This window comes from uncultured Paracoccus sp. (assembly GCF_947487305.1).
Taxonomy (GTDB): Bacteria; Pseudomonadota; Alphaproteobacteria; order Rhodobacterales; family Rhodobacteraceae; genus Paracoccus.
In genome coordinates this window covers 1-42055 of sequence record NZ_CANKWH010000023.1, presented here as the reverse complement: position 1 = coordinate 42055, position 42055 = coordinate 1, and the positions used below count along the sequence as shown (strand labels likewise).

At 64.2% G+C, this 42055-nt stretch carries 38 protein-coding genes; 29 read left to right on the top strand and 9 right to left on the bottom strand.

Annotated features, from left to right (window positions below):
* Positions 1 to 322 precede the first annotated feature (322 nt).
* Both Q1A36_RS18795 and Q1A36_RS18790 read left to right on the top strand, forming a co-directional pair.
* A complete protein-coding gene (locus Q1A36_RS18795) occupies positions 323 to 901 on the top strand; it encodes a hypothetical protein (RefSeq protein ID WP_157935976.1) in 579 nt (192 codons plus the stop codon).
* Between the two features lie 6 nt (positions 902 to 907).
* The gene (locus tag Q1A36_RS18790) at positions 908 to 1999 is read left to right on the top strand and encodes a cache domain-containing protein (RefSeq protein WP_299847283.1); all 1092 of its coding nucleotides are present in this window, start codon (positions 908 to 910) and stop codon (positions 1997 to 1999) included.
* Here the strand turns inward: Q1A36_RS18790 and Q1A36_RS18785 are convergent.
* The 3 genes from Q1A36_RS18785 to Q1A36_RS18775 all read right to left on the bottom strand — a co-directional run bounded on the left by Q1A36_RS18785 (position 1983) and on the right by Q1A36_RS18775 (position 6254).
* On the bottom strand, positions 1983 to 3962 hold the full coding sequence (locus Q1A36_RS18785) for a glycosyltransferase (RefSeq protein WP_299847281.1): 1980 nt from the start codon (positions 3960 to 3962) through the stop codon (positions 1983 to 1985). The two genes, Q1A36_RS18790 and Q1A36_RS18785, sit on opposite strands and share 17 nt — an antisense overlap.
* 1 nt (position 3963) lies before the next feature.
* The gene (locus Q1A36_RS18780) at positions 3964 to 5127 is read right to left on the bottom strand and encodes an HlyD family secretion protein (protein ID WP_299847279.1); all 1164 of its coding nucleotides are present in this window, start codon (positions 5125 to 5127) and stop codon (positions 3964 to 3966) included.
* Between the two features lie 107 nt (positions 5128 to 5234).
* Entirely contained in the window at positions 5235 to 6254 is a 1020-nt protein-coding gene (locus Q1A36_RS18775; protein ID WP_299847277.1) for a glycosyl hydrolase family 8, read from the bottom strand.
* A 547-nt stretch (positions 6255 to 6801) separates the two neighbouring features.
* Between Q1A36_RS18775 and Q1A36_RS18770 the strand changes: the two genes are divergently transcribed.
* From Q1A36_RS18770 to map, 3 genes are all read left to right on the top strand, one after another.
* On the top strand, positions 6802 to 7485 hold the full coding sequence (locus Q1A36_RS18770) for a hypothetical protein (RefSeq protein ID WP_299847275.1): 684 nt from the start codon (positions 6802 to 6804) through the stop codon (positions 7483 to 7485).
* Between the two features lie 289 nt (positions 7486 to 7774).
* Positions 7775 to 8482 carry an AbiV family abortive infection protein gene (locus Q1A36_RS18765; protein ID WP_299847273.1) on the top strand — a complete coding sequence of 236 codons (708 nt, stop codon included), beginning with the start codon at positions 7775 to 7777 and terminating at the stop codon, positions 8480 to 8482.
* 278 nt (positions 8483 to 8760) lie between these two features.
* Positions 8761 to 9513: a type I methionyl aminopeptidase gene (gene map / locus Q1A36_RS18760; protein ID WP_271114228.1), complete on the top strand. Its 753-nt coding sequence runs from the start codon at positions 8761 to 8763 to the stop codon at positions 9511 to 9513.
* 629 nt (positions 9514 to 10142) lie between these two features.
* Here map and Q1A36_RS18755 read toward each other — a convergent pair.
* Complete coding sequence (locus tag Q1A36_RS18755; protein ID WP_299847271.1) at positions 10143 to 11573, bottom strand: hypothetical protein; 1431 nt, start codon at positions 11571 to 11573, stop codon at positions 10143 to 10145.
* Between the two features lie 221 nt (positions 11574 to 11794).
* On the opposite strand from Q1A36_RS18755, the gene Q1A36_RS18750 reads away from it, so the two are divergent.
* The 13 genes from Q1A36_RS18750 (at position 11795) to Q1A36_RS18690 (ending at position 26825) form a co-directional block, all read left to right on the top strand.
* Positions 11795 to 12850: a C4-dicarboxylate TRAP transporter substrate-binding protein gene (locus Q1A36_RS18750; protein WP_299847269.1), complete on the top strand. Its 1056-nt coding sequence runs from the start codon at positions 11795 to 11797 to the stop codon at positions 12848 to 12850.
* A 107-nt stretch (positions 12851 to 12957) separates the two neighbouring features.
* Positions 12958 to 13470, top strand: coding sequence for a TRAP transporter small permease (locus Q1A36_RS18745; RefSeq protein ID WP_101754697.1), 513 nt, complete (start codon positions 12958 to 12960; stop codon positions 13468 to 13470).
* Between the two features lies 1 nt (position 13471).
* Positions 13472 to 14809, top strand: coding sequence for a TRAP transporter large permease (locus tag Q1A36_RS18740; protein WP_101754696.1), 1338 nt, complete (start codon positions 13472 to 13474; stop codon positions 14807 to 14809).
* A 1-nt stretch (position 14810) separates the two neighbouring features.
* Positions 14811 to 15614, top strand: a complete 804-nt coding sequence (locus Q1A36_RS18735) for an IclR family transcriptional regulator (RefSeq protein WP_299847266.1) — start codon at positions 14811 to 14813, stop codon at positions 15612 to 15614.
* Complete coding sequence (locus tag Q1A36_RS18730; protein ID WP_366141611.1) at positions 15611 to 17731, top strand: 3-hydroxyacyl-CoA dehydrogenase NAD-binding domain-containing protein; 2121 nt, start codon at positions 15611 to 15613, stop codon at positions 17729 to 17731. The genes Q1A36_RS18735 and Q1A36_RS18730 overlap by 4 nt, the downstream gene beginning before the upstream one ends.
* A complete protein-coding gene (locus Q1A36_RS18725; protein ID WP_299847264.1) occupies positions 17728 to 18903 on the top strand; it encodes an acetyl-CoA C-acyltransferase in 1176 nt (391 codons plus the stop codon). The genes Q1A36_RS18730 and Q1A36_RS18725 overlap by 4 nt, the downstream gene beginning before the upstream one ends.
* A gap of 11 nt (positions 18904 to 18914) precedes the next feature.
* On the top strand, positions 18915 to 20111 hold the full coding sequence (locus Q1A36_RS18720) for an acyl-CoA dehydrogenase family protein (RefSeq protein WP_101754693.1): 1197 nt from the start codon (positions 18915 to 18917) through the stop codon (positions 20109 to 20111).
* A 15-nt stretch (positions 20112 to 20126) separates the two neighbouring features.
* A complete protein-coding gene (locus tag Q1A36_RS18715; protein ID WP_299847262.1) occupies positions 20127 to 21125 on the top strand; it encodes an acyl-CoA dehydrogenase in 999 nt (332 codons plus the stop codon).
* Complete coding sequence (locus tag Q1A36_RS18710) at positions 21122 to 21556, top strand: PaaI family thioesterase (RefSeq protein WP_299847260.1); 435 nt, start codon at positions 21122 to 21124, stop codon at positions 21554 to 21556. The genes Q1A36_RS18715 and Q1A36_RS18710 overlap by 4 nt, the downstream gene beginning before the upstream one ends.
* The gene (locus tag Q1A36_RS18705; protein WP_101754690.1) at positions 21553 to 22380 is read left to right on the top strand and encodes an oxepin-CoA hydrolase, alternative type; all 828 of its coding nucleotides are present in this window, start codon (positions 21553 to 21555) and stop codon (positions 22378 to 22380) included. Before Q1A36_RS18710 ends, Q1A36_RS18705 begins: the two co-directional genes overlap by 4 nt.
* Positions 22377 to 23888 (top strand): class I adenylate-forming enzyme family protein, encoded by a 1512-nt coding sequence (locus Q1A36_RS18700; protein ID WP_299847257.1) that lies wholly within the window; start codon positions 22377 to 22379, stop codon positions 23886 to 23888. Before Q1A36_RS18705 ends, Q1A36_RS18700 begins: the two co-directional genes overlap by 4 nt.
* Positions 23885 to 25540: an electron transfer flavoprotein-ubiquinone oxidoreductase gene (locus tag Q1A36_RS18695; RefSeq protein ID WP_299847255.1), complete on the top strand. Its 1656-nt coding sequence runs from the start codon at positions 23885 to 23887 to the stop codon at positions 25538 to 25540. Before Q1A36_RS18700 ends, Q1A36_RS18695 begins: the two co-directional genes overlap by 4 nt.
* Positions 25541 to 25676: 136 nt before the next feature.
* Positions 25677 to 26825 carry an acyl-CoA dehydrogenase gene (locus tag Q1A36_RS18690; RefSeq protein WP_299847285.1) on the top strand — a complete coding sequence of 383 codons (1149 nt, stop codon included), beginning with the start codon at positions 25677 to 25679 and terminating at the stop codon, positions 26823 to 26825.
* A 648-nt stretch (positions 26826 to 27473) separates the two neighbouring features.
* Here the strand turns inward: Q1A36_RS18690 and Q1A36_RS18685 are convergent.
* Complete coding sequence (locus tag Q1A36_RS18685; RefSeq protein ID WP_299847253.1) at positions 27474 to 28094, bottom strand: SOS response-associated peptidase; 621 nt, start codon at positions 28092 to 28094, stop codon at positions 27474 to 27476.
* 4 nt (positions 28095 to 28098) lie between these two features.
* Entirely contained in the window at positions 28099 to 28416 is a 318-nt protein-coding gene (locus Q1A36_RS18680) for a hypothetical protein (protein ID WP_299847251.1), read from the bottom strand.
* Positions 28417 to 28562: 146 nt separating this feature from the next.
* On the opposite strand from Q1A36_RS18680, the gene Q1A36_RS18675 reads away from it, so the two are divergent.
* The 4 genes from Q1A36_RS18675 to Q1A36_RS18660 all read left to right on the top strand — a co-directional run bounded on the left by Q1A36_RS18675 (position 28563) and on the right by Q1A36_RS18660 (position 31870).
* Entirely contained in the window at positions 28563 to 28787 is a 225-nt protein-coding gene (locus Q1A36_RS18675; RefSeq protein WP_299847249.1) for a hypothetical protein, read from the top strand.
* Positions 28784 to 29092, top strand: coding sequence for a type II toxin-antitoxin system RelE/ParE family toxin (locus Q1A36_RS18670; RefSeq protein WP_299847247.1), 309 nt, complete (start codon positions 28784 to 28786; stop codon positions 29090 to 29092). Before Q1A36_RS18675 ends, Q1A36_RS18670 begins: the two co-directional genes overlap by 4 nt.
* A gap of 221 nt (positions 29093 to 29313) precedes the next feature.
* The gene (locus Q1A36_RS18665; RefSeq protein WP_299847245.1) at positions 29314 to 30654 is read left to right on the top strand and encodes a hypothetical protein; all 1341 of its coding nucleotides are present in this window, start codon (positions 29314 to 29316) and stop codon (positions 30652 to 30654) included.
* A gap of 319 nt (positions 30655 to 30973) precedes the next feature.
* Positions 30974 to 31870: an isoaspartyl peptidase/L-asparaginase family protein gene (locus Q1A36_RS18660; protein WP_299847243.1), complete on the top strand. Its 897-nt coding sequence runs from the start codon at positions 30974 to 30976 to the stop codon at positions 31868 to 31870.
* A gap of 487 nt (positions 31871 to 32357) precedes the next feature.
* Here the strand turns inward: Q1A36_RS18660 and Q1A36_RS18655 are convergent, their stop codons facing one another.
* The 3 genes from Q1A36_RS18655 to Q1A36_RS18645 form a co-directional block, all read right to left on the bottom strand.
* Positions 32358 to 33002, bottom strand: a complete 645-nt coding sequence (locus Q1A36_RS18655; protein ID WP_299847241.1) for a hypothetical protein — start codon at positions 33000 to 33002, stop codon at positions 32358 to 32360.
* 259 nt (positions 33003 to 33261) lie between these two features.
* Complete coding sequence (locus tag Q1A36_RS18650) at positions 33262 to 35334, bottom strand: VWA domain-containing protein (RefSeq protein ID WP_299847239.1); 2073 nt, start codon at positions 35332 to 35334, stop codon at positions 33262 to 33264.
* Positions 35331 to 35870: an RNA polymerase sigma factor gene (locus Q1A36_RS18645; RefSeq protein ID WP_299847237.1), complete on the bottom strand. Its 540-nt coding sequence runs from the start codon at positions 35868 to 35870 to the stop codon at positions 35331 to 35333. The genes Q1A36_RS18650 and Q1A36_RS18645 overlap by 4 nt, the downstream gene beginning before the upstream one ends.
* A gap of 285 nt (positions 35871 to 36155) precedes the next feature.
* On the opposite strand from Q1A36_RS18645, the gene Q1A36_RS18640 reads away from it, so the two are divergent.
* From Q1A36_RS18640 to Q1A36_RS18610, 7 genes are all read left to right on the top strand, one after another.
* Positions 36156 to 36782: a lysophospholipid acyltransferase family protein gene (locus Q1A36_RS18640; RefSeq protein ID WP_299847235.1), complete on the top strand. Its 627-nt coding sequence runs from the start codon at positions 36156 to 36158 to the stop codon at positions 36780 to 36782.
* Between the two features lie 2 nt (positions 36783 to 36784).
* Positions 36785 to 37735 carry a phosphatidate cytidylyltransferase gene (locus tag Q1A36_RS18635; RefSeq protein WP_299847233.1) on the top strand — a complete coding sequence of 317 codons (951 nt, stop codon included), beginning with the start codon at positions 36785 to 36787 and terminating at the stop codon, positions 37733 to 37735.
* Positions 37735 to 38112 carry a hypothetical protein gene (locus Q1A36_RS18630; protein WP_299847231.1) on the top strand — a complete coding sequence of 126 codons (378 nt, stop codon included), beginning with the start codon at positions 37735 to 37737 and terminating at the stop codon, positions 38110 to 38112. Before Q1A36_RS18635 ends, Q1A36_RS18630 begins: the two co-directional genes overlap by 1 nt.
* Positions 38113 to 38215: 103 nt before the next feature.
* On the top strand, positions 38216 to 38746 hold the full coding sequence (locus tag Q1A36_RS18625) for a CDP-alcohol phosphatidyltransferase family protein (RefSeq protein ID WP_299847229.1): 531 nt from the start codon (positions 38216 to 38218) through the stop codon (positions 38744 to 38746).
* A gap of 209 nt (positions 38747 to 38955) precedes the next feature.
* On the top strand, positions 38956 to 39753 hold the full coding sequence (locus Q1A36_RS18620; RefSeq protein ID WP_299847227.1) for a hypothetical protein: 798 nt from the start codon (positions 38956 to 38958) through the stop codon (positions 39751 to 39753).
* Positions 39754 to 39990: 237 nt separating this feature from the next.
* Entirely contained in the window at positions 39991 to 40878 is an 888-nt protein-coding gene (locus Q1A36_RS18615; RefSeq protein ID WP_101753536.1) for a site-specific integrase, read from the top strand.
* 12 nt (positions 40879 to 40890) lie between these two features.
* A partial coding sequence (locus tag Q1A36_RS18610) for an IS91 family transposase (protein ID WP_299847224.1) occupies positions 40891 to 42055 on the top strand: 1165 nt, incomplete at its 3' end.

Below are 42055 nucleotides of genomic sequence, written 5' to 3'. Positions count from 1 at the left end.
GCTGAGAATTGACGGCGTCTGAACACCGCCATGATATGCCGCCCCTCAGGGCATCACCAACTTTCGCGCGTTACTCGAGGCGGGCGGCAGCAATGCGGACCAAGCGGTCATACGCTGCAGATGCAAAGAAGTCTGTGCCATGGCAGTTGCCTAAACCTGACGGGCAGCGAGCTACCTGACATAGATACAGTATGGCTGGTGCAAATCTGGGAGAAGCAGACATCTGCTTCGGAGCGCCCAATGCCGGGTCACTTTCAACTCTAGGCTGTAGCGCTGATTCATGATTAAGCTATCCTTAAGCAGATATGATAAGGGAGTTTCGATGGCGCAGGTTCGAACAATAGCCTCGGCAGCGGGCTTGGCATGCCTTCTGGGTCAGACTGCCGCCGCCGACGGCTATTTCCTCCAAGGAGATGCGGGTGGGCGCACCCAATCCGTGGTTGCTTCGGTGAGCCGCAGCTCCCTGAACTACGGACTGAACTTTTCCAACTACGAGGATGGGCATTCTGGCGCGATCAGCCTCACCTATGCGCTGCCGCTGGCGGATATTGCCGTCATGAAGGTCGGTCCTACCATCGGCTTTCAGCACGAGCAGGATGAGGGCGATGATGTTCAGGCCGGCCTCAAGCTGTCGCTCGAGCGTTACACCCCCACCTCCTTCGGATCCACCTATTTGCTGGCTGATGTCAGCTCGGTTCACCAGTCCTGGTTTCTGCTCGGACAGTTGACATTTGCACCAGGCAATTTTGGCGTCGAGCTGTCACGCGGCGGAAGCGACACTTACCACGAGACCACCCTGGCCTTTCAAAAACGCATCGCTGACGGGCCGCTCAGCGTCCGGCTCGGCTACAAACTGAGCTCTGACGAAGTCTTTGCCGGCTTCTCCATCAACACGTTCTGAGGTGCCATGACCCAGCTGCCAACCCTGACCCTGCGCAAGGCTCTTGTCGGCTTTGCGCTTTCCTGCATCCTGGTGATGTGCCTGGTTCCCATGGCATTTGCATACCTTCGCGGCGACCGCTTTACTGACAGCACCCTGGATTATGCGGCCCGCTTCCGCACCACCGCCGCCGCCGAGGATCTGGCCCGGACCCTCGAGCGCGACTGGCGTGACCTGGCGTTCCTGACGGAAAGGGTTGACGAGTTGAACCCGGAGCAGCTGACCTACCTGATGACAGGGGCGAGCGGCGACGGCAGCCGCATCTCCTGGGCGGGCTTTGCCGATCTGAGCGGCCAAGTCATCGCGGCGACGAATGGCTTGCTGATCGGGCAGGATGTCAGCGAGCGGCCCTGGTATCGCAACGGCCTCAGCGGTGGGTTTGCGGGCGATGTTCATGACGCAGTGCTTCTCGCCCAGCTTCTCGGAGGTGAAGGGGACGAGCCGCTGCGCTTCATCGATCTGGCCAGACCGGTCACGGACGCCAATGGTGATCTGATCGGCGTCGTCGGCATCCACATCAACGCGACCTGGTTGGCCGAACATCTGCGCGAGACCTCGGAAACCTTTGGCATTGACCTCTACCTGATCAATCCCTCTGGCGACATATCTGCCTCTTCAACGGATGAGGCACCAGACACAGCGGAGTTGCAGATCCTGGGCGCGGCGCAGACCGGCGTACAGTCTGGAGGACGCGAGACCTGGCCTGATGGGCGGGAGTATTTCTCGGCGTTGGTGCCGGAGGTGTCTTACGGAGACCTGCCGAACTTCGGGTGGCGGATGGTGGGACGGCTGGATGCCGAGCGCCTTGATATCGGCGTCGACCTGATCCGGAACGGGGCGCTTTACGCGCTTGGGGTCGCCGTTTCCCTGATCGGGCTACTGACCGCTCTTGTCACGCGTGCTGTCAGGACGCCCTTCGCCCAGCTTGCCGCCTCTGCGCAGCGCATCGCGGACGGCTCTCAGGAATATCCTCCGAGCTTCCACGTCACCCGCGAAGCCGCGCTGCTGTCGGCGGCGCTGACCCAGCTTCAGCAGGATCGCGTCAGCGACGATCGCTGAACGACAAGCGCTGCCCCAGCCCGGCCAGCAGTCCCGCCAACTGCGCCCGGCCTGTGCCGGGTGCAGCCCCTTCAGCGTAAAAGCGGATCATCAGCGCCTCGCGCTGCACCGGCGTGGGCCTCAGCCGGACCCGATTGCCGTCTACCGTCTGCGCGATGACCTCGACTGGCACATCGCCAACATCACGCAGCCGCAGCAGGCCTGTTGCGCCAACCGGATAGATTTTTCCGCGCAGCCGCGCCTCCTCCATGGTCAGCGAGCTGATCCACTGGCGGCGAATGTCGCCATCCGTGACCAGGATGCCCCGGTCCGGCAGATCAGCGATGTGGCGCTCACGGCGGGGCAGCTCGACACAGGCCAAGATCGTCATGAGCAACACAAAGACATTGTAGATCGTCCAGAAGATGACCACCCACTTGCCGTCGCCTGCATCGTTGAAGGCGAAGCGGTCCACGAAGATGCCCAGCGTCAAGCCGAGAAGCGTCAGGACCAGCAAAATTAGGAACGGGGACATCATCTCCCACTGCACGATGACCTTGGTCCGGTCGCCGCCCTTGGCCGTGACCGAGAAAGGATGGCCCTTGGGCCTGAAGAGCCCCGTGAAGGCCGCCCGGCTGATGGGAAGGGCGCCGATCAGCTGGCTGGTGTCGTGAAGAACGGGCACGAACATGCCAGGCATCAACGTCCGCTGTGCCAGAAACGACCAGACGAAATAGACGCCGAAGTAGCTGATCACGTCTGTCAGCGTCGCGTTCACCACGATCACGTTGAAGAACCAGTAAAGCAGCGGATATACGACAACGGCTATCCGGAAGGGAAAGCTGGTCAACCAGAAGAACACCGAGTCGATCACGCTCCAGCGGTCGCGAAGGCGCAAATTGTTCTTGGCCAGAGGCCCATATTTAGAGCGGGCGATCTGCATCAGCCCCAGGCACCAGCGGGCGCGCTGCGTGACGTATTCCTTTAGCCCCTCGGGCGCCAGACCTTCGGTCAGCGGCTCGGCCAGATAAACAGTCTTCCAGCCGCGCTCCTGCAGGGCCAGCGTCAGCAGGAAGTCCTCTGTAACGCTTTCCGTGGGAAAGCCACCCATTTCTCGAAGGGCACTCCAGCGGCAGATCGACGAAGTGCCACAGCAGATCGCAATCCCCCAGGCGTCGCGCGAGGGTTGCATGTAGTCAAAGAAGAACCTCTGCTCGTCCGGGTAGGAGCGGCTGATGCCGAGATTGTGCTGGATCGGGTCGGCGTTGAAGAAGTGCTGCGGCGTCTGGACCAAGGCCACCCTGGGATCATGGAACAGCGCCAGGCTGCGCGAGATGAAGCCGCGGTGGGGCACGAAGTCCGCGTCCAGCACCGCCACGAAATCCGGCGGCACCCGGTCCTCCGCCAGGCGATCCAGGCAGTGGTTGATGTTACCGGCCTTGGAGCCCTTGTTGTCAGGCCGGCGCATGTAGCGCACGCCTTGTTCAGCGCAATAGTCGCGCAGCCAGTCGCGCCGGCTGTCGTCGAGGACCAGCACCTCCTTGTTCTTGTGGCGCAGCGACCGGGCACCCACGATCGTCCGCTCCAGGATTTCCAGCTCTTCGTTATAGGTGGCGATCAGGACGGCGACGCGGGGCTCCTGCTCGCCCCACCATCCTTCATGCGCATCGGCCTCCTCGCTGCGCAGGCGGATGCGCGACATGATGGTGAAGGCGCTGATCGAGCCAATGAGAGCCAGCATCTCCAGTGCAAACAGCGACCAGCTGGCCAGCATGTCGATGGTCCACCCCGCCGGCGCCAAGGTCTCGGTCCCTCGCCACCAGACATAGCGGAGCGCCAGCAGGAAAGAGATGCCCATCAGGGCGGCCCGGTGGCGATTGTTGGTCGGATCGACCACCGAAGGCAGGATGAGGCCCGCGCCGAGCGCCAGCAGCACATGCGTCCAACTGGAGCCGAGTTCAGTCAGGTGAGGGAACGGAAACATGTCAGCGGAACAAGTTGCGCAGCCCGTCCAGCGGACGGGTGTCAAAGAAGGCTCGGCCGGTGCGCCCGATCATGCAGCCTTCCGGCCCTGCCTGCCGCAGTGCGGGAACGATCAGGGCCACGTCATACCGCTCGAGGTGACGCTGGCTGGGAGCCACGGCCAGGTTGCGATAAACTGCGGCAGCCCCGCTGCCGGCAAGGCGGCTGATCGTGGCGTCAAGCACCTCGGACGTGCCGCCAAGCCTGAACGTCGCCGCCTGACCGACCGTCAGGCCGTTGTAGACGCGTTCGGTCACAGAAACTGTCACCAATGTCGCCTGACAATCCACCAGCCGCAGGAGGGGATCACCGCGCTGGACTGTAACGCTATCGGCCTCCAGCACCTCCCAGAAGAGGCCATCCACAGGAGCCTGAAGATCACCACCGGTCAGGCCATTGACGCGGATCCGCTCGCGATCCGCCCGCTCCCGGACGGCAGCGCTGCGCTCCTGGGCCTCTGCGAGGTGCGAGGCTAGAATGGCAATGTCTTTGTCCAACTCCCGCAGGCGCTGCCCGGCATCGTTGCCATCGCGGAGAAACACATTCTCTTCGGCGGCCCGAAGCGCAATCCGCAGGACGTCCACCCGTTCGCGTGCATGGTCGAGGACCAGAGCGTCCAGTCTCGGCTCACCTGGCAGACGATCGGCATCCTGCGCAACGGCATCGAGCAGCTGCTGATCTTCATTCTCCAGCGTCACTCCGCCAGTTTCCAAGATGGTCAGGCGTGCTTCGGCATGGGACAGATGCTCGCGCAGTTCCTCCAGTCGACGGGCACGGTCGCTCCGGGTTTGTTCGGCCAGATCCTCCCGGATAGTTTGCGTCTCCGACAGCAAAGCCGCGATCTGCGCTTCGGCAGCCGCTTCCAACCGGGCCTCCATCAACAGATCGTCTAGGCGTATCCGATCCACAATGGGATCCTGAAGGCTGGCCAGAACCTCGCCCCGGCTGACCCGCGACCCCAACTGGCGCGGCGCCATCTGCAACTGGCCCGCGACCGGAGCGCGGACGGTCACCACAGGGGCGTTGACCACTGCATCGGCGCTGGCGCCTGACATCTGCTCGCCCAGGATGATCCAAAGGGCTGTGATGACGGCCACAATGCCGATGATCAGTCTTCCATACTTCATGAGCGTCGCCTTGGTTCGATCCGGTTGTGTGACTCAACCTAAACGGTATGCCGCTAGAAATTAACCAGGTTCGATTAGTGCTTCGGATTTTTCTTGTTGCCTGTGGTTCAAACCTTGCATTGACCTTCGCGCTGCGCCACCTGGGCCAGCATCAGCAGGCTGTCCGAGTAATAGTCGCTGCCGTCCGGCCTCCGATCCGGCACGTCTCGGCAGTGCGCAAGCGCGTGCAACGCCAGAAAACCGGGTTTGTTGCTCTGCGCCAAGATCTGCCCGTCCGGGGAAGCCTCCACGGCGAGATGATCCGGGATGCTGCCCCGTTCCATCAGCTCGCGCGCCAGACCAACGGCCGGATGATCGGCGCGGCCAGACCACGTCAGGTAAAGCGGGATACGAAGGGCATCATACCCCCATAGCAAGTCGTGCTCGAGCGGCTTGACGAATCCTGATGGCGTGACATCCACCCAGTTGGGCAGAAACCCTGTCATCGCCAACTCAGCCAGCACCGTCTCGCCATGCTCCGCGGCCTTGATCAGGCGCGGCTCCCCGGCAGCGGCCCCCAGCTCTCGAAGCGCGCGGGGCAGGATATAGGAGGGATTGAAGAGGACCCGCTTCGGGCTGCGACGGGCCTCGGCGCCCGGCACCAGGAGCCACTCGGCTGGTGCCCTGGGGTCGGCGGCCAGGCACAGTTCAGCGATATCATGAGCGATGGCAAGTGCGGTTTCCCGATATCCGGACCATCCGGAGTCCCGTTCCGCGCGCAGCAGTGCCCAGGCTCGAAACAGATCGCCATCCGTCGCATTATGCCAGTCTGCAATATTGGTGTGAGGATCCGGCACCCATTTCCACGCCATCAACCGGTCCTGCCGCACTGCCAGGTGGCGTTCAGTCCATTCCTCAAGCTCCGTGAAAACCTTGCGATCACCAAACGCCTGCGCGAGCAAAAGCCCGTAGCCCTGGCCTTCGGAATGCGTGATCCCATCCTGGCGCCGATCAATGACGCGGCCGCCGTTCACGTAAGATCGAACCCATTTTGACCATCCCCTGTCGAGCGCCGCAGCTTGGACACGGGCCGAGGTAACCAAACCCGCCACCATGGCAGCCCCGAGAAACAGGCGTCGTGTCGGCATGTCTGGCTCCTTGCATCTTCCAGTCTCGTACTCGCCTCTGGATGCAGTAACTCGTCTAGGTTCGATCTGACCACTTTGCTGTGCCAAGCACGAACGGCGGCTATGAGGAAATTTGCATCCTTATGCAAGCGGAGGTCGAAAGTATGGGCAAAGAACCGAATGCCCATGCTGCAGATGCATTCACTGCGCCGTGAACGAATGCCTCCGATGGGCTCTTCGCGTCGACCTGCCTGCCCACCCCCTGGTGCTGGGCTCAGTTCGCCGCAGCTCCGGACACGCGCAGCCGGCCCTCTGCTGCCATTCGAGAGGAAGCCGCGCTGCGTTGCGGCATTCACCAGAACGGCCGTTCGCCGCATCTGCCAAGGATTGGGCCACTCGAATTCACGCGATGCGGAACAACACGGGCGTTCATCGGTCGTGGTTCAACGGCGGCTTCCCGAAAGACGAAATACCGCGGCGATCTAAAATACCGCACGGTCGCTTTGATTCTCGCGCTTGTATTACAGACAGGACGGGTGTGCTAAAGTGGCTGTAAAGGAAATAAACCATGGAATTTGAAGCCATCAGCGCTGCCCGGATGATTGCCCTGATGTTGGCAGGCGGTCTGTTTGCTTTGGCGGGTCTCTATATGATGCTGCGTCCAAAATCTCAGGGTTCGGCTAAAATCGAACTATTTGGGCTAAAATTTGAAAGCTCTTCCGCGGGGCTACTGGTGTTTATCGTCGGGGCAGCGTTCTTGGCAGTGACAATATTTGTTCCAGAACGTCATACGGCTTCGAACCCGATTCCTGATGAGCCTGAAATGGAGATATCGGAACAGCCAGTCTTACCCATTGCTCCGACGGTCCGCGCTGAGATATCCGAGGCCTCGGCTCTAAAGGAAGCTGAACCTAACGATGAGCTTCGTGATGCTCAGTCATTATTGGTTGGTCAAGTCGTGGCGGGAAAGTTCAAAGATCAGAGCGGCGACAAAGACTGGTTCAGTGTATTTTTTGACAGCAACAACATTGCAGAACATGAAGTTAAGCTGCGGCACGTGAACGGTAACATGGTCCGCGCCACGTTATATGATAGCCGTGAGCATGAGATTGGTGAAATTTCGACAAGGTCAGGTGCCGCATACTTTTCTCTAGAAGATCAAACAAGCAACAAAGTTTTCATAAAGGTATCGGGGTCAGTTAGTGGTTGGGATACCGATGCATACGAAATCTCGGTAGCACTTAGACAGTAGGCGAATCGTCAGGTAGATCGACGCTTGCGAAGTCTGTAACAACCGACAACGCGGGCTCCAATGCCGACTTGCGGCGCCCCAGCGCTGTTATACAGCGCCCGACATTTTGGTCTGGCATGGTCGGCCCTGAGCCGTCCTTCGAGAGGAATCAGCACTGCCTTGCAGCATTCACTGGATCTGCCGTTCGTGCGCTGCGCAGAAATTCAGACTCATAAATGTCGCTGTGCGGACATGGCTGCCGTTCGCGCTTAAGATACAGTCCTGATTCCTCGACATTTCAGGAGTACCCATGGGTTCACCGCATTTACCCACACTGACGGCAACGCTTCTCCGCTCTTACAGTGAAGCCGCTCTCCGCAATGCCGATGAACTGCTCGCTGAAGCATCGCTTTTACTTGAACATGACCACATGGCCCGGGCTTACTTTTTGGCTGTGGCGTGTGTTGAGGAAGCGGGTAAAGCGCTGCTCGCTTTCGATTCACAGAACCGGAACCTGTCCGACCCAGCGGTCTGCACTAAGCTGAAAAAGTCAATGGAAAGCCACGGAGAGAAGATCAATTATGCATTGAGCATGTGGGCCATGAGTAGCCCGGATCAGCGTGAATCGATACGGGTAGCGTCAAATATAATCGTTCACGTTAAGCACGGGCGCGAACCGTCGATGTACAGCGACCTACGCACAGATCCGGATCGGGTGCAGACGCCGCGCGAAGTTGTCCGCGATAGTGCCGCACGGGATTGTGTCAGGCTCGCAAAGAACTGCCTCGCGTATGCGCACCGCCACTTAGTCGAGAAAACACCGGCGACGTTCGCCACCGCTCAGGATAGGCTCTTCACGATAAAGTCAGCTAAGTTTCAGGACTTGCTCAAAATCGAGGACTTCTGGTGGTACTATATTTCGCGAATGGAAGCCGGGCAGCAAGACATTGCAGAAGCGGTGCTCGGATACGAACGAGATCACATCAAGACTGGCATGCCGTTTTGTCCTGCGCCGTAACGAGCGCCGCACTTGTGCGCCCGTCCTGAGCGGCCGCAGTGGGCTCTCTGCCGACATGCGGCGTCGCAGCATCCTCTTACGGTGCCAGAAACTTGCCGCAAGCAAGGACGGCCCAATCATGCCCTTCGCGATTTCGGGATGCCGCAATGTTGCTTTCACCGAACTGGCCGTTCGACCGCTGGTGCAGCATTTTCGTGAGGCGGGCGGCAGCAATGCGGGACAAACCTGCCTCCCGGTGTTAATGCCCTGAGGCTCCGACACCGCTGATGAGACACAAGATGACGATCACGCACCAAGATGAACTGGAAGGCTTAAAGAAGATTGGCCGGATTGTCGCCAACACCATGCATTCCATGGCAGCGGCCATGGAGCCCGGCATGACAACGCGCGAGCTCGACAGCATCGGCCACGAGTTGCTGGAACGGGAGGGAGCCGTCTCGGCACCTCAGGCCACGTATGATTTTCCGGGCACGACTTGCATCAGCGTCAACGAGGAGATCGCCCATGGCATCCCCGGCGAGCGTAGGCTTGCAACCGGGGATCTGGTCAACATCGACGTGTCCGCGTCTTTCAATGGCTACTTTGCTGACACCGGGGCGACCTTTGGCCTCGGCCCGCTTCAAACGTCCCTTGACCAGCTCTGTCGCGACGGAAAGCGCGCCATGCAGATCGGCATCGCGCAGGTCGGGCATGACAAGCCGCTGGCCGGGATCGGCAAAGCCATCGGCACCTTCGCCACCAAGCGCGGCTATACACTGATCCGGAACCTGGCCAGCCACGGAATTGGCAAAGCTCTGCATGAGGCTCCCGAAGAGGTTCCGACCTGGCCTACCAAGGGAGACAAGCGCCGGATGCACAACGGCCTCGTGCTGACCGTTGAGCCGTTCCTTTCGCGCGGCGGAAGGTGGGCAACGTCAGGCGCCGATGACGATTGGACCCTCTACAGCGAGCCAGCCGCGCCAGTTGTACAATATGAGCATACCGTTGTGGCGACCCGTCGCGGCGCAATCATCGTCACGTTGCCGGGCTGACGTGTGACCGGCAGCTAAGGGCTCTTCCCGTCGATCCTGCCACTTTACCTGATCGTCGGCTTTTCAGTTACGGCTTTAAGCCGGGTCGCTGACAAATAGCGCCAGCAGAACCCTGCCATTTAGCGCAGAACTCTACACAAAATCTGTGTCATGGCCTAATCTGTAACAGTAGCCGCCCCTTCATTGCAAAAAATATCGGACCATTCATCTGAGATTTTGTTCCGCCAGCATTTGCTAGCCTTCAAGGGACCTGTTCAGAGCCAAGCTGGCCGTCCTCTCAACGATCCCCTTGCGGACGGGAAGACCATCATGACGGAGGGACCGGAGGATGGGGCCGGACAGGGCGGACGCCGCCCGCCGCATGGCCCTGCGGCGCCCGCACCTCCACCATCAAGGGTGGCAGCCGGGGCGGGCCTCCCGATGCGGACCGCGCGCCGCTGGCCGGCCCGCGACCGGGCGGATGGGCCGGCAGGCCCTGCACGTCCGATCCGGCCGGAAGCCGGGACGCGCATCTTCCCGAAGGAGATGGTCGAACTGATCGAGGGTCTGGCCCTTCTCGATCCGCAGCCCTCGGTCGCCAGCATCCATCGCGCCGTTGTCCAAGTGGCAGAAGAAAAGGGGGGCGAGCCTCACATCAGGCCCGATTGCACGAGCAGCGCCATCCCGATCGTCCACAGGGCCAGCCCTGACAGGCAGTAGAGCCCGTTCCAGCGGAAGCCCACGACCGCCGCGGGCCGTCCGACCAATGCGCCGGCATAGACCACCGTCGTCATCAGCGGCGTGAAGCCCATGACGCAGCTCCAGGTTCCCGCAAGGCACAGCGCCGCGGCCGCATCGCTCAGTCCCGGCACGTCCAGTTGCGTCACGAGGCCGCCCAGGACGGAGGCCGTGATGATCGGGTTCACCCCTGCCGTGGCCAGCGCGAACATGGACAGGTTGAGCAGGACGACCATCTGCCAGGGGGCCCCGATCAGCGCGGCGACCAGCGCCTGCACCCGGTCGATCGGCAGCAGTTCCAGCGCCAGCACCGACAGAAGCCCCGCCGAGGCGAAGACGCCGATCTCGGCGGCGGCCAGGGGAAAGCGCCGGATCGTCCCGGCGGTGGCGCGGCGCATCGCGGCACCCGCGCGGCCCGGACCGCCGCGCCCGATCCGCGCCGCCCAAGCCAGGCTGTAGCCCGGCACGGCGATCAGCAGCGCCTGCTGGAACTGCAGCCCGGTGACCGCGTGCAGCCCGAAGACCAGCCCAGCCAGCAGCGCCACATGCATCACCAGCAGCGCAACCCCGCCCCGGTCGGCGGCATCCGGTCGAGGGGCTGCCCGCGACGTAAGCGGGATGCGCGGCGCCCCCGCCCAGTCCAGAAACCAGCCCCAAGCAAGGAACAGCGCCGCTGCCAGCAACCCCGCAGGCCCGATGTCGGCGTATTCCAGTTCGGGCATCGCCAGCAGCAGGGCGTTCAACCCAAGCCCGATGGGCGACCAGAGCGGGGCCAGCGCAAAGCCGCGCAGCACGGCTGTCGTTATCCGGCGCAGCCGCCATTCCCGCAAATCCGGGGGCAGATGCGCGCTCGTTTCCTCCAGCGACCGCCGCGTCATGTCCAGCAGCAGCGCGATGCCGCCGAGATTGATCAGGACGCCGAAGACATGGCCGCCGAAGTTCATTGCCAGATAGCGCCGGCCTGGCGGGCGGGTCGTGAGATAGCGTCCGGCGCGGACGACCTCGGGTGCCTCCGAGGCAACCACCCGCAGCGCGCCCAGAAGCGCCAGCAGCGCTGCCAGGAAAGCCATCCGCTCAAGCCCCCGGGACAGCGTCTCGATGTCGATGCCGCACACCATTGCCGCGGCCAGCAGCAGGGCGCAAAGGCCGACGGTCAACCACGTGGCGATAGTAAACTGCCGCCAGCACAGGACAAGAAAGACCGCCAGCGCCGCGCCGGCGGTCAGGCCGATGGCGGCAGAGTGGATGAAGATGCCGGCAAGGGACGCCAGAATGACGACGATGATGCAGCCCTGTGCGACCAACGTGCGGGCAGAGCGTTCCGGCGGGGGAAAAGGCTGCATTCAGGCGGGCGTCCGGGCAGCGGGCGTGCGCAGCCGGCCGCAGTAGAGCCAGGCATCGTGGCCGGAAATGAAGACGACGCCCTCTCCCGCCAAGTTGAACACGACTCTTTATCCTTTCTGCGAAGCCTCCGCGCCACTCTCGCAAATTTTCTCGAGGCGACGCAAGTTTGTTCCATTGTATGGCACAATGTGCTACTAATTGGAACGGGAGGAGAATCATCATGCGCTTTCTGACGACAAGTTTCCTGACCCTCGGCCTGCTCTGCTCGGCCTCGTCCGCGGCGATGGCCATGACGCTGATCTACGGCGAGGCCGGTCCCAACCGCGGCGTGCGCGCCGAGGCCACGCAGTGGTTCGTCGACCAGGTCGCCGAACGGACAAACGGCGAAGTCACCATCGACGTGAACTGGGGCGGCGCGCTGTTTTCCGAGAAGGTCGCCGTTCAGTCGATCCGGGATGGTGTCGCCGACATGGGCTCGGTCATTGGGGTTTATTTTCCGCAGGACATGATCGCCTATGGCCTGGCCGACCTGCCGATTCCAAACCCCGATCCTTGGGTGGGAATGAAGGCCACTGACAAGCTGATGCGGGAAAACGAACAGATCCGGGAAAACCTGGCCGCCCAGAACCTGGTATATATTGGCACCTACACGACGTCGGCCGTTCAGGTGGGCTGCAAGGGCAAGACCATCGAGACGCTTGACGACGTCAAGGGCCTGAAGATCCGCGGCGTCGGCGCCTATGGCAAGGTGTTCCACGACCTGGGCGCCACGCCCGTCGACATGTCCGTCTACGAGGCCTATCAGGGCTTGGAAACCGGGCTGATCGACTGCACCCAGACCTATCCCTATCTGGTCGAGGCGCTGAAGTTCGACGAGGTCTTCGACAGCTATACCGAGATCGACTTCGGCCAGATCGGCGCCCTGGGCATCATGATGAACAAGGACAGCTTCGACCTGCTGCCGCCCGAGCAGCAGCAGGTTCTGCTGAAGGTCGGCGAGGGCCTCTCGGACGAGTTCGGGCGCATCCTGACCGACGCGAACCAGCGGTCGATCGAGATCCTCGAAGAGAAGCAGATCCCGGTGCTGAAGATCTCGGACGCGGATCGCAGCCGTCTTGGCGAAATGAGCCAGACCTATGTCGATGACTGGATCGCCCGCGCCGATGCCGCAGGGCTGGATGGCAAGGGGCTGGTCGATGACTATAAAAGCCTGATCGCCGAATTCACCAAGCAGCGCGACGAACAGGGCTATCCCTGGGCGGCAAAGGCCAACTGAGCCTCGCTGCCTGTCGGGGGCGCGTCGCGCCTCCGATCCCCTGCCTGTCATGCGCGAGTCCGGTTCGGCCCTCTGCGTCACGCGACCTATAAACGGGAGGTACGGCCATGAAGGCCATCGAACGCATCATGCTTGAATTTGCCGTGGTCTCTGCGCTTGCGCTGGCGCTGGTCATCACCGCGAATGTGATCGGCCGCCAGATCTTCGGCCTTGCCGTGCCCGATATCGTCATCATCGTGCGCGAGCTGATGATCCCGACCATCGTCTTTCCGCTGGCCGTCGCCACCGCCAACCGCGCCCATATCGCCGTCACCTTCGTGACCGACCGGATGTCGCCCCGCGCCCGCGGCGTGCTGATCATCATGGGATGGTTCGTCGCGCTTCTGGCGATGATGCCGCTGATCTATGCCAGCTGGCGCAATCTGTCGGGGTCGTGGAGCTCGGGCGAGTTCTATGACGGGCAGTTGGGCATTCCGCGCTGGCCGATGAAGCTGGTCTTTCTGCTGGGCCTCATCGTGATGACGGTCCGGCTGGTGCTGGTCGCGCTGGCCGACATGGCCGAGTTCGGCCGCACCGGCACCGTCGCCGAACGCAGCCATACCGAAGAGGAGTCAGTTTAAGATGGACGCATCCACCATCGGACTCGTGGCCTTCGGGCTGGTCATTCTGTTGCTGGCGCTGCGCGTGCCCATCGCCTTCGTGCTGGCGGGCGTCGCATCGGTCGGCACCTTCCTGATCTATGCCTTCCGCAGCGGCGAGTTCAGCCCCGAGCGCGCCATCAACCCCACCTCCTCGATGGTCGTGAACAGCTTTTTCGAGCTGATCCATTCCTACGACCTGTCGATGATTCCGCTGTTCGTGGCGCTGGGGAACATCGCCTATCACACCGGCATCACCACGCGGATCTATGACGCGGCCAATGTCTGGCTGCGCCGGGTGCCGGGCGGCGTCAGTGTCGCCTCGCTGATGGGCTGTGCCGGATTCTCGGCGATCTCGGGATCGTCCATCGCCTGCGCCTCGACCATGGGCCGCATCTGCGTGCCGGAAATGCTGCGGCTGGGTTACAACCCGAGGCTGGCCACGGCCTCGGTGGCGGCGGGCGGCACGCTCGGGTCACTGATCCCGCCGTCGGTGCTGTTCATCCTCTATGGCATCTTCACCGAAACCTCGATCAGCAAGCTGTTTCTGGCGGGCATCCTGCCGGGATTGCTGACGCTGCTGGGCTATATCCTCGTGGTCTTCTGGTGGACCTCGCGCGACCCGAGCGCGGCCCCGGTCGATCCAACGCCGGTGGCCCCGGGAGCGCGGCTGAGGGCGGCGATCGCGGCCTGGCCTGCCGTGCTGCTGTTCAGCGTCATCATCGGCGGCATCTATGGTGGCCTCTTCACCGCGACCGAGGCGGCGGCCATCAGCGTGGTCCTGACCATCCTCATCGGCTTTCTCGAACGTTCGCTGACCTTGCGCACGATGTGGATCGCCATCCGCGACAGCCTGATCCAGACCTCGGCGATCTTCCTGATCGCGGCCTGCGCCAAGATTTTCGTGTCCTTCGTGGCGCTGACCGGCGCGGCGGGCATGGTGTCGCAATGGGTGGCCGATGCCGGGTTCTCGCCGCTGGTCCTGATGCTGGCGATCTCGCTGCTGTATCTGTTCCTCGGGATGTTCCTCGACCCGGTCGGAATCATCGTCCTGACGCTGCCCTTCGTCATTCCGCTGGTCAGCAACATGGGCATGGACCTGATCTGGTTCGGCGTCATCGTGGTCAAGCTGCTGGAGATCGGGCTGATCACACCACCGGTCGGGCTGAATGTCTTCGTGATCGGCAATGTCACCGATCGCAGCATCCGGGTCGACGACATCTTCGCCGGTGTGACGCGCTTCCTTGCCATGGACATCGTGGTGCTTGCGATCCTGATCCTCGTGCCCGCAATCTCGACATTCATCCCGAACGGATTGTGAGATGGACATGACCGACCTGAACGACCCTCGTTTCGCAACCACCCTGGCCCGGGGCCTGTCGGTGCTGCGGGCCTTCCGCGTCACCGATGACGGGCTCAGCAATGCCGAGATCGCGCAGCGCACCGGCCTGCCGAAATCGACCGTTTCGCGGCTGACCTTCACGCTGGGGCAACTGGGCTATCTGGTCCAGTCGCCGCGCGACGACCGGTTCCGGCCGGGACCGACCCTGGTGGCGGTGGGACATGTCGCGGCGGCCTCGCTGTCCTTCCTGGTGCCGGCGCATGATCTGATGCAGCGGCTGGCCGAGGAGACCGGAACGCTGGTGGTCCTGGCGGTGCGCGACGGCGAGAAGATGGTGCTGATCCGCACCTGGCGCCCCACCCACGTCGCCTCGATCTGGCTCGAGGTCGGGCAGCGGATCCCGTTTCAACCGTTTTCGTCGCCGCGCGCCTTTGTCGCCGCCGCCACGCCCGAGGAGATCGACCGGATCGTGTCCGAATCCATCGCGGACCGCGACGCCATGGCCGACCTGCTGACCACACGCCCGCTGGTGCGGACCGAAATGATGCGCCAAGGCTTTGTGTCCACCCCGGCGGGCAGCGGGCCTGCCACCTACAACGCGGTCTCGGTTCCGTTCCGCAGCGGCAATCTGGCTGAACCCGTGATCTTCACCTGCGGCGCCCTGCCGTCTGAGGCGTCGGTCGAACGCATGCAATCCGACGTCGGGCCCAGACTGGCCGCGGCGGTCCGCACCCTGGAACGACTGACCGGACAGGCCCCCGGCCTGATCCGCACCGAGGCATGACCATGACCGAACATTCCCCCGTCACCTATCGCTGCGAAGGCGGGATCGCCTTCATCGAAATCGACAATCCGCCCGTCAACGCGCTGTCCGCGGCCGTCCGGCAAGGGCTGGCCGAGGCCATCGACCGCCTGGCCCAAGACCCCGAGGCGCGGATCGCAGTGCTGTTCTGCGCCGGCCGGACCTTCATTGCCGGGGCCGATATCTCGGAATTCGGCAAGCCGCCGGTGCCGCCTGGCTTGCCCGATGTCGTCGCCGCCATCGAGGCTTCGGACAAGCCCGTGGTCGCGGCGCTGCACGGCACGGTTCTGGGCGGCGGGCTAGAGGTCGCCTTGGGCGCCCATTACCGCGTCGCGGTGCCGGGCACCCGGATGGGCCTGCCCGAAGTCACGCTGGGCCTGCTGCCCGGCGCCGGTGGCACCCAGCGCCTGCCGCGCGTCGTCGGGGTCGAGGCGGCGATCGAGCTTGTCACTTCTGGCCGTCAGATCGGCGCGGACCGCGCGCTGGAACTGGGGCTGATCGACACCCTGGCCGACGCGACTGCCCCCGTTAAGGCGGGCGCGGCCGAGGCGCGGCGGCTGCTGGGTCAGGGCGCGGGGCCGCGCCGTCTGGCGCAGGCCGACGCCCCCACGGTGGACGCGGCGGCGGTCGAGGACGCGCGCCGAAAGGTGGCGAAATCCGCGCGCGGGCAGGTCGCCCCGATGCGCGCGCTGGACACCATCGTCGAAGGTCTGGCGCTGCCCTTTGCCGAAGGCATGGCGCTGGAGCGCCGCGCCTTCACCGACCTGATGCAGACGCCCGAGCGCGCGGCCCTGATCCACGCCTTTTTCGCCGAACGCCGCGCCGCGCAGCAGGACGACCTGAAGGGCGTCAGCCCGCGCCGTCTGGACCGCGTCGGCATCATCGGCGGCGGCACCATGGGCCAAGGCATCGCGGCGGCAGCGCTGACCGCAGGGCTGGACGTGACGCTGGTTGAACGGGATGCGGCCTCGGCCGACAAAGCCGCCGCTGGCATCGGCCGGATGCTGGACGGCGCCGTCATGCGCGGCAAGCTGGCGGCCGAGGCGCGCGACCAGATGCTGTCGCAGGCCTTCCGCGCCGTCGCAAGCTATGACCCGCTGGCACAGGTTGATCTGGTGATCGAGGCGGTGTTCGAGGATCTGGACGTCAAGCGCGAGGTGTTCCGCACCCTGGACGGCATCTGCCGTCCCGGCGCGGTGCTGGCGACGAATACGTCGTATCTGGACGTGAACCTGATCGCGCAGGCGACCGCGCGCCCGCAGGACGTCATCGGGCTGCATTTCTTCTCGCCCGCCAATGTGATGCGGCTGCTGGAGATCGTGGTGGCCGACGGCACCGCCCCCGACGTGGTGGCCACGGCCTTTGCGCTGGCCAAGCGGATGGGCAAGATCGGCGTGCGCTCGGGCGTGTGCGACGGCTTCATCGGCAACCGGATGATGCTGGCCTATCGCACCGCGGCCGATCACATGGTGCTGGACGGCGCCTCGCCCTATCAGGTCGATCAGGCGATTGTCGGCTTCGGCTTTCCGATGGGGCCCTATCAGGTCGGCGATCTGGCCGGGCTGGACATCGGCTATGCCACCCGCCAGCGCAAGGCGCCGACCCGCGACCCGCGCGAGCGGGTGCCGGTCTTTGCCGACCGTCTGGTCGAGGCGGGCCGTCTGGGCCGCAAGACCGGGCGCGGCTATTACATCTATGACGACCAGTCCCCGCAGGGCCGCCCCGACCCCGAGATGACGGCCACGCTGGACGACATCCGCCGCGAGCAGGGGATCACCCCGCGCAGCTTCACGCCCGAGGAGATCCAGACCCGCTACATGGCGGCGATGGTTAACGAAGGCGCCAGGATCCTGGAGGAAGGCATCGCCGCCCGCGCCTCGGACATCGACGTGGTGCTGCTGCATGGCTACGGCTTTCCGCGCTGGAAGGGCGGGCCGATGCACTGGGCCGACGCGCAGGGGCTGGACCCGATCCGCGCCGACATCGCCCGCTTTGCCGCCGAAGACCCCTATTTCTGGCAAATCTCGCCGCTGCTGGACCGGCTTGCGGATCAGGGCGGGAGATTTGCCGACGCCAACACTGGAAAGGACGCGACATGAAAGACGCCGTCATCGTCTCGACCGCCCGCACGGGCATCGGCAAGGCCGGCCGGGGCAGCCTGAACCTGACCCATGGCGCGACCATGGGCGGCCGCATCGCCTCGGTCGCGGTGGAACGCGCGGGCATCGACCCGGCGCTGATCGAGGACAGCATCTGGGGCTGCGGCTATCCGGAATACGTCACCGGCGGCAACATCGCCCGCCAGATCGTCATCCGCGCGGGCCTGCCGGTCAGCATCGCGGGTGCCGCCGTGAACCGCTTCTGCGCCTCGGGGCTGCAGGCGCTGGCGATGGGCGCCCATATGGTGCAGGTCGAGGGAGCGCAGGCGATCCTGACCGGCGGCGTGGAATCGATCAGCCTGGTGCAGCCGCCGCCCCGCCCTTCGCGCGAGGCCTGGATCGAGGCGCACAAGCCCGACCTCTATCTGCCGATGATCGACACCGCCGACATCGTCGCCGAACGCTATGGCGTCAGCCGCGAGGCGCAGGACGAATACGCGCTGCGCTCGCAACAGCGCATCGCCGCCGCCCAGCAGGCGGGGCTGTTCGCGGACGAGATCATCCCCCTCGACGTGACCCGCGCCGTGCTGGACAAGGCCACGGGCGAGAGCCGGAACGAGGACGTCACCTTCACCATGGACGAATGCAACCGTCCCTCGACCACGCTGGAGGCGCTGGCCGCGCTGAAGCCGGTCAAGGGCGAGGACCGCTTCGTCACCGCCGGCAACGCCTCGCAACTGTCCGACGGCGCCGCGGCGCTGGTGGTGATGGAGGGCGATCTGGCCGTGCGCGAGGGTGTGACCCCGCTGGGCGCCTTTCGCGGCTTTGCCGTCGCCGGCTGCGAGCCGGACGAGATGGGCATCGGCCCGGTCTTTGCCGTGCCGCGCCTGCTGGAACGCGCCGGGCTGACGGTCGAGGACATCGACCTGTGGGAGCTGAACGAGGCTTTCGCCAGCCAGGCGCTGTATTGCCGCGACCGGCTGGGCATCGACCCGGACCGCTTCAACGTGAATGGCGGCTCGATCGCCATCGGCCACCCCTTCGGCATGACCGGCGCGCGCATGGCGGGCCACATCCTGTTGGAGGGCAAGCGGCGCGGCGCGAAATGGGGCGTCGTCACCATGTGCATCGGCGGCGGCCAGGGTGCTGCCGGCCTGATCGAGATTTTCTGAGGGGAACCACCATGGACATGAGCTTTTCGCCCGACGACCAGGCCTTTCGCGCCGAGGTCCGCCAGTTCCTTCAGGACCGCTTGCCCAAGCGGCTGTCGGAAAAGGTCCGGCTGCAGCAGGAACTGACCAAGGCCGAGATCGAGGAATGGCACGCGGTCCTGAACGAAAAGGGCTGGCTGGCCGGCAACTGGCCGGTTGAGTTCGGCGGCGCCGGCTGGACCGCGATCCAGCGCCACATCTTTGACGAGGAAAGCGCGCTGGCCAGCGCCCCCCGCATCCTGCCCTTCGGCATCGCCATGCTGGGGCCGGTGCTGCAGAAATTCGGCAGCAAGGAACAGCAGGACCGCTTTCTGCCGCGCATCCTGAACGGGCAGGACTGGTGGTGTCAGGGCTATTCCGAACCCGGCGCGGGATCGGACCTCGCCTCGGTCAAGACGACGGCGGTGCGCGACGGCGACGACTATATCGTCAACGGCCAGAAGACATGGACCACGCTGGGCCAGCACGCGAACTGGATCTTCTGCCTCGTGCGGACCGATCCCACCGCCAAGGCGCAAGAGGGGATCAGCTTTCTGCTGATCGACATGACCAGCCCCGGCATCACCGTGCGCCCCATCGTGCTGCTGGACGGCACGCCCGAGGTGAACGAGGTGTTTTTCGACGACGTCCGGGTGCCGGCGGAAAACCTTGTGGGCGAGGAAAACAAGGGCTGGACCTATGCCAAATATCTGCTGACGCATGAACGCACGAACATCGCCGGCGTGGGCTTCGCCACGGCGGGCCTCGCGGCGCTGAAGCGCATCGCGCGGGCGCAGCAGGCCCATGGCAAGCCGCTGATCGAGAACCCGCTATTTGCCGCGCGTCTGGCCGAGATCGAAATCGACCTGATGGCCATGGCGACCACCAACCTGCGGATGCTGGCGCAGGCGGCGGCCGGGCAGGTGCCGGGGGCGGAAAGCTCGATGCTGAAGCTGAAGGGAACCCAGATCCGGCAGGCGATCAACGACCTGACCCGCCGCGCGGTCGGCCCCTGGGCGCTGGCCTTTCCGTCCGAGGCGGTCGAGGGCGCGAATGACCACCTGCCCCCCGGCCCGCCCGAGGCGGCAGCCGCGACCCGCGCCTATCTGAACAACCGCAAGCTGTCGATCTATGGCGGCTCGAACGAAATCCAGCGGGGGATCATCGCGAAATCCCTGCTGGGCCTTTAAGGGGAGAAACGCGTCATGGATTTCGGGTTCACCGACGAACAGACCATGCTGGGCGAAAGCCTCGCCCGCACGCTGGAGCGGGGCGGGGACGCCGCCGCCCTGTCCGAACTGGGCGCGGGCCTTGCCCTGATGACCGAAGAGGCGGGCGGCTTTGGCGGCACCGGGCCGGACATCCTGATGGTGTTCCGCACCCTTGGCCGCGCCGCCGCCGCCACACCGCTGCTCGACAGCGTGGTGCTGGGCGCGGGCATCCTGTCCGCCGCCGGTGAGGCCGATCTGGCCGAGGCCGCCGCCAGCGGCGAGGCCCGCATCGCGGTGGCGCTTGACGAACCCGGCCAGCGCTATGACGGCAACGTGTCGACCCTCGCCGAGGGCGAGCGGCTGACCGGCGAGAAATCGCTGGTGCCGGGGGCCGAGGATGCGACCCATCTGATCGTCAAGGCGACCGACGGGCTGTGGCTGGTCGAGGCCGGGGCCGAGGGGCTGGGCCTGCGCGGCTATGCCCTGATGGATGGCGGCCGCGCGACCGAGGTCACGCTGAAGGGCACCCCCGCCCGCCGCATCGGCGACGCCGCGCTGCTGGACCGGCCGCTGGCGGCGGCGATCCTTGCGGTCTGCGCCGACGCGCTGGGGGCGATGGAAAAGGCGGTCGAGTTGACCACCGACTACCTCAAGACCCGCAAGCAGTTCGGCCGGCCGATCGGCTCGTTCCAGGCGCTCCAGCACCGCATGGCCGACCTGCTGACCGAGGTCGAGCAGGCGCGTTCGGCGGTGTGGAACCTGGCCGGGAACATCGACACCGCCGACCGCGACCGTCATGTGGCGGCGACGAAATCGCTGCTGGGCCGGGTCGCGCTGTATGTGGCCGAGGAAACCATCCAGCTACATGGCGGCATCGGCATGACCGAGGAATACGAGCTGGCCCCCCTCGCCCGCCGCCTGCTGGCCGCCGATGCGCGGTTCGGCGACAGCGACCATCACCTCGAACGCTTCATCGCGGCCAGCGCGGCATGAGCGACGGCGGCATCATTCAGGGCGAGACCGGCGCGCAGCGTATGGTCGGCTATGTGCTCGACGTGGGCCAGCCGGACCGCCGCGCCCGCTGCCGGCTGGTCCTGGACGAGCGCCACACCAACCGCCACGGCGTGCTGCATGGCGGAATCGCGGGGATGCTGCTGGACAGCGCGGCGGGCGCCACCGCCAGCCTGACCGTCGATGACAGCGGCCGCCAGCCCTTCCTGACCGTCTCGCTGAACATCGACTTCGTCGGCCCGGCGCGGCATGGCGTCGTCACCGCGACCGGCCGCGTGGTCGGGGGCGGGCGCAGCCTGCTGTTCGTCTCGGCCGAGCTGGTCCATGACGACGGCACCCTGATCGCCACCGCCAGCGGGATCTTCAAGCGCGTCCCCGCCGCCGCCCAAAGCCGCCCGAAGGACAGCCCATGACCGCCCCGCAGGCCGACGCCCTGATCGAGGATTGCGGCGATTACCTGCGGGTGACGCTGTCGAACCCCGGCCGCCGCAATGCGCTGGCCCCCGCCATGTATGCCCGCCTGCGCGACGCGCTGGCGCAGGCCGCGGCGCAGGATCGTCGGGGCGCCGTGGTCCTGACCGGCGCCGACGGCTATTTCTGCGCCGGCGGTGACCTGAACGCGCTGGCCACCCGCGCGGCCATGCCCCGGCACGAACGGCGCGCGCGGATCGAGGATCTGCACGCCACCATCCGCGCCATCCGCGCCTGCCCGCGCCCCGTCATCGCCGCCGTCGAAGGCGGTGCGGCCGGGGCGGGGCTGTCGATGGCGCTGGCCTGCGACCTGCTGGTCGCGGCCCAGGATGCCAGCTTTGCCGCCGCCTATGTCCGCGTCGGGCTGGTGCCCGATGGCGGCTTGACCGCCTCGCTGGCGCGCAGGGTGCCGGCGGGCATTGCCGCCCGCATGTGCCTGACCGGCGATCCGGTCCCCGCCGCGCGCTTTGCGGCCATGGGCGTGGTGACCGACCTCGTCGCGCCGGGGCAGGCGCTGGAACGTGCCGCCGCCTTGGCCGCGCGCATGGCGCAGGGCCCGGCCGCGGCCCAGGGCGCGATCAAGCAGCTACTCGCCGCCGCCCGCGAGGGCGATTTCGACTCTCAACTGGACCGCGAGGCCGAGGCCATGGCCGATGCGCTCGCCGCCCCCGAAGCCGCCGCCGGCCTGACCGCCCGCCTGAACCGCACCACGCCCGATTTCGGCCGCGGCAGCTCTGGCGCCGACAAGAAGGAACCCCGCCCATGACCCTGACCCGCGTGCACGATCTGCTCGACATCCAGCGCCGCACCCGCCCGGACGCGCCCGCGCTGCGCGATGAGGGCGGCAGCACCTATAGCTATGCCGAACTGGCCGACGCCGTGGAGGTGCTGACCACGGAACTGCAGGCGCGCGACCTGCGCCCCGGCGACCGGCTGCTGATCCTCGCCGAAAACTGTGGGGCGCTGGTCGGCCTGCTGATGGCGACGTCGCGCCTTGATGCGGTGGCCGTGCCGGTCAACGCCCGCATGACCGAACACGAGCTGCACCGCATCGCGGAACATGCCGACCCGCGCCTGACCGTCTATCTGAACCATGTCTCGCCGCAGGCCGGCACCCATGCCGAGATCGCGGGTGCTGACGCGTGGAACACGCCGCTTGGCAAGCTGTCGATCGCCGGCCCGCACCCATCCGCCACGCCCGAGCCGGTGGCCGAAGGCGCCGCGCAGACGGCGGTGATCCTCTACACCACCGGCTCGACCGGGACGCCCAAGGGCGTGATGCTCAGCCACGCCAACCTGCTGTTTGGCGGCCAGACCTCGGCCCGGATGCGCGAGATCACCTCGGACGACCTGATCCTGGGCGTGCTGCCGATGACCCATGTCTTCGGCCTGACCTCGATGATGATTGCCAGCACCGTCGCGGGTGCCGAGCTGTGGCTGTTCCCGCGCTTCTCGGCCCCGGCCGTGGTCGAGGCCCTGCAATCCGGCGTCAGCGTCCTGCCGGCGGTCCCGCAAATGCACGCCCTGATCATGGAGGAGGCGGGCGGCACCCGCCTGCCGCCGGGACGGCTGCGCTATGTGTCGTCGGGGGCCGCGCCGCTTGATCCCGACTGGAAGCGGCGGGCCGAGGCCTTCTATGGCGTGGCACTGCAGAACGGCTATGGCCTGACCGAGACGACAGCGGGCGTCACCCTGACCACCAACCCGCCGGGTGTGCCCGATGTGAGCGTTGGCCCGGCCCTGCCCGGCGTCGACTTGCGCCTGCGCGACGTGGGCCCCGATGGCGTGGGCGAGATCCAGACCCGAGGCCCGCATGTCATGCCCGGCTATTTCCGCAACCCCGAGGCCACGGCCGCTGCCTTCGACGCGGACGGCTTCCTTTGCACCGGCGATCTGGGCCGCATCGACGAGGACGGCAACCTGCATATCGCAGGGCGCGCGCGCGAGCTGATCATCCGCGGCGGTTTCAACGTTTATCCGCCCGAGGTCGAGGCCGCGCTGAACGACCATCCCCGCGTGGTCCAGACCGCCGTGATCGGCCGCAAGGTCGAGGGCGGCAACGAGGAGGTCTTGGCCTTCTGTCAGGCCGACGATCCCGCCGTGGTCAGCGAAGCCGACCTGCGCGAGCACGTGGCCGAGCGTCTCTCGCCCTACAAGCGGCCCACGCGCATCATCGTTACGACGATGCTGCCGACCTCGCCAAACGGCAAGGTTCTCAAGCAGAAGCTGGTCGAGACGTTCCGCGATGCGCTCGACACCCAGGAGAAAGGATGAGCACGATCGAACGCGAATCGATGGAATTCGACGTGGTGATCGTCGGGGCGGGGCCTGCGGGCCTGTCGGCGGCGATCCGGTGCAAGCAGATCGACCCGGACCTGAACGTGGTGGTGCTGGAAAAGGGCTCCGAGGTCGGGGCGCATATCCTGTCGGGCGCGGTGCTGGACCCGGTGGGCCTGAACGCGCTGATCCCCGACTGGAAGGACAAGGGCGCGCCGGTGAAGACGGCCGTCACCTCGGATAGCTTCGTGGTGCTGGGCCCGGCGGGCTCGGCGCGCATCCCCAACTGGCCGATGCCGCGGCTGATGTCGAACCACGGCAACTACATCGTCAGCATGGGCAACGTCTGTCGCTGGCTGGCCGAGCAGGCCGAAGAGCTGGGCGTGGAAATCTTCCCCGGCATGGCGGCCTCCGAGCTGGTGATGGACGGCGACCGCGTGGCCGGCGTCGTCGCGGGCGAGATGGGCAAGAACCCCGACGGCACCCCCGGCCCGTCCTATGAGCCGGGCATGGAGCTGCGCGGCAAGTACGTGATGATCGCCGAGGGCGTGCGCGGATCGCTCGCCAAGCAGCTGATCGAAAAATACGACCTGTCCGCCGGGCACGAGCCGCAGAAGTTCGGCATCGGCATGAAGGAGATCTGGGAGATCGACCCCGCCAAGCACAAGGAAGGCACCGTCGTCCACACGATGGGCTGGCCCCTTGGCAAGAACGCGGGCGGCGGGTCCTTCATCTACCATGCCGAGAACAACCAGGTCTTCATCGGCTTCGTGGTCCACCTGAACTACGAGAACCCGTATCTCTACCCCTACGCCGAGTTCCAGCGCTTCAAGCACCACCCGGCCATCGCGGAGCTGCTGGAAGGCGGCAAGCGCGTGGCCTATGGCGCCCGCGCGATTTCCGAAGGCGGCTGGCAGTCGCTGCCGAAGATGACGGTGCCGGGCGCGCTGCTGCTGGGCTGCTCGGCGGGAATGGTCAACGTTCCCCGCATCAAGGGCAACCACAACGCCATGCTGTCGGGGATCGCGGCGGCGAACGCGGCCGCGGCGGCCATCTCCGCGGGACGCGAGGGCGACGAGCTGGTCGAGTACGAACAGGATGTCTGCACGGGCCTCATCGCCCATGACCTCAAGCGCGTCCGCAACGTCAAGCCTGCCTGGTCGCGCACGGGCATGATGGGCAGCCTGATGCTGGGCGGCATGGACATGTGGGTCGCCAGCCTCTTCAACCGCAACATCCTGCGCACTTGGAAGCATGGCAAGACCGACGCCGCCGCCACCCGGCCCGCGAAGAACTATCGTCCGATCGATTATCCCAAGCCCGACGGCAAGCTGTCGTTCGACCGGCTGACCAACGTGGCCTTTTCCTTCACCAACCACGAGGAAAGCCAGCCCTGCCACCTCAAGCTGAAGGACCCGACCGTCCCGATCCGGGTGAACCTGCCGGAATATGCCGAGCCGGCGCAGCGCTATTGCCCGGCCGGCGTCTACGAGGTGGTCGAGGACAAGTCGGTGCCGGAAGGGGCGCGCTTCGTCATCAACTTCCAGAACTGCGTCCACTGCAAGACCTGCGACATCAAGGACCCGTCGCAGAACATCGTCTGGACCACGCCGCAGGGCGGCGACGGACCGAACTATCCCAACATGTAAGAATTGCCGGTGCCTCGCGACCCCAAGATAGGCCTGGCATGACCACCGTAATGCTTATCGAACTCGCCTGATGCAGATAGGAGAAACCACCATGAAGATGGACCGCATCGGCAGCTTCCGCTGAGAAGATCCCTTTCTGCTGGAAGACGAGCTGATCGAGGAAGAGCGCATGATCCGCGACACCGCGCGGAGCTATGCCCAGGGCCACCTCGCCCCCCGCGTGCGCGAGGCCTTCCAGACCGAGCACACCGACCGCGCCATCTTCACCGAGATGGGCGAGCTGGGCCTGCTGGGCGTCACCATCCCCGAGGAATACGGCGGCACCGGCGCGGGCTACGTCAGCTACGGCCTTGTCGCGCGCGAGGTCGAGCGGGTGGATTCGGGCTACCGATCCATGATGTCGGTCCAGGCGAGCCTCGTGATGTACCCGATCAACGCCTACGGGTCCGAGGAGCAGCGGCGCAAATACCTGCCGAAGCTCTGTTCGGGCGAATGGGTGGGCTGCTTCGGGCTGACCGAGCCCGACGCGGGGTCCGACCCCGGCGGCATGAAGACCACCGCCCGCAGGACCGCGAACGGCTATGTGCTGAACGGCACGAAGATGTGGATTTCCAACTCGCCCATCGCCGATGTCTTCGTCGTCTGGGCCAAGTCCGAGGCGCATGACGGCAAGATCCGCGGCTTCGTGCTGGACAAGGGCACCAAGGGCCTGTCGGCGCCGAAGATCGAGGGCAAGCTCTCCTTGCGCGCCTCCGTCACCGGCGAGATCGTCATGGACGAGGTCGAGGTGGGCGAGGACGCGCTGTTGCCGAACGCCGAGGGCCTCGGCGGTCCCTTCGGCTGCCTCAACCGGGCGCGCTATGGCATCGCCTGGGGTTCGATGGGCGCGGCCGAGGCCTGCTGGCACGCGGCGCGGCAGTACGGGCTGGACCGCAGGCAGTTCGGCAGGCCCTTGGCGCAGACGCAGTTGCATCAGCTGAAGCTTGCGAACATGATGACCGAGATCACCCTCGGCCTGAACGCCGCCCTGCGCGTGGGGCGCCTCTTCGAGGCAGGGAAGATGCAGCCTGAGATGATCAGCCTCATCAAGCGCAACAACTGCGGCAAGGCGCTGGAGATTGCCCGGGTCGCCCGGGACATGCACGGCGGCAACGGCATCTCGGACGAATACCCGGTGATGCGCCATATGGTGAACTTGGAAACCGTCAATACCTACGAAGGCACCCACGACGTCCACGCCCTGATCCTCGGCCGTGCCCAGACCGGCCTGCAGGCGTTCTTCTGAGGAGATGCAGCCATGAAGCTTCTTGTGCCGGTCAAGCGCGTGATTGACTAGGGTCAGGACTCGTTCTCGTTTCATAGCCAGAACATGACGGTTGCTGCGAGGGCGACGGCGGATAGGAATACCTTCGGGCAGGAGGGGGACCCGCGCAAGGTTGTCGGTAGGGGCGAAGGGGAGGGGGATCACCCGGCCTGCACGACGACGCGAGGCGGAGGAAGGCCGGGGAAACCCCTTCGCCCCGTCAAGCCGACGGCCTTGCGTGGGGGAACCGGCGGTTCCCTGACGGACGCACGGAACGTGCGGCCCAGGAAAGCGAGGGCGTTCGGCTCTGTCCGAATCCCCCCGCAGGACATGGCCCGCCGAGGCGGGCCTCAAAGGATCTTCTTCGGTCCAGTTGAAGCCGCCTGACTGGTCAGGTTGCCCACAGGCTGCTGCGCTCGATCCCTGGCGTCTCGCTTGCAGCCTGCTTCGGCCCGTGCGGCGCTGCCGTCCCAGGCTGGACAACCTGCCTGGGATCGACCGTTGGGCCATGATCTCAGCGGTAATGCCGGTGATCGCGTCATGCGGGCGCCTCCCGCCAGGGGCGAGATGGACGGAGCAGGGCGACGAGGACCGACAAAGTCGACATTCGCCTGACTTTAGACAGTGCCCTTACTGGGCGTCATCGATGAGTTTCAACGCGCCATCGGGCAGCGGACGCTGCAATTCTTTCGCGTCAGTGCCATTGAGCCAGGCCGACCATGCATCAGGCTCCATCAAAATCACGGGCATAGCCTTTGGATGCACCGCCTTCACTTCGGCGTTCGGCCCGCAGGTCAGGAAGGCATAGAGGTCGTCGGTCGTTTCGCCATCCCTCACCTTGCGAACCGATTTCCAGCCCCGCGTCTCGATGCCCGCGAAAAACATCTGCGCGCCAGCATCTGCGGGCGCAAACCACTGATTGCCTTTTCCCTTGCCGAGCGGCTCTGCGAAGGCCGTCACCGGCACCAGACAACGGCACTCTTTGCCCAACCACCGCCGCCAATGTGGGCTGGACAGGTTGCGCACATTTGTCACGCCTGCATCTCGCTCGGTCTTTAGGGCAAATTTAGGTGAGGGCATTCCCCAGCGAGCTTTGACCAATTCCAGGCCATCCTCGTTATGCCGAACTATCGCGCCCAGCTGGTCGGGATAGACCTGGCCGGGCTGAAGATTGCCGGCCCGATCAGCCAGCCCGCTGAACAGTTTGCGCATGGCCTCCTGGGCGGTGGTGTTGGAGTATAAATTGCACAATTTCTCACGCCTTTTCGTCGCGCCAGATCCAGCGAACAACCTGCTTGACGGGACGGCGGACCGTCAAGCCGTCCTGTAACTCGGTCGCAGACGGCACAATCCAGTGAATATCCATCCATTCGTGGCGGCGGCATTTCGAGCAAATGAATGGCGGCACTAGCAGATCATGATCCGGGCCAAGAACCTTGATGAGATCATGAGCCCAATAACGGCAGGCACGCCCGCAGCCGGTGCAGGTCACGAGCGCCAGCCGCCCCGAATGCTCGATGTGCCGCAAGGTGCGGTTTCGGAACTTGTTGGCAGATGGATGACCCGCTGGCATGTCCGGAACATACAGAGAACATCCGCTCCGCAGCAAGCGTTTCCGACCCTGATCAGCGCATGACTGGAAATCTACATTGGCAAGGCGTATGATTACATACGATTACATTGGAGCACACCATGCCGCAGCGCGCCGAAACAGAACCCATGACCGTCCGCACAGCCAGGGTCTCGGAGATCGATGCCTTGGCCGCCGCGATGGATCGTTCTCGCAACTATGTGGTCAATCAGGCGATCGATCAGTTTCTCGAAGCCAACGCTTGGCAAATGGAACGGATCGCGGCCGGGGTGGCCGCAGCGCGCGAGGGTAACGTCAGTTCTGCCGACGACGTCTTTGGCGCCATTGCCACCAAGCATGGCTGGCAGGCTTGAAGACACTTCTCATTGCCGAGCCGGCCGGGCGAGACCTTGAAGCCATCGTGGATTATATCGCGCGGGAAAACCCGGCTGCGGCCGAGAATGTGTACAGGCAGATTGCCCGAACAGCCGCGAAGCTTCCGGAGTTTCCCGCACTCGGCCGTCCGGGGCGCTTTTCCGGGACGCGGGAAATGAATGTGGCAAGGTCACCCTATCTCATTGTCTACGAGGTCAACGTCGAGGCAGTCACAATTCTGGCCGTCTTTCACACCTCCCGCAATCTCGCAGCGGCCCTTCGCGATCGTATGGAAGGCAGCTAAGCAGGACGAAGCTGCGGTCTGCATTTTTGCCGTAGGGCGGGCTGAAGCCCGCCCTACAGGCGATGTCAGAAAAGGGCACTCGTTTCGCGCTGTGACGCGGCATTTTCTTATATGCCTACCCACGTCGGAACAGCGGCACAGGCGGCTGAGCAGCTTTAACCGGCATCTTGCTTACCGTGGTGAATAGCAAGATGTTGTTGTGGGAACACGGGTGAGAGGCGATGGCCGAACGCAATGACATATCGGGTCTTTTGGCCTTCATTGGCAGGGAAGGCGACTGGCGGGAACGGCTGCAGGATGTGGTCGCGGAACACCTGATACCCGCGCTGGAAGAATTCGAGCTCGACCAGGAAGGCCTGGCCGACCTCCTGGGCGAGCAGTGGACGGGCGTGCTTTGGGGGTGCGGGTTCGAGGACTTCCTTGGCCAGCGCTATGAGGACGGAAACATCGTCGATCTCTACCTGAAGCGGCGCGGCTGGAAGGAGACGGCGCTGAACCGGGCCTATTTTGCGGCGCTGCGGGATGCGCCGGTCAGCTTGTATGAAGTCAGTAATGTCCAGCCCGGCACGTCGATGACGCTACGCGATCTGTTGTCGGATGCTGCCCCGGTCACAGTGAAGGAGATATCCGCTACACGCACACTGAAGCAATGGGACCGGATTGCCGTGCGCGTGGTGCCCGAGCGAGATCACCACGTTATCTCCGGGGCGTTGTTGCCCTTTCGGGCCGAGACAGTGGATTTCCTGATTTCGGGGCTGCGCGATGCTCTGAAGCTGAAGAAGCGAGATGCACTGCGGCTCACCCGCGATCAGCTTCTGACCTGCGCACCCATCTTTACCACCGCATGGCTATTTATCGAGATCGATCGCGCCCTCACCCCGGCGCAACCGCAGTTCACGAATTCGGACGGGGATGATGTGTTGTTCCACGACCTGCGGTACCTGTTTGCCAGCGGCGTCACGCAAAGGGCGGTGGCAGAGCGGCTGGACCGGGTGAAGGGTTTCCTGCCGCAGGGACCGAAGCTCTGGAGCTGGCTGGCGGAGCGGAAGGGGCGCGGCGGCAAGGCTGGCTATGGCATCATGCTGGACACGCAGATGGAGGGGGTCACCGTTCTGGGCTCCATGGAACTGAAGGGCAAGGCGCTGCTCGTGACCGTCAACTCGACCGAGCGGGCGGACAAGGTCCGGAAGTTGATCCGCGACGCCGCCGGGGACCTGTTAAGATCGCATTTGACCACGATCCGGACGGTTGATCAGATGCGGGCCGACCAACAGCGTGACAGGCCGAGTGAGGAGGTCGAGGAAATTCCACCAGACTTCGCGCGCCAACTGATGCGGGATCACATGGACAAGCATTACCGCGAAACGCTGGACGCGCCAATCCCGGCGCTTGGAAGCAAATCACCGCGGCAGGCCGTCCACACGGCAGCGGGGCGCGAGAAGGTGATCGATTGGTTGAAGCTGCTGGAAAACCATAGCGCCAGGCATGATGAGGGTCCGATTACCGAATACGACTTCAGCTGGATGTGGGCCGAGCTCGGATTGGAAGAGCACCGGATGTAGCTTTGGGCAGGGCCTTTGCCCGACATCAGCGGCCCATAGCGGTCGGTCAACTTGCACCGGGTGCCGCAGAGCAGCTTCCCAAGACCAGCCGCTCATGCTCGCCGCAGCGAGATTGACATGGGATAAGCCGCTGATGCACGAAAAAGCAGAGCTTTGGTCAAATCAGGAGCCATTTCCACCTAGCAGGGGTTTCCCTGCATCCGACCGTCCAAGTAGCTTCATCACTGCGACCCTAAGCGAACGGCTCAGTCCGGTCGTTCTGTTCTTCTTTCTCTGTTGCGCGGAGTTTCTGTCGCTTTCTCTATCTGCGCGTGCTGACATGGCATGGATGGATGCTCGGATGGCGAATCCGAGGCTCGCATGCGCTGACAGCGAGCGTTTCGCTGTGATTGTCCACGCCGGTACCTATTGGGGCACGGACGACGACCCGAACAGGTCCCGCCTTCTCGGCGAGATCGCGCAAAGCGCGGGTGACTGGCTGCGCCGCGGTGCACCTGCCCTTTCGGTTGTCGAGGAAGCGGTTGTCCTCATGGAAGATGCGGGGATCTTCAACGCTGGCCGTGGCGCGATCGTGAATAGGGAAGGCTTCGTCGAACTCGACGCCGCCATCATGGACGGCCGCGACCTCAACGTGGGCGCGGTTGCGGGCGTCCGACGATTGAAGAACCCCATCCGTGGCGCGAAGCTCGTGATGACCTGGACGCCTCACGTTCTGTTGTCCGGGACTGGCGCCGACGACACGCTCGCCGCGCTCGGCGCGGATACGGTCGACCCCAAATACTTCCCGTCAGCCGCACCGAAAACCGATTTCGAACAGAAGGGTACCGTTGGCGCGGTTGCTTTGGACCGATGCGGCGATCTCGCGGCGGCGGGGTCTACCGGAGGTTTCGAGGGGAAGATGGCTGGCCGCATCGGCGACACACCGGTTCCCGGTGCGGGCCTCTATGCGGAGAACGGCCTTGTCGCCGTCGCTTCCACCGGCCACGGTGAAAGCTTCCTGAAGACTGCTTTGGCGCACGAGGTCGCCGCGCGGATGCGATGGGGCGGACAATCGGTCGAGGAGGCGGCGCGCGGCGCAGTCTTCGAGACGCTCGAAGGCATTGCGGGCGAAGGTGGGCTCATCGCACTCGATGCAAACGGCAACACCACCACGGTCTTCAATTCGACGGGATTGCTGAGCGAAGCATCGACCTGGCGCGGCGGTGCCGGGGAGTGAAACTCGCCTATATTGCCGCCGTCTTCTTCGCCAAGGGTCCCACGCACCTCGCGGTCCAGTGGGTTCATGGTCACGTCCATCCACGACTCGGACCTTGGCCAAGCGTCCAGCCACATCTCTAGAACCACCGAACAAGGATCATGAGCGATCGTCGTTGGGTCTGGATTGGACTCTACCCTACCTGCGGCGCTGCGGTGCCATTACGCAGTGCCGCTCATGATCGCCAGGTAAGGTCTGCCCAATCCTGACCTTCACGATCGAACACAAGTTTGCGGCGCGGCCCGCCGAACCTGCCATCCGCCGCAGGTGCGGAGCCGGGCACACGCTGAAGTCGCGCGATGTGGGATGTTGCTGCCGGTCGGGACATGCTCGTCACACGGCCGCCAAGTCCAAAAAAGTTCTCGCATGTAAAGTAGGCGGGCACAATCTAATGACACGCCGGCAAACTCCAGCCCGGCTTGCCGGGCTTGACCCGATTTGCGTGGGGTCAATGTCTCTCTGGTATCCACACTAGTATCGAGGTGAACTCGCCATCATTGTCGCAGTCGGCGCGCAACATGGTGGTTGGGGCAGTGCCACTTCGATCATCCAGTCTCCATGCAGAATCAAAGCGACAGTCGAAGGGACCGCTGAAACGCCCTTCCAAAAGCTCGGCCGTGGTAATTGGCGCCAGGCGGTCATACTCGCCGACGACCAGTGCGAGACTTGCCACCGACGCTGCGACCTGCCGCATAAGCTGGGCGATTTCCACCTGAAGCGTGCTGTTGCGGTCAACCGGCACGGCCAGCATTTCCCCGATGCGCATCGTTGGCTCGGGCCCGGATACGAGATAGTCGCCCGCCTGGACCGGGATGCCGTTCAGTTCGGCCAACAGGGTAAAAGGTTCGACCGAACCGGGCAAAGGTTCTGCGCGATGCGCCATAACGTTACCATTTGCGTCGCGATCCAGATCGGGCTGGCTGCGGACCCGATAGACCGGGTACAGGGTTTCTGAACCACCTTCTCGATCGATACTGACCAGCACGACGTCACTGTGTATCGACCCATAGAGGCCAAGATTATCGTTTGTGGTCCGCTTCACCAGCACACAACATGGCGCGACGCCAAACAGTTCATCCCGGATATCGATCATGTCGGGTGGCGTTGACGACGCCGCAGAAGCAAGGGCGCAAACCAGCGCGACAAAACTACCTAGTACGGTTTTCCGCACCGATCCCTCTCCCTATCGCGCTTCAACCTCTCATCCGAAGTCCAATATGTTGATATGGTGATAGTGCAGTCAAACAATCGGACCAAGCTCAGCTTTCTTGCGGCAGATCGCATGCCGCTGGAACCATAGTGATGGAAACTTCGCGCGCTGCCGGCTGCAGCGCGCGAAGCGGTCGGCAGGATCATTCGCCGGACAGCGCCTTGGCCAGACGCATCAGGCTGACGGCTTCCGTCCGATAGCCGAATGCGTCCTCGCCACGGCTTTCGCTGGCCAGTGCAATCGCCTCGTCCCAGCCCCAATCACCCAGATATTTACCTCCGGTCAGCAATTGCCCAAAGCCGGCGATGCTGGCGGCGAAGCGGGCATCATCATCCGTGGCCGCGCTGTCAGACGGGATCGGTGTCTCGATCAATTGCGAGGTTGTCTCGCCCGGTTCCTTGTAGCGCAGGCGCAGGAAGCCCAGCTCCGCGGCCGTTTCTGCCGGCCCGGCATCAGCGCCATAACGCAACGGGTCGTTCAGCAGCGCGGGACTGTCAGGCGCGGTGACCTCGTAAAGCGCGGTGACGGTGTGACCGGCGCCCAGCTCGCCCGCATCGACCTTGTCGTTGTTGAAGTCCTCGCGCGCCAGCGCCCGCGTTTCATAGCCGATCAGCCGGTATTCGGCGACCTCCGCCGGGTTCCATTCGACCTGGATCTTCACGTCGCCGGCGATGGAAAACAGCGCGCCCGACAGTTGATCCACCAGCACCTTTCGGGCCTCTTGCAGCGTGTCGATATAGGCGGCCTGACCATTGCCGTTCTGGGCCAGCGCCTGCATGGTCGCATCGTCCAGATTGCCACGCCCGAAACCCAGGACCGACAGATATGCCCCTTCGTCGCGTTTCCGAGCGATGAAATCGGTCAGCGCATCGGTGTCCGAGATACCGACGTTGAAATCACCATCCGTTGCCAAAAAGATTCGCGACACCTCGCCATTGCCCGCCATGGCGGCAGCGGTACGATACGCCTGTTCCAGCCCCTCGGCCCCGGCGGTCGAGCCGCCCGCGTCAAGCCGCTCCAGCGCCGACAGGATCGCGGCGCTGTCGCTGGCGGGTGTTGGTGCCAGAACCTCGCCCGCCGATCCGGCATAGGTAACGATGGCCACCTGATCCTCGGGGCGCAACTGATCCAGCATCAGGCGCAGGGATCGCTTCAACAGCGGCAGTTTGTTCGCGTCCTGCATCGAGCCCGAAGTGTCGATCAAAAAGACCAGATTCAGCGGCGGTCGCTCGGCCATCGCCGGCATCCGGCCCTGCAATCCGATGCGGACCAACCGCGTATCCGGGTTCCACGGCGTCTGCATGGTGCTGATCGAGGCCCGGAACGGCGCGCCATCCGCATCCGGCGCGGGATAGTCATAGGGGAAATAATTCACCATCTCCTCGATCCGCACAGCGTCAGCCGGCGGCAGCGCGCCTGCCATCAGCGAGGATCGCACCACCGCATAAGAGGCTGTGTCCACATCGGCCGAGAAGGTCGAAACGGGCTCTTCGGCGGCCACCTTGACCGGATTCGCAGCGGCATTGGCAAAGGCTTCCGTATTGGAAACCTGCGGCGCCACGATCAACTCCGATGGCGGCGCAAATCCAATCGTGAAATCGCCGGTCGCAGATTCCGATCGCTCGGCCAGGGACGGCGGCCGCAGGTTGCTTGTAGGCGCGCTGTTCATGGCCGGTTCCTCGGCGGCCATATCGGCGACAGCCTGCGATTCAGCAGCCTCCGGCGAGGTCGTTACATTGGCCGGCATGGTCTGTCCTGCCGGTGACGGCGCGGATCGCGGGGTCGAGATATTGGCTTCGAGCGTGTTGGCCAGGCTTTCGCGCTGGCGGGTCAGGGCCGTGTCGGTCGCAGGTTGCTCGGGCGCGACGGTGTCAGTCGTGATCGAATGATCTGACAGGGCTGGGGGCCGCGTCTGCAGTTGCGGCATCACAACGAAAAGCCCAAGGCACAAGGCCGCGGTGGAAGTGGTGGCGGCAAGCACCGGTTTGTTGGTGAAGGTCGAAAACACCCTGCGCACTCCTTTCAGGAAACCCGCGCTCATTCGCAGGTGATCCTGATTGGGACGCGCCGGGTCAGCCGATCCTTGGTGGAACTCGTCGAATTTCTCCATTGCCGCGCTCACGGCCTTACGACGGGCCTCGGGATCGGGCACAGGTTCTGCCTCGTGCAGCGCGCGGGTCAGCCGGTCCAGATGGTCTTGTGGTTCGCGGGTCATTCCGTGGCCTCCTCTTGCACAAGCGCGCGAAGCCGTTTCTTCACGTCCGAGATGCGCCAGGCGATCGTGCCCTCTGACAGGCCCAGAACCTGCGCCGCCTCGGCCTGCGTCAGGTCCTCACCCATAGTCAGAGCCAGCGTATCGCGCAGATCCTGGGGCAGCGCGGCCATGGCGCCGTTGAGCCAGTCCCGACGGGTTGCATCTTCCAAGTTCGCCGCCTTCCGGTTCACCTCCCACGCTCCCCAGCCCAAACTGGCGTGGGTGCGGCTGGCCGCGCGGCGGCGGCGATCATGGGCAGCATTCACCGCGACGCGATAGAGCCATGTGGCGAAACGGGCCTCACCGCGCCATGATTGCAGCTTCGCAGGTAGCGCAGCGCAGATGTCCTGTGTCAGGTCCTCGGCCTCGGTGCGATCCCCGGTCAGTCGCCAGCACAGCCCGAACAGCCGGTCGTAATGCCGGTCGAGCAGCATAGCGAAGGCGTCACGATCGCCGCGCGCCGCAGCGGCGGCAAGGGACTCGTCAGAGGTATCCATCAACATCACGTCGGGTTAGACGCGCCTCGTTGCCCGATTCTTGGATAGCAACGCGAGAAATTATCGCAAACCGGATCGGCGCTGCCGTGTCGGCGATGTCGCGGTGCAGTTTGCCGAACTTGCCGTTTGGCACCCGTCGCAGCATCTTCAGATGCCAAGGGCTCTGACCCGACATGCGACGCGCAGCTTGCATCGGCCCGGGCGTTGCGACAGTGTCTGCCACGTTTACAAGTGACGGTAGTGGGGCAAAGCATGAAAAGCGGGCGTGGGCCAGTACGGACCGCTATGACCGGGCTGGCTTCATGGGCAATTACCACTTTTGCGAGGCTGCTGACGGCGGTTCAGCCGGAATGGGCGGGGATCGACCCCACCGCGCGGCGCAGACGCATCTATTTTGCCAACCATGTCAGCCATGGCGATTTCGTGCTGATCTGGTCAGTGCTGCCGCCGCGCGCGCGTCGCCGCACACGGCCGGTCGCTGGGGCCGATTACTGGCGCAAGGGAGGCCTGCGGGAATTTATCGGCACTGATGTGTTCAACAGTCTGCTGATCGAACGCAATCGCGAGGGGGCAGAGGACGATCCGATCGCGCAAATGGCGGCCGCGCTGGATGCCGGGGATTCGCTGATCATCTTTCCCGAGGGCACCAGGAACCTGACCGATGCCGAACTGCTGGAGTTCCGGTCCGGCATCTACCGGCTGGCGCTGGCCCGGCCAGAGGTCGATCTGGTCCCGGTCTGGATCGAGAACCTGAACCGTGTGCTGCCAAAGGGCGCGGTCATTCCGGTACCGCTGATGTGCAAGGTGATCTTCGGCGCGCCACTGCGGACCAGCTATGGTGAGGGCAAGGACGCCTTCCTGAGCCGCGCCCGCGATGCGCTGCTGGCGCTGAACCCGAAGCAGGAAGGCTGAAAATGCAGAATGTCCATTCCGACCTGATCGCCGTCATTGCCGGGATCGGTCTTGTTCTGGCGGTCGCCTCGGTCGTCGGGTTCATCCTGCAGCGCCGGCTGTCGCCCGACGGCGGAAATGCCACGATCGAGAACCTCAACGATCGCATCCGGGCGTGGTGGGTGATGGCTATCGTCATGTCACTCGCCTTGCTGGGCGGACGGACCGGGGTGATCATCCTGTTCGCCATCTGTTCATTCGCGGCGCTGCGCGAGTTCATGACGCTGACAAATGCCTCTCGTGCCGATCACCGGACACTGGCGGCGGTGTTTTTCATCGTACTGCCGGCGCAATATTACCTGATCTGGATCTCATGGTACGGGCTTTACTCGATCTTTATTCCGGTTTGGGTCTTTCTGCTCTTGCCCATCGTTTCGGCCCTGTCGGGCGAGACCCGGAATTTTCTGGTGCGCATCGCGGAAATACAGTGGGCGCTGATGATCTGCGTGTTCTGCGTGTCGCATGTTCCGGCATTGATGAACCTGCGGATCCCCGGGTTCGAAGGCCGCATGGTGCTGATGATCGCCTGGCTGGTGATCGTCGTGCAGCTTAGCGATGTGCTGCAATATGTCTGGGGCAAGCTGGCCGGGCGGCACAAGATCGCGCCGAAGCTTTCGCCCTCGAAGACGGTAGAGGGTTTTGTCGGTGGATGCCTGTCGGCCACGCTGATTGGCATGGCGCTGTCCTTTATGACTCCGTTCAACCCGTGGCAGGCCGGGTTGATGGGGCTTGTGGTTACCATCCTTGGCTTTCTTGGCGGTCTTGTCATGTCCGCGATCAAGCGTGACAGGGGCGTCAAAGACTGGGGCCACACCATTGCCGGGCATGGCGGGTTCATCGACCGTTTGGATTCGGTTGTCTTTGCCGCGCCGATCTATTTTCACCTCACCCGTTATTTCTGGAATGTCGGCTGATGCGCGGGCACTTGCAAAGCACCGCGCTGCACATGGCGGTGGCATTTGTGCTGATGGGCGGATGGGCCGTCTTTGCCAATCGCGGCCACCCTTTGCCGCAGGTGCTGATGGCTGGCTTTGTGCAAGGTTGTCTGTCGGCGCTGATCACCTTTGGACTGAAACGCATGCTGGAGGCGCTGTCGCAGCGTTTGCAGGGGTTTGCGGCGCTGATCATGCCGCCGCTATTGGCAATGGGGGCCTCGGCCTTGCTGCTGAGCGTGATCCACAACCTTGCCGGCACACCTGAAATCCTGTCCACGATCATCGTGCCTCTGTCGGTCACGACCGTCTATTCCGCAGCCTATACCTTTGCCTTATGGAGCCATCGTGATGTCTGACAGGCCTTCCAATCGCCGGCCTCTGGCAAGTCGTGACACGGGCTGGGCCCGGCGCCTGTCAAGCCGGCTGGCGGCGACCTCGGTTACGCCGAACCAGATCTCAATGGCCGGCATGGTTGCGGCTCTGGCTTCCGGCTTGTGTTTCTGGGCAGTCGGCAGTGTCGATGGACCCGTGCGCGCCCTGCTGCTGATCCTTGCAGCCGGGATGTGCCAGATCCGGCTGCTGTGCAACCTGCTTGACGGCATGGTCGCGGTCGAGGCCGGGCGCGCCTCGCCCGATGGCGGGTACTGGAACGAGTTTCCCGACCGCGTGTCCGATGCGCTGATTCTTGTGGGCGTCGGTCTAGGGCTCGGTCACGCAGGGTTGGGCTGGGCGGCGACCAGCTTTGCCTTCCTGACCGCCTATGTGCGGGAACTGGGGTCCAATCTGGGCCAGGCCGCCGATTTCTCCGGCCCGATGGCAAAGCCACATCGGATGGCGCTGATCACCGGGGCGGCGCTGCTTGCGATCCTTGAGCCGCTCTGGGGCGGAGATGGGCATGTGCTGCACCTCGCATTGTGGATCATAGTCCTAGGCGCGGCGCTGACCGCGGTTCGGCGCAGCTACCGGCTTGTCACGGCATTGCGCGGATAGGCGGTCCTCAGGTTCCTGTCCGGCCCTGACCTGCTGTTCAGTCCCTTGCCGATCGCCGCGGTGCAGCTTCACTAGACCGGCCATTCGTCCATCGCGCAGCATCATCGGAGGATGAAGGTCGGCAGGGCGGGACGAAGTGGACGTTCCTGTGTGCGGCTCGCGCAGAATGATGATAGGAAGGCGGGTATACTGAGAGCGAGGCACTGAATGTGATCCCGATTGGCCTGCCATCCTATGAGTTCCTCCTCATTCGCTTGGCCTATCTTGCGGCCACGCTGATCTGGGTGGCGTGGGCGTTGCGACTTGCTTTTGGGGAGAGGGCCAAATGGCGGCTGAGGACTTGGCGTGGGCCAATCTTTTTTCTCCTTGGGGGGAGTGCCTTCTACTCGACCTGGTCGGTTTACGACCTGAACAGAGAGCTTAAGGCCCATGTCGCCCAGCAACAGGCGGATTACCATCCGGTTTTGGACAGACGGCAGAGACTTGGCGGCATAGATATGCCCCTTGGCACCAAGTTGAATTTGGCGGTGGCGCGTGAACTCGGATCTTTTCAACGTGCCGAATTTCCACATTCGATATCTGTTGGTGGGGTCAATGTCCTTCTTGCGGAGCGCTATCTGAGCATTCACACCGATGATGCTTATCAGACGGCGGGCTATACGCCGCAGAACCTTCGCCTGACGGGGGTGGGGATCAGCATGCAAGCCGGCTGGATCTGCGATGCAAGCGAAGTGATTGTCTTGGAGACGCATCCTGACGGCGCACCGAAGGCCTTCCAAAGCTGCAGCGCGGCTGGCGGTAATCTGATCGAAGGCAAAGCCCTGCCAAACGGGGCCGAGATTATTGCGAGCGAGGGAAGCCTATTTCTTGACGGGCGACACGGCCTCGATCGGTGGCTGATCCATCTGCCGAAAGAAGGGGCTCTTCAGCTTAAGGGGGGTGAACAAATAGGTGGCGCCATATTGCTGGACGGTGATCGCAAGGTGATCAAAAGCATACCGCAGTAAGAGCGCGCTAACGGGTCGAATGACCACTAGGGGCTCGAAGCGGCCATGCGGCGTCGCGGCAAGCCTGTCATGAGACTCGGCTGACCCTATCGACGCGTTCGGCCCATGGACGAAGCCGCTCGCGCGGCAGTGGCGCGTGTTGTTGAGGTCGCGCGCTGATCTGACCGTCTTGCATTTGGGAATGGGCGATCCTGCCTGACGATTGGGGCCTTCTCAATCATCAGACAGGAGGTTCCCATGACAGAGGAGAGAGTATCCCCGTTGCGGCAGCGGATGATCGAAGACATGCGCATCCGTGGGATGGGCGACAAGGCACAGAAGTCGCACATCCGGGCAATCAGGGATTTCGCGGGTTTTCTCGGGCGGTCACCCGATACGGCGACGCCGGAGGATCTGCGCGCCTATCAGCTCCACATGACCAACACCGGGGTCACGCCATCGACGTTCAACGTGCGGATCGTGGCGCTTCGGTTCTTTTTCGGCATGACCTGCGGGCGGGAGGAGATGAAGCGCTACATGCAATTCCGCACCGAACCGCGGAAGTTGCCCGTGGTGTTCAGCGTCGAAGAAGTGTCCGACATCCTGATGGCGGCGCCGGGGCCAGGCCTGAAGTATCGCGCCGCGCTCAGCATTTCCTATGGCGCAGGGCTCCGAGCCGCCGAGGTCTGCAACCTCAAGCTCGGCGACATCGACAGTGATCGAATGCTGATCCATGTCGAGCAGGGCAAGGGCCAGAAGGACCGCAAGGTGATGCTGTCGCCAGGCCTGCTGAACCTTCTGCGCGACTGGTGGCGCGAGGCCCGGCCGGAGGGTTGGCTGTTCCCCGGCAAGCCCAAGATCAACCCGATCTCGCCGCGCCAACTGAACCGCGCCTTCACCTCGGCCAAGCATATGGCCGGGGTCAAGAAGCCCGCCACCTTGCACACGTTGCGCCACAGCTTCGCGACGCATCTGCTCGAAGCCAACACCGATGTGCGCGTGATCCAAGTGCTGCTCGGGCATGCCAAGCTGACGACCACCGCCCGATACACTCATGTGGCGACCAAGACGATCCGTGACACCGTCAGTCCCTACGAGATGCTGGCCAAGTTGCAGGACCAGACCGTGAAGCGAAGCCTGGAGTGATCGGGCGCCGGGGTGTCCCGGCCATTGCTGGAACTGGCTGACATCTTCCGTGCCCATGGCCCTGCGTGGCGGCAGGCCAATGCGGGGCATGTCAGCCTGACCCAGCTGAAGGTGATGTCAGCGATCGAGGCCTGCCGGACCGAGGCACTCGGTGGGCATGTGGCCGGTTGTGCCAACTGTGGCCACCACCACATCGCCTACAACTCCTGCAAGAACCGGCATTGCCCGAAGTGCCAGGGGCCAGCGGCACGGGACTGGATGGCCGCGCGCGCCGAGGATCTCCTGCCGGTGGAATACTTCCACGTCGTCTTCACCCTGCCGGCTGAGATCGCGCAGATCGCGTTCTGGAACAAGAAGGCCATCTACGGGCTGCTGTTCAAGGCATCTGCGGAAACGGTCATGACCATCGCTGCCGACCCCAGGCGTCTCGGCGCAAGGGTCGGCATGACCAGCGTGCTGCACAGCTGGGGATCGGCGCTGACCCATCATCCCCATATCCACATGATCCTCCCGGGCGGCGGCTTGTCGCCGGATGGCACCAGATGGGTCGCCTGCCGCCCCGGGTTCTTCCTGCATGTGCGGGTTCTGTCGCGGCTGTTCCGACGCCTGTTTCTGGAGGGGCTGAGGGATCTGCACCGGGCCGGTCAGTTGGCCTTCTTCGGCGATCTGGCTGAACTGGCCAGCGCGGACACCTTCAGAGCTTGGCTCGCCCCATTCCGCAAATCCGAATGGGTGGTCTATGCCAAACCGCCCTTCGGCGGACCCAAGGCCGTGCTGGCCTATCTGAGCCGATACACGCACAGGGTCGCGATCTCCAACACCCGCTTGGTCAGCGCGGATGCCGATACCGTGGCGTTCCGCTGGAAGGATTATAGGATCAAGCGCGGCGACCGCTCGAGGGTGATGCGGCTGGCCACGTCAGAGTTCATCCGCCGGTTCCTGATCCACGTCCTGCCCGATGGTTTCCATCGCATCCGGCATTTCGGCCTGCTCGCCAGTTCGACCCGCAAGGCCAACATCACCAAGATCCGTGCCTTGCTCTGCGTCCAGCAGTCTGAACCGCCTGCCGTTCCAGAGCCAGAGCTTGAGATCCCCCCGCTCACCCTGCGCGCACCATGCCCCTGTTGCGGCGGTCCCATGCGGATCATCGAGATCTTCAGGCGGGGACAGAAACCGA

Excerpts from the sequence above, each read along its gene's own strand:
- Q1A36_RS18795 (WP_157935976.1), top strand. The coding sequence starts at position 323 with ATGGCGCAGGTTCGAACAATAGCCTCGGCAGCGGGCTTGGCATGCCTT.
- Q1A36_RS18790 (WP_299847283.1), top strand. The coding sequence starts at position 908 with ATGACCCAGCTGCCAACCCTGACCCTGCGCAAGGCTCTTGTCGGCTTT.
- Q1A36_RS18785 (WP_299847281.1), bottom strand. The coding sequence starts at position 3,962 with ATGTTTCCGTTCCCTCACCTGACTGAACTCGGCTCCAGTTGGACGCAT.
- Q1A36_RS18780 (WP_299847279.1), bottom strand. The coding sequence starts at position 5,127 with ATGAAGTATGGAAGACTGATCATCGGCATTGTGGCCGTCATCACAGCC.
- Q1A36_RS18775 (WP_299847277.1), bottom strand. The coding sequence starts at position 6,254 with ATGCCGACACGACGCCTGTTTCTCGGGGCTGCCATGGTGGCGGGTTTG.
- Q1A36_RS18770 (WP_299847275.1), top strand. The coding sequence starts at position 6,802 with ATGGAATTTGAAGCCATCAGCGCTGCCCGGATGATTGCCCTGATGTTG.
- Q1A36_RS18765 (WP_299847273.1), top strand. The coding sequence starts at position 7,775 with ATGGGTTCACCGCATTTACCCACACTGACGGCAACGCTTCTCCGCTCT.
- map (WP_271114228.1), top strand. The coding sequence starts at position 8,761 with ATGACGATCACGCACCAAGATGAACTGGAAGGCTTAAAGAAGATTGGC.
- Q1A36_RS18755 (WP_299847271.1), bottom strand. The coding sequence starts at position 11,573 with ATGCAGCCTTTTCCCCCGCCGGAACGCTCTGCCCGCACGTTGGTCGCA.
- Q1A36_RS18750 (WP_299847269.1), top strand. The coding sequence starts at position 11,795 with ATGCGCTTTCTGACGACAAGTTTCCTGACCCTCGGCCTGCTCTGCTCG.
- Q1A36_RS18745 (WP_101754697.1), top strand. The coding sequence starts at position 12,958 with ATGAAGGCCATCGAACGCATCATGCTTGAATTTGCCGTGGTCTCTGCG.
- Q1A36_RS18740 (WP_101754696.1), top strand. The coding sequence starts at position 13,472 with ATGGACGCATCCACCATCGGACTCGTGGCCTTCGGGCTGGTCATTCTG.
- Q1A36_RS18735 (WP_299847266.1), top strand. The coding sequence starts at position 14,811 with ATGGACATGACCGACCTGAACGACCCTCGTTTCGCAACCACCCTGGCC.
- Q1A36_RS18730 (WP_366141611.1), top strand. The coding sequence starts at position 15,611 with ATGACCATGACCGAACATTCCCCCGTCACCTATCGCTGCGAAGGCGGG.
- Q1A36_RS18725 (WP_299847264.1), top strand. The coding sequence starts at position 17,728 with ATGAAAGACGCCGTCATCGTCTCGACCGCCCGCACGGGCATCGGCAAG.
- Q1A36_RS18720 (WP_101754693.1), top strand. The coding sequence starts at position 18,915 with ATGGACATGAGCTTTTCGCCCGACGACCAGGCCTTTCGCGCCGAGGTC.
- Q1A36_RS18715 (WP_299847262.1), top strand. The coding sequence starts at position 20,127 with ATGGATTTCGGGTTCACCGACGAACAGACCATGCTGGGCGAAAGCCTC.
- Q1A36_RS18710 (WP_299847260.1), top strand. The coding sequence starts at position 21,122 with ATGAGCGACGGCGGCATCATTCAGGGCGAGACCGGCGCGCAGCGTATG.
- Q1A36_RS18705 (WP_101754690.1), top strand. The coding sequence starts at position 21,553 with ATGACCGCCCCGCAGGCCGACGCCCTGATCGAGGATTGCGGCGATTAC.
- Q1A36_RS18700 (WP_299847257.1), top strand. The coding sequence starts at position 22,377 with ATGACCCTGACCCGCGTGCACGATCTGCTCGACATCCAGCGCCGCACC.
- Q1A36_RS18695 (WP_299847255.1), top strand. The coding sequence starts at position 23,885 with ATGAGCACGATCGAACGCGAATCGATGGAATTCGACGTGGTGATCGTC.
- Q1A36_RS18680 (WP_299847251.1), bottom strand. The coding sequence starts at position 28,416 with ATGCCAGCGGGTCATCCATCTGCCAACAAGTTCCGAAACCGCACCTTG.
- Q1A36_RS18675 (WP_299847249.1), top strand. The coding sequence starts at position 28,563 with ATGACCGTCCGCACAGCCAGGGTCTCGGAGATCGATGCCTTGGCCGCC.
- Q1A36_RS18665 (WP_299847245.1), top strand. The coding sequence starts at position 29,314 with ATGGCCGAACGCAATGACATATCGGGTCTTTTGGCCTTCATTGGCAGG.
- Q1A36_RS18660 (WP_299847243.1), top strand. The coding sequence starts at position 30,974 with ATGGCATGGATGGATGCTCGGATGGCGAATCCGAGGCTCGCATGCGCT.
- Q1A36_RS18655 (WP_299847241.1), bottom strand. The coding sequence starts at position 33,002 with ATGATCGATATCCGGGATGAACTGTTTGGCGTCGCGCCATGTTGTGTG.
- Q1A36_RS18650 (WP_299847239.1), bottom strand. The coding sequence starts at position 35,334 with ATGACCCGCGAACCACAAGACCATCTGGACCGGCTGACCCGCGCGCTG.
- Q1A36_RS18645 (WP_299847237.1), bottom strand. The coding sequence starts at position 35,870 with ATGGATACCTCTGACGAGTCCCTTGCCGCCGCTGCGGCGCGCGGCGAT.
- Q1A36_RS18640 (WP_299847235.1), top strand. The coding sequence starts at position 36,156 with ATGACCGGGCTGGCTTCATGGGCAATTACCACTTTTGCGAGGCTGCTG.
- Q1A36_RS18635 (WP_299847233.1), top strand. The coding sequence starts at position 36,785 with ATGCAGAATGTCCATTCCGACCTGATCGCCGTCATTGCCGGGATCGGT.
- Q1A36_RS18630 (WP_299847231.1), top strand. The coding sequence starts at position 37,735 with ATGCGCGGGCACTTGCAAAGCACCGCGCTGCACATGGCGGTGGCATTT.
- Q1A36_RS18625 (WP_299847229.1), top strand. The coding sequence starts at position 38,216 with ATGGCCGGCATGGTTGCGGCTCTGGCTTCCGGCTTGTGTTTCTGGGCA.
- Q1A36_RS18615 (WP_101753536.1), top strand. The coding sequence starts at position 39,991 with ATGACAGAGGAGAGAGTATCCCCGTTGCGGCAGCGGATGATCGAAGAC.